Source organism: Flavobacterium sp. FG19, assembly GCF_057809475.1.
This window is the reverse complement of sequence record NZ_JBMDKA010000010.1, coordinates 115,343-173,013: the sequence shown is the minus strand read 5'-3', so window position 1 is coordinate 173,013 and position 57,671 is coordinate 115,343. Positions and strand designations below refer to the sequence as shown.

The following is a 57,671-nucleotide window of genomic DNA, read 5'->3' as shown; positions in this document are numbered from 1 at the left end:
TTGTATAGCAAGCGGAACGGGATCAGCGACTTCCGGTGATGCTACTTTAACTGTTCCAACAGCCATTAATTCAGGCGTCTTGTCACAAAGTAATGTAAGTACTTATGGCGGTAACAATGGTTCGGCCACACTTACCGTTTCACAAGGTACATCTCCTTACTTTTATTCCTGGTCCCCTTACGGCGGAACTGGCTTAACAGCTAATAATCTAACTGCAGGAACTTATACGGTAACGATTACCGACAGTACTCCAAATGGTTTGGGAGGCTGTACGACCACTCAAAACGTAATTATCACACAGCCGGGTGGGGCTATTGTTTCTACGAATTCTTTAAGTGCTTTTTCAAGCTGCGGCGGTCCTTCTACAGAACAAAGTTTTACGGTACAGGCCGGAGGTCTGACTTCCAACTTAGTGGTATCAGCACCAACTGGTTTTGAGATAGCAATATCATCAGGGGGATCTTACAGCAATAATATCATTTTTTCTCCAACCGGAGGTAATCTCGCTGTTCAGACTATTTTTGTACGTTTAGCTTCAACAGCTACAGGCACACCATCTGGAAATGTTACTATTTCTTCTACGGGTATTACCACCCAGAATGTGGCTGTAACGGGTAGTATGAATGCACTGACTGTTACAACACAGCCAAGTGCCAGTACTATCTGTGCCGGAGCAACTACTACTTTTACCGGAGCGGTAAACAATGCTACAGGTTATCAGTGGCAGGTAGATCAGGGATTTGGTTTTAATAATATTACCAATAATGCCACTTATTCAAATGCTACTACTGCTACACTAACTATTACCGGAGCTACTGCCGGGATGAACGGCTATCAGTATCGTTTGAATGCTACAGGAGCCTGTCCTTCAGTCACTTCCAATAGTGCGGCTCTGACCGTAAATACAGCACCGGCCATTATATCACAGCCATCTGCCAGTACCATCTGCGCCGGGGCGACTACTACTTTTACCGCTGCAGCAGCAAATGCTACAGGATATCAATGGCAGGTAGATCAGGGATCTGGTTTTAACAGTATTTCAGATAACGCTGTTTATTCAGGATCTGCAACGGCAACTTTATCTATAACAGCTGCAACAGCAGGCTTAAATGGATACATATACAGAGTTGTAGTTACAGGTTTATGTACCCCTAATGCTACCTCTAATTCTGCCGCTTTAACTGTAAATACAGCGCCGGCTATAACAGGACAGCCTCTCTCCAGTACAATCTGCGAAGGAGCCACTACTACTTTTACTGCCACAGCAGCAAATGCTACGGGATACCAATGGCAGGTAAATCAAGGATTTGGTTATTTCGATATAGCTGATGATGCTACTTACTCCGGAACTTCTACCGGAACATTAACAATAACAGGTGCCGTAGAATCCTTAAATGGATTTGCTTACAGAGTTGTGGCTACAGGAACATGTACACCTGCTGCTGTTTCTAATGCGGCAGTCTTAACGGTTAATGTACCGCCAAGTATTAACACACAGCCTTCTTCAAGCACGATTTGCGAGGGAGCTAATACTACTTTTTCTGCTGCTGTAGCTAATGCTAGCAGCTATAAGTGGCAAATCAATCAGGGTTCTGGTTTCACTGATCTTTCAGATGATGCTGTTTATTCAGGATCTGCAACAGCAACTTTATCTATAACAGGTGCAACAGCTGCATTAAGCGGATATTTGTACAGACTGGTCGCTACAGGATCATGTACTCCTACAGCGACTTCAAACGCAGCTGCCTTAACGGTTAATGTAGCACCAATTATTACAGCACAACCAAGCGACACTTCTGCTTGTAGTGGTTCAAGTGTCACTTTCACAGCCGCTGCTTCTAATGCTACCAGCTATCAATGGCAGGTTAATTCAGGTTCGGGCTTTGTTAATGTTACTAGTGGTTTTCCTCATTCAGGAGAAACAACTGCCAGCCTAACCATTAATGGATCAGGAGTTATTCCTCTTATCAATAATTTTCAATATCGTGTAATAGCTTATGGAAACTGTACCCCGGATGCTGTCAGCAATGCCGCTACTATACAGGTATCCGATATCTCAGTTTCTTCGACACAAACCGATGTTGCGTGCCATGGAGGTAATACTGGTTCTCTATCTGTTTCACCATCAGGCGGTATAGGAAGTTATACGTATTCATGGTCAAATGGAGGAACCAGTTCTTCGATTACTAATTTAACTGCAGGAAACTACAGTGTTACGATAACAGATGGGATTTTTTGTGAAAAAGTTTTGAATTTCACCATAACTCAACCAGATGCTCTTGTATTCATGTCAACCTCGCAAACAGATGTTTCTTGTCACGGAGGCAGTAATGGTTCAGCCTCTGTATCTGTTATGGGCGGAATGCCTTTGCCTGGTTATTCTTATTCATGGTCTCCATCAGGAGGAAATGCAGCTACTGCGAATGGTCTTTCTGCAGGAATTTATACCGTAACTGTTACAGATGGCTACGGATGTGAGGCTACTCAGAGTTTTACCATTACAGAACCGGATGCCCTTACGGCAACACGATCTCAAACTGATATTTTATGTTATGGCGATGCAGCAGGATCTGCCGGCGTTGTGGTAACAGGAGGAACTGGCACTGGTACTTATACTTATTCCTGGTCACCAGCCGGAGGAACTGCTGCAACTGCTACAGGTCTTACAGCAGGTACTTACACCGTAACGGTAACAGATGCTAACAATTGCCAGCTTACAGAAAGTTTTACCATTACTGAACCAGCTTCAGACCTTACTGTTACGCCAGTGGCAATGACTAACATAGCCTGTTATGGTGATGCTACAGGATCAGCTACAGTAACTGTCAGCGGAGGTACACCGGGTTATACCTATTCATGGTCACCATCAGGAGGAACTGATGCTACTGCTACAGGATTAACTGCAGGAACCTATACGGTAACCGTTACGGATGCTAATAACTGTCAGAAATCTCAAAGTTTTACAATTACAGAACCATCAGCTCCGCTTACTGCTACTGCTGTTGGATATACTGATGTTTCCTGTAACCAGGGTGCTAACGGAACTGCTACTGTAAGTGCTTCAGGAGGTACACCGGGTTATAGTTATTCATGGGCTCCTACAGGAGGAAACAATGCAACTGCTTTTGGTTTAACAGCCGGAAATTACACTGTAACCATTACGGATGCAAACGGATGTACAGCTACAGAGAATTTTACAATTGGAGAGCCTGCTGCTCTTACTGCTTCTATTGGTTCACAAACCAATGTTTCGTGTATTAATGGTACTAACGGTAGTGCTACTGTAGCAGTTACCGGAGGAACCGCAGGTTATACGTATTCATGGTCTCCTACCGGAGGAACCGGAGATACTGCTTCAGGCCTTATTGCCGGACCGTATACCGTAACTGTTACGGATGCCAATAACTGTCAGGTTATTCAAAGTTTTACGATTACAGAACCAACGGCTTTATCTGTAACACCATCACAAACTAATGTTCTTTGTTATGGAACTGCAACAGGTTCGGCTACTGTAACCGTATCCGGAGGCACACCGGGGTATAGCTACGTATGGTCTCCATCAGGAGGAACTGCCGCTACCGCATCAGGACTTACAATAGGAAATTATACAGTAACAATTACAGATGCTAACGGATGTACCGCTACAGAAAACTTTAACATTACAGAACCTGCAGCTGCCTTAACCGCTTCACAAAGCCAGGTAGATGCTACCTGCTCAACGGGTGGTGAAGCAACTGTAATTGTAAACGGAGGTACAACTCCTTACAGCTATTTATGGACACCATCTGGTGCTACTACTTCAACCGCAACCGGATTAACAGCCGGAAGTAATAGTGTTACAGTAACAGACGCTAACGGATGTACTTTAACCAGAAACTTTATCATAGGAACAACTAATACTTTAGTGGCTTCTACTTCACAAACAGATATTTTATGTAATGGCGAAGCTACAGGATCTGCTGCCGTAGTTCCTAGCGGTGCTCCTGGGCCATTCTCTTATGTATGGTCTCCATCAGGAGGAAATAGCGATACAGCCACTAATCTTACTGCAGGTAATTACTCAGTAACTATTACGGCTTCTAACGGTTGTTCTATCGTTAAAAACTTTACAATCAGCGAACCTGCTGCTCTTGTATTAACACCAAACCCACAAACCAATGTTACCTGCAATCAAGGTAACGACGGATCTGCGAGCGTAACTGCTTCTGGCGGAGGGGGTGGTTATTCTTATTCATGGTCTCCATCCGGAGGAAATGCTGCAACGGCTAACGGACTTACCGCCGGAATTTATACCGTTACAGTAACTGATGCTAATTTCTGTACAAAAACAGAAAGTTTTACCATCACAGAACCGGATCTCCTTACGGCAACACGATCTCAAACTGATATTTTATGTTATGGCGAACCAACAGGATCTGCCGGTGTTGTGGTAACCGGAGGAACGGGTGCTTATACGTATTCATGGGCTCCATCAGGAGGAACTGCGGCGACTGCTACAGGTCTTACAGCAGGTACTTATACCGTAACGGTAACAGATGCCAATAACTGTCAGCTTACTGAAAGCTTTACTATTACAGAACCCGCTGCGGCTCTTGATGTCTTACCAGCGGCACAAACGAATATTGACTGTTTTGGTGATGCCACAGGATCTGCAACAGTAAGTGTTAACGGAGGTACTCCAGGATATACGTATTCATGGGCACCGTCAGGCGGAACCAATGCAACTGCTAATGGATTAGCTGCCGGAACTTATACTGTGACTGTTACTGACGCTAATGGATGTCAGGATGACCTTAGTTTTATCATTACAGAACCATCAGCTCCGCTTACTGCTACTGCTGTTGGATATACTGATGTTTCCTGTAACCAGGGTGCTAACGGAACTGCTACTGTAAGTGCTTCAGGAGGTACACCGGGTTATAGTTATTCATGGGCTCCTACAGGAGGAAACAATGCAACTGCTTTTGGTTTAACAGCCGGAAATTACACTGTAACCATTACGGATGCAAACGGATGTACAGCTACAGAGAATTTTACAATTGGAGAGCCTGCTGCTCTTACTGCTTCTATTGGTTCACAAACCAATGTTTCGTGTATTAATGGTACTAACGGTAGTGCTACTGTAGCAGTTACCGGAGGAACCGCAGGTTATACGTATTCATGGGCTCCATATGGAGGAATCGGAGATACTGCTTCAGGCCTTATTGCCGGACCGTATACCGTAACTGTTACGGATGCCAATAACTGTCAGGTTACTCAAAGTTTTACGATTACAGAACCAACGGCTTTATCTGTAACACCATCACAAACTAATGTTCTTTGTTATGGAACTGCAACAGGTTCGGCAACTGTAACCGTATCCGGAGGCACACCGGGGTATAGCTACGTATGGGCTCCATCAGGAGGAACTGCCGCTACCGCATCAGGACTTACAATAGGAAATTATACAGTAACAATTACAGATGCTAACGGATGTACCGCTACAGAAAACTTTAACATTACAGAACCTGCAGCTGCCTTAACCGCTTCACAAAGCCAGGTAGATGCTACCTGCTCAACGGGTGGTGAAGCAACTGTAATTGTAAACGGAGGTACAACTCCTTACAGCTATTTATGGACACCATCTGGTGCTACTACTTCAACCGCAACCGGATTAACAGCCGGAAGTAATAGTGTTACAGTAACAGATGCTAACGGATGTACTTTAACCAGAAACTTTATCATAGGAACAACTAATACTTTAGTGGCTTCTACTTCACAAACAGATATTTTATGTAATGGCGAAGCTACAGGATCTGCTGCCGTAATTCCTAGCGGTGCTCCGGGGCCATTTTCTTATGTATGGTCTCCATCAGGAGGAACTGAAGATACGGCCACTAATCTTACTGCAGGTAATTACTCAGTAACCATTACGGCTTCTAACGGTTGTTCTATCGTTAAAAACTTTACAATCAGCGAACCTGCTGCTCTTGTATTAACACCAAACCCACAAACCAATGTTTCCTGCAAACAAGGTAACGACGGATCTGCGAGCGTAAGTGCTTCAGGCGGAGTAGGTGGTTATTCTTATTCATGGTCTCCATCAGGAGGAAATGCTGCAACGGCTAACGGACTTACTGCCGGAATTTATACCGTTACAGTAACTGATGCTAACTTCTGTACAAAAACAGAAAGTTTTACCATTACAGAACCAGATGCACTTTTGGCTGTTACAACGCAAACAGACGTTTCCTGTAATTCAGGAACTAACGGATCTGCGACCGTAAACGTAACCGGAGGAACAGGTGCTTATACGTATGCATGGTCTCCAACAGGAGGGAATGCAGCAACTGCTAACGGTCTTGCTGCCGGAATTTATACGGTTACCATTACAGATGCTAATTCTTGCCAGACAACAGCAAGCGTTACTATAGCTGAGCCAGCTGTTCTTACAGCAACAGCTGTTTATACGGATGTTACTTGTAATGACTTAAATAATGGAACTGCTGAAGTAACAGCTGCCGGAGGAACTGCTCCTTATACCTATTCATGGGCTCCATCCGGAGGAACTGCTGCAGCTGCAAGTAATCTTTCTCCTGGAACGTATACCGCAACTATTACCGATGCTAACGGATGTACTACAACGCAAACCGTTACCATTACAGAACCAACGGCACTTAGTGTCACAGGAACACACTCAAATGTTTCCTGCAGCGGTGGTGCTAACGGAACTGCCACAGTAACAGCTGCCGGAGGAACAACTCCTTATACCTATTCATGGTCACCTTCTGGCGGATCTAATGCAACTGCTAATGGATTAACTGCCGGAATTTATACAGCAACTATTACAGATGCTAACGGATGTATCGCAACACAAACCGTTACCATTACAGAACCAGATGCTATTACCATTGCCCTTTCAAAAACGGATATTTCCTGCAATGGTGAAACAAACGGAACTGCAACTGCCAATGTAACAGGAGGAACCGGAGCGTACAGCTATTCATGGTCTCCTGCCGGAGGAACTGCTGCAACTGCAACTGGTCTTGCTACTGGAATTTATACCGTAACTGTTGAAGATGCTAACGGATGTATCGCAACACAAACCGTTACCATTACAGAGCCTGCTGTACTTACAGCCTCTTCTGTAAGCACTAATGTTTCCTGCAATGCAGAAAATAACGGAACAGCTACAGTAACCGCTGCCGGAGGAACTGCTCCTTACTCTTATGTATGGGCTCCTTCTGGTGGAACTGCTGCTACAGCTTCCGGACTTGCTATGGGAACGTATACTGCTACTATTACAGATGCTAACGGATGTACCGTAACAGAAACTGTTACTATTACAGAACCAGCTGTACTTACAGCTTCTGCTGTAAGCACGAATGTTTCCTGCAATGCCGGAAATAATGGAACTGCAGCAGTAACTGCTGCCGGAGGAACTGCTCCTTATACCTATTCATGGTCGCCTTCAGGAGGATCTGCTGCTATCGCAACAGGACTTGCTGCCGGAATCTATACCGCAACTATTACAGATGCTAACGGATGTACTGCAGCAGAAACAGTTACCATTACAGAACCTGCCGCAATTGTTATAACAGAAACGCATACTAACGTTTCCTGCAACAATGGTGCTAACGGAACTGCAACAGTAACAGCTGCCGGAGGAACAGGAGCTTATACCTATGCCTGGTCGCCTTCAGGAGGATCTGCTGCAACTGCAAACGGATTAACTGCCGGAATTTATACAGCAACTATTACAGATGCTAACGGATGTATCGCAACACAAACCGTTACTATTACAGAACCAGATCCTATCGCCATTGCCCTGTCAACAACGGATGTTTCCTGCAATGGTGAAACAAACGGAACTGCAACTGCAAGTGTAACAGGTGGAACCGGAGCATACAGCTATTCATGGTCTCCAGTCGGAGGAAATGCTGCAACTGCAACTGGTCTTGCTGCAGGAACTTATACGGTTACTGTTGAAGATGCTAATACTTGTATCGCCACACAAACGGTTACTATCGCTGAACCTGCTGCTATTACAGCTTCTATATCTAAAACAGATGTTTCCTGTAACGGTGCAAACGACGGAACGGCAACAGTAACAGCTGCCGGAGGAACCGGAACTTATACGTATGCATGGTCTCCTTCAGGAGGAACTGCTGCAACTGCAACAGGATTAAGTGCTAATACGTATACTGTGACAATTACAGATGCAAACGGATGTACAGCTGTTCAGACTGTAACGATCATTACAACTCCTGACCATACTGCTCCGGTACCTACTGTAACGGATCTTCCTGAAATAGCAAACTACTGCTCTGTTTTGGCATCAGAAATTGCTATTCCAACTGCCGTAGATAATTGTGCAGGAACGATCAATGGAACTACTACAGATCCATTAACATACAACACTGCAGGAACTTACACCATTACCTGGACGTATGATGACGGAAACGGAAATACGACTACTCAGACACAAGCTGTAAAAGTACTGGCTTCTCCGCTTGACGCAGTAACCTTTAGCGATGCTGAAGTTACTTACGACGGAACAGCACACTCTTTACAGGTTGCTAATCTTCCTGCGGGAGCTAACGTAGCGTACTCTGCGAACAACGGTGCAACCAATGCCGGAACTTATACCGTAACAGCTACGATTACGCCATCAACTGCTTCACCAAATTGTGCCGCAGTAGTTCTTACAGCTGATCTGGTAATTAACAAAGCACCTCAGACTATTACCTTTACTGCTATTCCGGTTAAAACACTTGGAGCCAATAATACTTTTGAATTAACGGCCACATCAAGTTCTAACTTAGCTGTAACCTATACTTCAACTTTTGATGCACCACTTGCCCCTGCTACAGTTTCTGCAGACGGTACTGTAACGATGTTACGATCAGGAGAAGTATTAATTACAGCGCACCAGGCAGGTGACGATAATTACCTTCCTGCTGATGAAGTATCGCAGTTATTAGTAATTCTCAACAACAATATCGATGTGAAGAGAATCACATTAGGAGGAACAGTTTACGAAAACCCTGGAAAAGTAATCAACCATTTATTGGCTTGTGGAGAGACAAACCCTGCCGTTTCTATTTTAAATGAAACAAATGCGGTTATTACCCCTTCTGCTAACTTTACCATCCAGACTCCAAAACCTGGAATTTACACTCAGAATGTAACTGTTACATCAGAAGATGGAAGTATGTCTGACGTTTATTCTATTACTGTTCAAAAACCATTTGCTTTCTTTGATATCGTACAACAGAAATTTAACAACGTACTATTGGTAAACAACAATCCGCAAACAAACGGCGGTTATCAGTTTACGGCTTACGAATGGTTTAAAAACGGAGTATTAATTGGAACTGGTCAGTATTACTCTGCTGGAGAAGGCATATCATCATTGTTAGATCCTAATGCAGAATATATGGTTAAAATGACAACTAAAGATGGTAAAGTGCTTCAGACTTGTGGTTCTCATATCATATTGACAAACACACTTCAGGCTAAACTTTATCCTAACCCAATCGAGACAGGAAAAGTAATTACTGTTGAAGCTGATTTCCCACAGGAAGAATTGGATAAAATGCAGATCAGTCTTTACTCTGTAACAGGTCAGCTGGTTAAAACTGTACAATCATCTACAGCTAAAACTGAAATACAATTACCTCAAACAACTGAGAGCAATATGTACCTTGTAGTTCTTGAAACTCCAAACGTGAAAAAAACTTTCAAAGTAATTGTAAAATAGATAACCCTGCCGGTACCGGATCAAAACGGTACCGGCATAATATAACTTAAGATGAAAAAATATATAAAATCACTAGCTATGGTTGCAGCGCTTTTGGCGTGTCTCGATAATTATGGTCAGGATAAAAAACAGGAGTTTTCAATTTCAGTCGGCGGTCCTTTTTCATTCATTAAATCAAGCAATTCAGGCGACTATGTACCAGGCAATGGTGTAAGTGCCGGACTTCGTTATTCCTATTATTTAAATGAAGGGCTTAGTATTGGACTTGGTGTAGAATACCAAACCTACAGTTCTGATGTAAAATTTAATTCACTTTCCGGAAGATACAATACCGTTGATGCCGAAAATGAATCTTTTCAGTTTAGATATAAAGCTCTAAATTACAGAGAAGAGCAAAACCTGTCCTATATCAATATCCCTGTTGGTATTCAGTTTGAAACACCAGGTACCTCAAAACTTTATATAGCAGCAGGAGCCAAAATTGGTTTTGCTGCCAGTGGAGATTATAAGGCGACTATTTCAAACCTGACCACCAGCGGCTATTACCCTCAGTACAATGTGGAGTTATTCAACCCTGCTTTTGCCGGTTTTGCAAGTACAAATGATGTTAAAACGAATCAGCAGGATCTCGATACTAAAGTTTCCTACTCCGCCACCATTGAAACAGGTTTAAAACAGGTTATCGGAAAAAGAAATTCTATTTACATAGGTCTTTACCTAGATTATGGGTTAAACAACATCTATGATAAAAAAGAAGGTAAAAACCTGATCCAGTACAATGCCGACCTTCCGGTGGAACTGGGATACAACAGTGTTTATGATTCCAATTTCGCACGTAACGCAAGATTGGTATCCTATGGACTTAAATTAAGATTTGCACTGCAATAATTTTCTTTACCACTATCTTTAAAAAGCTGTTCATTTACTACATGGACAGCTTTTTCATTTTTAGTAAACCTAACATTTATCATGTTTTGTCTGCTTTCTAATTACTTTCTTTGCTTAGATCCAATATCCTGTTGGATGTCGAATCTCTTTTATCTATTAATGTCTTAATTATTGATAGAAATGAATATTGATACTGATTTACTTTACACCTGGGGAGCTGCAGCCAAAAAAGTTCCCAAAAATGCCATCATATTTTATGAGGAGGATCCTCCGCTGTTTTTTTATCAGATTCTGGAAGGTACTGTAAAGATGAGTTACACGAATGAAGACGGAAAAGACCTCACTGTTGGGCTCTTTAATGAAGGAAACAGTTTTGGAGAACCACCGCTGTTTATTGGCCAGCCTTATCCTGCTTCTGCAATTGCCCAGACTGACTGCATACTATTAAAGCTTTCAAAAAAAAGTTTTTTCTCTCTACTCGAAGAAAATCCGGATATACAAACCCGGTTTTTAAAATTATTTGCCTGGAAAATTTACAACAAAATCGTCTTCTCAAAAAATATAATCAACCATAAACCGGAATATCGTATTCAGTATTTTTTAGATAATTTAAAAAAGCAGCAAAATGTTGGTTCAGCCCAAAAAATAAAAATACCGTATACCAGACAGGAAATAGCTGATTTTACCGGGCTGCGTGTAGAAACAGTTATACGAACAATATCATTAATGAATAAAAACAAAAAAATTGAAATCATCGATCATAAATTATTCTATTGATCAACCGAACTATGATTTCAATCATAAAAGATTATAAAATGTTTGCTTTTCTTTGTTTCATGGTTAAGTCAAAATTATTAATTCAGTTTTATAACATGTAAAGCAAAAGCGGGTATCTGCCGGTACCCGCTTTTTTATTTAACAACGTTACTCATCATTGCCTTTGAAATATTCTCGGCTCTAATCTTTATTTCATCTGCTTTAGGACCGCAAAACAGTTCTTCTACTGTTTTTTTCCATAAACTGGTCCAATGAAAAAAATGAGCTGCCGTTAAGGTACTTTTTACATTTAGCAACCGGTGTTTTTCCATAGGATTTCCTTCAAAATTTCCGGTATGAAACAAAATATTATCCCAAAAATCATACATAACGGGAAGATGTTTTTCCCAGTTTACCTCAGCCGCTTCGGTAAACAAATAACCTATCTCTGTATCTGTTTTTACTTTAAAATAAAAAGCATTTACCAGTACTTCTATATCGTCTTTATTTCTAATATCTGTTTTCATGTTTTTTCTCTTTCTAAACAATAAATACTAAAGATCTTTTGTATCAAATTTTCTAAGCGAAACTGTAAACGGTACTATAATCCAAAAAAGGAGTAACAGTAAAGAAATGACCAACCCCAGAGACGTCCCGAAGAAATCTTTAAAAACGGCTCCTGTATAGCCCATCAGTGCAGACTGATCCAGATGCATTAAGATTTGAATTCGGGCCAAATCTACAGGGTTCAAAGCTGTTATGCCTACCATAACCTGCTCTATGGGATATTCCGCAAACTGAAACAGCAGAAAAAGTACCACTGCATCAAACAATATGGCAAAATAGAGCCAGAATATAATAGCTGTCCCAATTCCTTTAGCTTTGTCCCGGGTCAAAATAGAACTTAAAAATGCCAGAGATACAAAAACAACCGAAATTAAACATCCTGATAATAACATCATAAGCCCTGCTGTGTCCGGTACATTAATCAAAAGCGGAATTCCCGCCCCAAAAAGAAAGGCCAGAACCATAGCCGTCGAAAGACCTGTAAACAAACTCAACCAGATTTTCCTTCTTTTAACAGGCTGACTTAACAAAAGTTCTATAAACTCAGAACTGTTGTACATATAAATAGTCGAAAAAAGTATAGAGACCAAAGGAACCGTAAATAAAATTACATTTAGAATCGTTAAAAGGCCCTTTGCAGAATTGTCCTCAAGTCCAAAAGATCCCCAGGAAAGTAAGGCTAAAATTAAAGCGTAACTTACAAGAATTTTATTTTTAAGAATATCCAGTAAAACAATTTTAATGATCCTGCTCATGTTGTTTTTCTTTTAAAATTTTAGCAATTGCTTTTGATATTTTAAGTTCTGACGTTGATTCCAGAAGATCTTTTATCGTTTTATGAAAATGAACTTTTCCATCCTGCATAAAAATAATCTGTGTAATCATATCATCAAGTTCACTTAGTAAATGAGAGGTAATCAGAATTAGTTTTCCCTTATTCTTTTCTTTAATGATCTTTTCCTTCAAAATTTCAGAGGCCAGCGGATCGAGTCCTGCAGTTGGTTCATCCAGGATCAAAACATCAGGATCAAAAAGAAAAGCCAGTGCCGCACTTACCTTTTGGGTTGTTCCGCCGGAAAGCGTACGCATTTGCTTGTCTTTCATTTTATCGAGTTTAAAAGCCTTTATCAAATCTTCATCAGGAGCTGCCCCAGAGTTTCTAATCTGTTTGATCATGTCGATAATCTGTCCGATCGTCATGTTGTCCGGATAGCGTCCTATTTGAGGCATATAACCAATATTATTCCTGTATTCAAATTTGTTTAGCACAGATTCCTCTTTAAACAAAATATCACCTTTATCCGGCAGTACCATTCCTAAAACTGATTTTATTAACGTTGTTTTTCCGCAGCCGTTAGGACCTATTAACGCAATACATTCACCTGCGCTGAATTCCAGGTTCACTTCTTTTAGCACCTGAAATTTTCCAAAGGTTTTAGCTATATTTTTTATAATTATCATAAAATAAGAGATTTCATTTGAGGAGTATTGTCTACAAAATTATCCGGAGTAATACTTGGCAGAATCTTTTCTGATTTATCCAGAAGCGTAATCATAAAACTCCTGAATAAAAGCATCGCAGAAGGGGTATTTTCAGTTAGGACTGCAAAAAGACTCAGCGGATGAAAAGGTACATCCCCTATTCCGTCTTTATTTAAATCATAGCCTTCATATTTATCCCAGTAATTATTACTGAAATGATTCAGGACCAAACTTCCGTTTGTACTGATATCAAAGGTATTCGCAAGAAAATTATTAAATGTAATCTGATTATCCATGCAGCTGGCCTGAATCTTCATTCCCCAGCCGTTATCTTTGAATATATTTCGTGAGAGCAGTACTCTGCTGGTTCCTTCCATATAAATTCCCGAGGTATTGCGAATAAATTTATTCCCTGAAATATAACTGTCTGTTATTTCTTTCAGCAATAATCCATAGGACGCGTCTCCCCAGTTTTCTTCAAAATAATTATTGAACATTTTTACATTTTTCGTAAACATTACGGCTACTCCTGCTCCATTATTTTTAAAAACATTAGAAATATAAGCATCATCATTAGAAAACATAAAATGAAGTCCGTACCGAATATTGGCTTTGGAAATGTTCCTCCAGATAACCGAATTAGAAACAAATTCAAAATAAATACCATCACGGTGTCCCGAAATTGTATTCCCGATAATCTGCATTTCTTCGCTTTTCCAGCAGTGAATCCCATTACCAATGCGCTGTTCCTGCTTCTGAAAAGCCTTTACCGTATTATTCTTTATAATACAATTTGTTCCTTTCTGAATATAAATCCCAAAAAAATTATTTTCCAGAATATTGTTTTGGATCGTAACTCCGGTTTTATTGTAAACCTTAATACCGCAGGGATCATTTAGTGAGGCATAACCCGAATTAATAACTTTAAATCCGGAAAAAACAACACTGTCTGCTTTAATAGAAACTACTTCATACTTTAGTTCTCCGTCCACTACTGGGAAATCCTTTCCAAACAGGGATATTCTTTTATCTACAAGTATATTTCCTTCTCTGTACCAGCCTTTACTCACCAAAATCGTATCACCCGGTAAAGCACATTCTATTGCTTTTTTTATTGTTTTAATAGTGTTATGCTGTCCAACTTCTATTGTTTTAGAATGAAGAGAGAAAAAATACAGAAAGAAAAAAAGACTAAAAAGTAATTTCATGTTGTTAAGTATAAATAGATTTATTATTCAGAAATCAATTGTCCAGAATAGCGGTAAAATCAATTTCGTCTGCACCCAATTTTACTTCATACGCTTTTGCTTCACTTTTATTTGAAAATGCCGCCGTATTACCATTCATAGGACTTTTAATCTTTCCTCCTGTTATATAAAAAGCTTTCTCAGCCGGGATCAGTTCATTTTGTTTTGTAAAATCATGTATATAATAGGATTTGATTTTCAGCTCACTGTTTTCCTTGCAGTAGCGGGCCATACAGGCGATATCATCAAATTTATAAATACGTCCTTTTTGCGTAATAATCTCTGCTCCGTGTTTTCCGTCGCTGATTCCCATTTTGCAGAAATCACAGCTGTCCGTATTAATTTTAATAGGAACAGGTTTATCTCCTGAACAGGAAAAAAGAAAAACAGAAATCATCAGGATGCTAAAAAAATTGTTTCGTTTCAAAGCTGATTTACTTTCCTTTACAACAGCAATAAAAAGTAAAATTCCGGCTCCGATAAGCATCCATCCGCCAGCGTCGGGAACGGAATAAGCACCAAAATTCAACAACTGTTTGTAGCCTAATAAGGGAGGCTGGTATGCCATACCCGGAACACGAATAGCCGCATTAGGATCTAAATTATGCCCATACTGATAATTCCATCTGTAAAAATCTGAAGCCGCAATTACACCAAAAAAAACAAAAGAAAGGAAGAAAATATTCAGGGCTTTTCGTTTAGCAAAAAATGCAAGGCATGCCGCTGTCAGACCAAACAATCCCAAAATATAAGGCAGTATCTTAAACTCGGCAAAATCTTTGGTATGCAGCGTTTTCATTCCTATATAATGATTAAGGCCGTTAATAATATCAACATCACCTGCGATTTTATCAGAATGAAGTTTTAAGACCAGCCCTTCAGGATATTGTGGTGCAGTGAGTTCTATTTTCCAGACGGGTACAAAAATGGATGCAATAAATAACATACCCGATACAAAAACTAAAACCTTAGAAAGGATTGAAAGTGTATTATTTCTCATGATAATTCTAAATAGAAAGGGAACAAAGAATACTTTGTTCCCTTTAGAGGTTACTAACTATTCTTTTGGTAAATTGGTACCAACACTATAGGAAAGCGGAACATTGCTTCCAGCCGGAGAAACCCTCACATATCCCTGCATTTCCTGATGCAGTGCACTACAGAAATCGGTACAATAGAATGGGAATATTCCTTTGTTCTGCGGAATCCATTTAAGTGTCAATGTTTCACCTGGCATAATCAGCAGTTCAGCTGTATTGGCTCCTTTAATGGCAAATCCGTGCGGAACATCCCAATCCTGTTCTAAGTTCGTTATGTGAAAAAATACCTCATCACCTACCTGTATTCCTTCGATATTATCAGGAGCAAAGTGAGATCTGATGCAAGTCATATACACATGAACTTTTTTGCCTTCTCTCACCACTTTCGTTTCTTTTTCTCCCTTTGCCGCATAAGCATGATGATTATCTGTTATTTTATAGAATTTCAACTGACCGTTGTTAATCACTTTTTCTGCCGGAATACCTTGTGCATAATGCGGTTCTCCAATAGTTGGGAAATCCAGTAAAAGTTTCATTTTATCTCCGCTGATATCAAACAGCTGGGCGCTTTGAGCCAATTCTGGTCCGGTTGGAAGGAAACGGTCTTTTGTAATTTTATTATATACTACCATATATTTTCCAAAAGGCTTTTCGGTATTTCCGCCTGGAATCATTAAGTGTCCCGGCGAATAGTACGTTGGTTTTCTGTCCAGAACTTTTAAGTCTTTGATATTCCATTTAACAACTTCAGAAGATACAAACATCGTTGTATAAGCATTTCCTTTCCCGTCAAATTCTGTGTGCAAAGGTCCCAGACCCGGTTTTTGAACTTCACCGTAAAGTGCTGCTTCATATTTCACCACCGGAATTCCTGCATAGGAACCGTCAAATTGTTTTTTGGCTATAGCATCCTGTAATTTTGTAAAACTAAATACCGGAATTAATGCGGCCAGTTTTCCACTTCCTATAAAATATTCCCCTGTAGGATCAATATCACAGCCATGAGGCGATTTTGGACACGGAATCATATAACAAATATCTTTGAGCTCTGCCGCGTCAAGTACTAAAACTTCTTTTTTAGTTTCAGACGTAGCTGTTTGTGTTTTCTCGTCAAATTTATTGTGGACATAATTGGCAGGAACACGTTTTCCTTTTCCGGCTTTAATATATTCCTCTGCTTTTTTCCAGTTTACAGCCATGATAAAATCCTTATCATTTTTAGAAGCATTAACCTCCAGCAAAGTATTGGCCTGCTCTGTATTATAGCAGGAGAAAAAGAACCAGCCGTGTGAAGCTTTTTTTCCCGGGTGGCTGAGATCGAAGTTCACACCGGGAGCTGCGATTTGAAATGCCAGATCCAGTTCGCCTTCTTTTCCAACTTTTACAAAACTAAGATACCCTTTAAAGTTTTTCTTGTAGGTATTAATCGGTACATCGCCATTATCATTATCTGCTGGAACGCTAAAACGGCTTGCTCCTACAACATACTCTGTATTTTGTGTGATAAAAGGCGAAGAATGATTTCCTCCGCAGTTTGGAAGTTCAATAATTTCGGCTGTTCTGAATGTTTTTAAATCAATACGTGCAATTCTCGGCGTATTATTGGCATTTGCAAAAATCCAGCGTCCGTCTACTTCACCATTGGTCTGCGATAAATCTAAGTGATGCTGGTCATCCCACGGCACATAACCTTTAGACGTATTCAGCATCGCTTTTGTTTCTTCACTGTAACCATAACCACTCTGCGGATCCTGCGAGAAAACGGGCATTACTCTCAACAGTCTTCCGCTTGGCAGTCCGTAAACACTTACCTGACCGCTGAAACCGCCAGATACGAAATTGTAATATTCATCATATTTTCCAGGGGCAACATACGTTTTCTGTGCCGCATCACCATCAACAGTATCACCTGAGTCTTTAGGTTTGCAGGAAACAAAAAAGGCGCATCCTAAAGTAATGGCAAAAATCGATTTTAAAAATTTATTCTTCATAATACTCTCGTTTAGAATTTATTAACTTGGCTTTTATTTTACACCGTCGTTCTGGCGCATATATTCCAGTACGCTTCTGGCTTCATCATCGGTTAATCCCTGATTAGGCATACGGATCATGCACAACTCCAGCTGTGCCTGCAGTTCCGGGTCTTTGTCAATCATTGGATCAGGATTCGTGATAAAATTCATGATCCATTGTGGTGTTCTTCTTTCTGTAACCCCTTTCCAGCCGGGACCAACCAGTTTTTCATCTGTTGGTTTATGACAGGATGTACATTTAACCTCTGCCACTTTTAAGCCTTTTTCGGCCATGGCCTTGTCCAAAGAAGCTCCCAGTTCTACATTTGAGTATTTACCAAGCCCTCTGTTGGGGTCATATGACTCCGCATCAGCTGTTTTTTCCGCAGCAGCAGGAATCGAAAAATCCTGATCTGCATTTGATTTTTCTTTTCCGCACGAAACGAATAAGAAAAGACCAAACATTGTTACTAAAAATAATTTGTTCATTATTCTGTTTTTTAATTTGTTAAACTTGATCAAAATTCAAAAACTTGTTTTTCTTAAAGTATGACTGTAATCATACTGCGCAAAAAATCTTCATGATACTTTCGTAATCTCAAAATACAAGTATGAAATTTTGTGTTTACATATTCCTCCTTTCTGTTATGTTCAGACCCGCATTTCCATTTTTGGATTACATGCTGCATTATCAGTATATAACATCAGAATTATGTGAAAACAAATCAAAGCCGGAACTGGAATGTAATGGAAAATGCCACTTGAAAAAAGAACTGGCAAAAGCCTGCAAAAATGATGTGCCGGTTTCAAATGAAAAAAAGAGTGAAAATGTAGAAACAGTAGTTTTATTCATGGTAGCTGTTCCGGTTTTCAATTTCGAAAAAACCAATAAACCTATCTTAAGAATACCGTCAGAATACCAAAATCTATATGCACATTTAGATACCTGTCTGCTATTTCGTCCCCCTATTTTCAGCTGTTAGTTTTTAAGGCATTTTTTCTCTTCCGAAGTAATTCGGCAGGAATACTATTATCCATATTTAAATTACTATCACATGAAAATCTTAAAATACACAGCATTCTTATTATTGACCTTAACTGGCTTTTCCTGCTCATCTGATGACGCTGCTGCCCCCGAAATTTCTACAGACGAAACCATCGGACTCACAAAAATTCAGGAAATAACAAATGATACTCATACTATCGAATTGTATGGTAAAAAAGACAGTTTAGTTCAGGGATACAATTCCATCACCCTTAGAATAAAAGACAAAAAAGAGGGAACTTATATTAAAGACGCGAAAATTGACTGGACTCCTGTTATGCACATGACCATGATGCAGCATTCCTGTCCTAAGACTGATATAACAAAAGTTTCAGATAAACAAACACTGTACTCTGGTGATATTATTTTTCAAATGGCAGGAAATACCGATGAATACTGGGAACTAACTCTCAATTATACAGTTAACAACGTTTCATACACGGCAAAAGATAAAATCAAAGTTTCTGCTGCCAAAAAGCAAACCGTAAGTTCATTTACCGGATCTGACGGTGCTCGTTATGTGATTGCTTATATCGAACCTGAAACGCCAAAAGTAGCACAAAACGATATGACGGCAGCCGTTTATAAAATGCAGGATATGATGACTTTTTCACCTGTAAACAATTTCAAAATAAAAACAGATCCAAGAATGCCGGGTATGGGAAATCATGGTTCACCAAACAACTCCGATTTAATCCAGTCTGAAACAAATGGTTTTTATAAAGGAAAACTTTCGCTGACAATGACCGGCTACTGGAAAATTAACCTGCAGCTTTTAAATGCCGAAAATGAGGTATTGAAAGGCGAAACGGTCACAACCGAAAATCCGGCAAGCAGTCTGTACTTTGAAATTGAATTCTAAGATTCATACGAACAGGAAAGAGGCAGAATCAATTGTCTCTTTCTTCTAAATTATCTTAAAATGAAAAATACAATCGCAGTTATTTTAACTGTTGTTTCAACTATATGCTGGGCACAGGAAAAGCAAACAGACAGCACTGAAACTGTTAATCTTAACGAAATTATTGTTATTGGTAAAAAAACAGCTTTATCTCAAAAACAATCAAAATCGTTAACCTCTATCGAAGATTATCTGCAGAAATCATCCAGAATAAATATGATTAAACGTGGTGCTTATGCCTGGGAACCTCTGATTAATAATATGTCTACAGAACGGACCGTAATAACCATAGACGGTATGCGCATTTTTGGTGCCTGTACAGACAAAATGGATCCGGTAACGTCTTATGTTGAAGTTTCGAATTTATCTGAAGCCAATGTAGCATCCGGCCAGCAGGCAAGCTGTCATGGTGCCGCAATTGGAGGCTCTGTAGATCTAAAACGAAATGTTTACAGCAACAAAGAAAACGGCTGGAACGGGAGTTTAACTTCCGGTTATGAAACCAATAACCAGCAGAAAATCTATGGCGGCTCATTAGGTTACAGCAATTCCAAATTCTACAGCCGTATTGATTTGATGCATCGTGATGCCGATAATTACAAAGCCGGGAACCATAAAGAAATCAGCTTCTCGCAATTCACCAAATACAATATTTCGGCCTCAGCAGGATATTTTCTAAATCAGAAAAAACGGTTTGAAGCTTCGGTAATTTATGATAAAGCAACAGATGTTGGCTACCCTGCCCTACCTATGGACGTTTCCCTGGCCGAAGCCAAAATAATGTCACTGAGTTACCACTACAATCCGGATTGGGATATAATTACAAACTGGGAAACAAAAGCGTATTTCAATACCATTACCCATAAAATGGATGATACCAAAAGACCTTCGGTTCCTGTTCATATGGATATGCCCGGCTGGTCTGATACTTACGGATTTTATTCCAGAATAAAAGGAAAATTTAAGACCCATGAATTCCTGGCAGATCTGAATTCTTTTTATAATAAATCAGTTGCCGAAATGACGATGTATCCTGATGATCCTGATGAAAATTTAATGTTTATGTATACGTGGCCGGATGTAAGAACTTTTTATAATGGATTGTCTTTAGAAGATAACATTAAAATTTCTGCAGAAAGCAGCATAAGAATAAGTACGAATCTGGGTGTTCATTCTAACAACGCAGCCAGTGATTCCGGATTGGAAAGTCTTCGGATTTTTTATCCTGAAATGAAGGCTTCACAAAACCGCTTTCTAAAAAGTCTTTCGGGAAATTACAATAAGAACAGTCGTAAACTGCAGTATGGTTTTGGTCTGGCATATGCCGAAAGGGCTCCCTCTGTCTCCGAAGGTTACGGATTTTATCTGTACAACAGCAGCGATTTGTATGATTATATAGGCAGTCCGAATTTAAAGAATGAAAAAGCTATTGAAGGCAATATGTTTATAGGTTTTAAAACAAACCATCTGCATTCCAAAATTACTGCTTCGTACTTTCATATTAACGATTATATCATTGGAAAAATAAATCCTGATGTACTGCCCATGACTATTGGGGCTTCCGGAATCAAGATCTATGACGCATTAGATTATGCCGTTATTTTTAATTCAGACCTTACTCTGGACTATACACTTTCGCAAAACTGGAAATTAAAAACACAGCTTATTTACAGTCTTGGAAAAGATAATGACGGAAATAATCTTCCTTTTATAAGTCCGCTGCGGTATAATGCCGGAATCGATTTTAAAAAAGAGAAATTCAATGCCGGAATTCTGGCACTGGGAAACCTCACTCAAAACGAACCTGCCGAAACCTACGGCCAGACCAGAACGGCTGATTATTTAATTTTCAATATCAATGCCGGATATGTTTTCAATTGGGATAAAAACACAATTCAGATTCAAACAGGAATCGAGAACATTTTTGATAAATATTACACGACTTTTTCAGACTGGAATAAAATTCCCAGAATGGGAAGAAATGCTTTTGTCAACCTTCTCTTTAATTTTCATTAAAACCGGACTAAAAAAGGTTTGGAGAGTGAATGAATGATATAAAAAATAAAAATAAGGCAGCATGATTAAAATCATAATTTGAAAAAATTGATGATAATATATTTACCCTATTAAAATTATATGTCATTACGACATTTCAAAAAACAAAATTTAATTAAAAACCACAAATCTTCCCGGCATTACTTTTTAAAGTATTTCTGAAGAGAAAACCAGAGTATATAAAATGGACAAAAACTTTTTGATACAGGAAATCATGCGTCTGAAACAGGAGAAAAATGCAGTCATCCTGGCTCATTATTATCAAAACGAAGCCATTCAGGAAATAGCAGATTTTATAGGCGACAGTCTTGAACTATCAAAAAAAGCGCAAAATACGGATGCCGATCTTATTGTTTTTGCCGGTGTTCATTTTATGGCTGAAACGGCCAAAATCTTAAACCCCGGCAAAAAAGTGGTGCTACCGGATTTTAGTGCCGGCTGCTCTCTTGCCGATGGTTGTCAGCCAGCCGATTTCAGAGCATTTAAAGAAAAACACCCTGATCATGTCGTCGTAACCTACATTAACTGCTCTGCCGAAATAAAAGCCATGAGCGATCTGGTTTGTACTTCCTCTAATGCCAAAAAAATCATAGAATCTATACCAGCCGACAAAGAAATCATCTTTGCCCCTGACCAAAACCTGGGACATTACCTGAGCAGGGAAACACAGCGTGAACTGGTTTTATGGCAAGGATCCTGTATCGTACATGAAGCCTTTTCTTTAGAGAAGCTGATCGATATTTACAATAAAAATCCAGCTGCCAAAATTGCGGCACATCCCGAATCTGAAAGTCATATCTTAAAAGCAGCTCATTATATTGGTTCAACTTCGGGCATTATCAATTTTATTAAAACGGATCCTGCTGCCGTTTTCATTGTGGCTACAGAAGCCGGAATACTGCATGAATTGTCAAAATTAGTTCCGCAAAAAACGCTTATTCCGGCTCCTTCCACAGAAGACAATACCTGTGCCTGCAGCGAATGTGCTTTTATGAAGATCAATACACTCGAAAAGCTCTATGGGTGCCTTAAAAATGAAAGTCCGGAAATTATGATAAATGAACCGCTGAGACTGGAAGCCCTTAAACCCATTGAAAAAATGCTGGAATTGTCTTAAACCTTAAAATTAAAAACATGCTTAAAACAGATATACTCATAGTAGGTTCCGGTATTTCGGGCTTATTTTTTGCCATGAAAACTGCCAGAAAACGTCCCGATTTATCGATCGTGATCATGACCAAAGAAACCGCCAAAAACACCAATACACAACTGGCACAAGGCGGAATTGCAGTGGTAACCAATCAGATAAAAGACAGTTTTGACCAGCACATCAAAGATACTCTCAAATCCGGTGATGGTTTCTGCGATGAGGATATTGTAAAAATGGTGATCGAACAGGCTCCTGAACGATTAAAAGAACTTATTGAAATAGGTACTGAATTCGACAAAAAACAGGACGGAAAATGGGATTTAGGTCTGGAAGGCGGCCACTCTCAGCACCGTATCCTGCATCATAAAGACCACTCGGGTTCTGAAATTGAAAAACGGCTGCTCGAAATTATCCAGAGCATGCCCAATGTTGAACTGCTGGAAAACCATCAGATCATTGACCTGAATACCGAAATAAAAAACAACAAAACCGTTTGTTCCGGAGCTTTCTTCTATACCAAAACTTCCCGCCAGGTAAAATACATCCGTGCCCGAAGTATTGTTTTAAGTACCGGCGGCTGCGGACAGCTTTTTGAAAATACTACCAATCCCGAAATTGCCACAGGAGACGGAATTGCAATTGCAGCCCGTGCCGGCGTAGAAATGGAAGATATGCAGTACATTCAGTTTCATCCTACAGCTTTGTTTACAGGAAAGAAAAACCGACTTTTTCTTATTTCAGAAGCGGTCCGCGGATTTGGTGCCCATATTATAAATCAGGACGGAAAAAGGTTTCTTTTTAAATATGATGCCAGAGGCGAACTGGCGACCCGCGATATTGTCTCGCAGGCAATAAGCCGTGAAATGCAGAAACAACACAAAACACATATGTATTTAGACTGTCGTCATTTAGACCAGGCTGATTTATATAAAAAATTCCCGTCTATCGCTGCACATTGTAATGCAATGGGCTTGTTTCCAGAAAAGGACCTGCTGCCTATTGTTCCGGCAGCACACTATCAGTGCGGTGGAATAAAGGTGGACAAAAACGGGGCTACCACTATTAAAAATTTATATGCCATAGGCGAATGTGCACGAACCGGATTACACGGAAAAAACCGTCTGGCTTCCAATTCACTGCTTGAAGCACTTGTTTTTGCTCATCAGGCCTCAGAGAATATTGACAAGACAATAGCCGCCTTTACTTTTTCCTCTAAAATAATGGTGCCCAAGTTTCCCAATACGGCCAGTCAGAAAGATTACGGCGCTTTTCTGATCTTAAAAACCGAACTGCAGAAACTGGTTACTTTTTTCTATGCCAGTGCAGAACGTGATGCCGATATGACTATACAAAAAATAAAAACGCTGAAAAATGCTGCCGAAAACCTGATTGAAAGAGAACAAATTACAATTCCTTTTATTGAATTTTCAAATATGCTGACTACCGCCTTAATTATTATAAAACACTGCAAAAGAGAAAATACACCTGTTTTTTAATGTAAACCAATACTAATTTCAATTTACCACTATGAAAATTACAAGTAAATCTACCATTGGCGAAATCGCAGCAAATGATTTCAGAACCGCAGCAATATTTACAAAATACAACATTGATTTTTGCTGTAAAGGACATCGAACGATAGAAGAAGTCTGCAAAAAAAGAGACATTCCAGAAGCGGTGTTAATTGATAAACTGGAAATAGCCAGAACCCAGACCGCCAATCAGTCCTTTGATTATAAATCATGGCCTTTAGACCTGCTTACCGATTATATAATTAAAACACATCACCGTTACATTAAAGAAAAAACACCTGTATTACTCGAATATTTACACAAACTATGTAACGTTCACGGCGAAACATTCCCGGAGCTGTACGAAATATATAAAATTTTCAAAGCCTCTTCTATAGACCTGGAAGAACATATGGAAATGGAAGAAAGAGTACTTTTTCCGTTTATAATCCAGATGAAAAGGGCACACCATAAAGGGCTGTACCTCGAAACACCTCCTTTTGGCAGTATCGAAAATCAGGTTGTAATTCTAAAAGAAGAACACAATACCGAAGGACAGCGTTTTAGAAAAATAGCCGCTTTGACCAATGGTTATGTACCGCATACTGAAGCCTGCAATACTTACAGAGCCGCGTTTGCCATGCTGGAAGATTTCGAAATTAACCTGCACAAACACATCCATATGGAAAACAACATCCTTTTTCCAAAAGCCATTTTACTGGAAAAAGATTTCGAAAAAGTGCCTTAAATACAACTCCCATGGAAAAATATGTGATCAAAAGAAACGGGGATTACAAACCTTTTGAAGCTTACAAAATTCAGGATGCCATCCAGAAAGCTTTCAAAAGTGTCAATCTGCCGATGGATAAAAAAATTCTTAAAATTGTTCTGACCGGACTTGAATCTAAATATTCATGGTCGGTAGAAGAAATTCAGGACCTTATTGAACGGGTGCTCTTTGAAAACGGGTACTTCAAGACCCTGCGTTCGTTTATTATCCATCGCCAGACCCGAAAACTACAGCGAGAACATATTAATGGTTTAAATGATGATACAACCTATGTCGACAGTACACAAACTGTAGAAGAATACATTAACCAGTCTGACTGGCGTATTAATGCCAATGCCAATACCTCCTATTCAAATGCAGGACTGGTAAGCAATACCGCCGGAAAAGTGATTGCTAATTACTGGCTCGATAAAATTTACAATAAAGAAGAAGGCACTGCCCACCGCAACGGCGACATACATATTCATGACCTGGACTGTCTAACGGGTTATTGTGCCGGATGGAGTCTTCGCGTGCTACTAAATGAGGGCTTTAACGGTGTACGTGGACGTGTGGAAAGCAGGCCTCCTTCTCATTTTAGGGAAGCTTTGGGGCAAATGGCTAATTTCCTGGGCATTCTTCAGAGCGAATGGGCGGGTGCTCAGGCTTTTAGTTCTTTTGATACGTATCTGGCTCCTTATGTTTTTAAAGACCAGCTTTCGTACGAGCAGGTCCTTAAAGCCATTCGAAGTTTTGTGTATAACCTGAATGTCCCGGCAAGATGGGGACAATCGCCTTTTACCAATATTACACTGGACTGGGTAGTTCCTGCTGATCTTAAAGAACAGATTCCTACCCGAAATAACGAACATTTATTTTTATATACAGAAGATCCCGAACTGCTTTACAAAGCAGGAAAAAGAGGGGTCAGTAACCTGACGGATTTAAAGTATACCCATTTTCAGGCCGAAATGAACCTGATCAACAAAGCCTATTATACGATTATGACCGAAGGAGATACCAACGGCCAGCCTTTTACTTTTCCAATCCCAACCGTAAATATTACGGAAGATTTTGACTGGGAAGGCGAAAACGTCGATTTGCTTTTTGAAAACACGTCTAAAATTGGTTCTTCTTATTTTCAGAATTTTATAGGCAGCCAGTATATACTGGATGAAAACGGAAATAAAGTCGAGAATCCCGATGCTTATAAACCCAATGCCGTACGAAGCATGTGCTGCAGGCTACAGCTCGATCTTCGTGAACTGCTAAAACGCGGTAATGGTCTTTTTGGAAGTGCCGAAATGACAGGAAGTATTGGGGTGGTAACGATTAACATGGCACGTTTGGGCTATTTGTATAAAGGGAATATTTTAAGTCTGTTTCAGCATCTGGATTCACTGCTGGAAATTGCCAAATCGACTCTGGAGAAAAAAAGAGCTTTTATCCAGAAAATGTACGATCGTGGTTTGTATCCGTATACACAGCGTTATCTGTCACATTTCAGAAACCACTTTTCGACCATTGGTGTTAACGGTATGAACGAAATGGTACTCAATTTTACAGATGGAAAACAGGATATTACGACCAGTTCCGGAATTCATTTTGCCAACGAAATTCTGGACTATATCCGTACCCGAATGAGGGAATTCCAGGCCGAAACCGGAAACCTTTACAATCTCGAAGCCACTCCGGCAGAAGGAACCACGTATCGTTTTGCCAAAGAAGATAAAAAACGTTTTCCTGAAATTATGCAGGCCGGACATGGCGAAAACATTTATTATACCAACAGTTCACAGATTCCGGTTGACCATACCGAAGATCCGTTTGAGGCTTTACTGCTTCAGGATGAACTGCAGTGCAAATATACCGGAGGTACAGTACTGCATTTGTATATGAGAGAAAAAATAAGCAGTCCCAAAGCCTGCAAGAACTTCGTTAAAAAAGTACTTACCAGTTTTAAACTGCCCTACATAACCGTTACACCCGTTTTTAGTATTTGTCCCGTGCACGGTTATCTGAACGGTGAACATGAATACTGCCCCAAATGCGACGAAATTTTACTTAATGAAAATAACCCAAAAGAAATGCAATATGAAAACACAGTCTACTGAAATTCCCGAAAAATTAAATGCAAGAAGAAGCAAATGTTTAGTGTATACAAGAGTAATGGGCTATCACAGGCCTGTAGAAAGTTTTAATATTGGAAAAAAAGGCGAACACCAGCAGCGAACTCATTTTAAAGAAACAACGGTCTAATAAAGCAATTTACAGCATAACCCCTTTTACTTTATTAGACTACCCGGATAGAGCAGCCTGCATTGTGTGGTTTGCGGGCTGTAATATGCGGTGTTTGTATTGTTATAATCCCGATATTGTTTTGGGAAAAGGAAAGATTGGTTTTGAAACCGCTCTCCGGTTTCTGAGATCCAGAACCGGCTTACTGGACGGAGTAGTCCTAAGCGGCGGCGAATGTACCCTGCACCGAAATATTATTCCCTTTATCAGGGAAATAAAAAAACTGGGCTTTTTAGTCAAAATAGATACCAACGGTTCAAAACCGGCTGTCCTCCAAAAACTGATAAAAGAAAAGCTCATTGATTATACCGCTCTCGATTTTAAAAGCCTTCCAATAGACTTTGGCTCCATCACAAAGTCTGATTTATTTGCTGAATTTGAAGAAAGTCTTTCCCTTTTAATGAATTCCTCCATTCCTTTTGAAGTACGGACTACACTTCATTCAGCACTTATTTCAAAATCCTGTTTTACAGAAATGCTGCGTTATCTCGAAAAACAAAATTATCAGGGAACTTATTATATACAGCGTTTCATGAACAATGTGCCCACTGTTGGCAGGTTATCTTCTTCGAAAACCTTTTTACAACCGGAAGACATTCCGGCTTCTCCAATAAAAGTCGTTTTTAGGGAATAACCGCCTTACTGCATTTAATTACAGCTAAAAAATACAAACATGACACTGCATCATTTTATTTTAATACTTCATCTGCTGGCTGCTTCCATCTGGGTTGGCGGACATCTGACACTTTGTATTGTTTTTCTGCCGGCTGCTTTACGAAAAAAAGATCCGGGTATCATTTTAAACTTCGAAAGAAAATTTGAATCCCTGGGTATGTCGGCTCTTATTGTACTGGTGCTGTCCGGAATCTGGATGGCTTACGATTTCGGAGTTACGATCGATACCTGGTTCAGCTTTTCCGGAAGTTTTGAAAAAGTAGTTTCAGCTAAACTGGTACTGTTGTTCCTGACGATTATCTGTGCCCTTACGGCCCAGTTTTTTGTTATTCCCAATCTCAGTCAGTTTAATTTAAAAAAGATGGCCGTATTAATTATTACAGTTACTCTCATTGGTGTCACCATGCTTATTCTGGGATCTTCACTGCGATATGGGGGGATCTAAAAGACATAAAAAAAACCGCAGCTTAGTTACGGTTTATATAGTGCAGTAATTATCTCTTTTTCTGCTGGCCGGGAGCATATGCTTTAGCGCTTTTACTTCTGGACATTTTCTTAGCCTGTCCCGGAGGAACTTTTCCGGAACCCGAAGAAGGAGATGAACTGTGTACACTGCAGCCTGTAATAAACAAAGCCAGTAATGTAATTGTAATAAATTTAGTTAAATCAGCTGTTTTCATTGGTTATTTATTTTTTTATTCAAAAGTACAGGATTATAAAAAACAAAAAAAGAGCTGTTGGCAAAAACAGCTCTTTTAGGTTTTTCAATTGACATACAAGCTTACTAATTCAAATATTTCAAAATAAAAATTAATGAAAAACCTTTTTGTTGTGTATTCTTTTTAACAGACTGGTCAGTTACAGCCTTTCCTTCTAATACTGAACAGCAGTCTGAGTTTTTGATTTCATGATTACTTCAACCGTTTTAGGGTTAGCAAAAAACTGTTTTGCAAAAGCCTTTATATCTGCCGGAGTAATTTCATTTAAAGTTTTACGGTAAAAAGCATCATCTTTAAAATCTTCATTATTTAAAAGCATATTGTTCAGGTTACTAAGCCAGAAACTATTCGTTAGTACTTTCTCAGCTCTTGATTTTAAAACGGTGTTTTTTACAGACTGGACATCTTCTTCTTTAACTTCCTTTTTCTGCATTAACTCAATCTGTTCGTATACAATTTTAGTTAGTTTCTCCTCCTTTTCAGGATCACTGTCAAAGCTGATATTCATAGTATATTCATCAGAAGGAAGCCGGCTTACCCCTGATGAAACATGAACTCCATAGCTTCCACCCTCTTCTTCACGAATTAAGTCCAGGTATTTTTTTGATAACAATTCTGAAAGAATGTGCAGTGTAAAGACGTTTTTATAAGTGTATGGAAATGGTTTTACAAAACGGATATATACACTCGCTTTCGGCACGTTCATGTCACGCAGGAGTACTTGTTTCGAAATCCCATCGGCCGGATCAATGTGATTATCTTTAAAAGATTCTTTTTTATTGGTATCAGAAGAAATACTACCAATGTATTTTTCAATCAAAGCAAGGGCATTGTCCGGAAGATTTCCTGTAAAGACAAACGTAAAATCAGCTGCATTCTGAATTCTCTCTTTGTAAATTTCAGACGCTCTTTCAAAACTTAATTGTTTAATAAAATCTTCATTAAGCAGCGGCACTCTTTTATTGTGATTGGAGTTTAACTGCGAAATGGTGTCCTGAAAAACTTTAGGGTTTGTATTGGCTGCATTTTCCAGTGCATTCGTAAATCCGGTCAGCATTCTCGAATAAGCCTCTTTATCAAATCTTGGCTGTTCGAAATACAAATACAGCAATTGCAGTAACGTTTCAAAATCTTTTTGGTTAGCCGAACCTTTAAATCCTTCTGTAAGTTCTGTGATATAAGGTTTCAGACTGGCAATTTTTCCGTTTAGTTTATCTTTTAAATCCGTGTTTTTAAAACTTCCTAAACCTGAACTTTCTACTAAACTTACTGCAATTTGTGAAGACGGAATATCCTCCGTTTTTACCAGAGAACTTCCTCCCATACTAAAAGCCGAAAATAAAACTTCATCCTTTGCCAGTGTCGTTGGGTACAGTACCACTTTGGCACCATTGCCCAAAACATAATTTTTGGCACCTGCAATTCCCTCAACAACGGTCTCTCTAGTTACTTTAGATCCTTTTAATTCTGCCTGAATCAGAGGCTCATCGGTATTGGTTTCCTTGTATTTTTCCAATGGCATTTTTTTAACAGCTGCCATAATACTGATATAATCTTCATTTGACGGGTAAACCACATCACTTTTATCCGGACCTGTAACCGTTAAAACCATATTATCAGCTGTCTGTAGTTTTTTTACCGCCTGATTAATTTCAGAAAGTGTTATGCCGGACAAACGTCTTTTTATGTTTTCATACTTTTTTTCGGTGCTTTCAAACGGATCTGCTTTCAGGAAATAATTTACCAGTTCTTCGGCCAGTTCATCACTATTGATTTTGTCTTTATTCTGAAGCAGGTTTTCATAATAGCTTAAAAGAGCTTCTTTAGTACGATCGAGTTCTTTTTGAGTAAATCCGTAACGCACTGCCCTCTCCGTTTCTGTCATCAATTCTTTAAAACCTGCCGCTGTTTTATTGTTTTTAGGAACCACATACATACTGTAAGAGTCCGTTAATCGGGATACTTCTGAAGGGCCGGATGCCATTTTTAAGACAGAAGTTTCGTTGTTCTGGATAAATTCCTGGTAACGTCTGTTCAACATATCGGCACACAAATTATCAATAAGATTTTTTCTGATAACCGCTTCATTTTTTACTTTATCAAAATCCTTTTTATAATACAATACAATGGCGGTTTCCTGTGCTTCCTTATCTTTTGCCAGAACATACTCCATTCCTTTATTCTCAGGAACCGAAACATAATAACGTTCTGCCGGGTTCTTAGGCATTTCGATGGTCGAAAAAAGTTTGATTATTTTTTGCTCAACTGCTTTTACATCTACATCGCCTACTACAATAACCGCCTGTAAATCGGGTCTGTACCACTTTTTGTAATAATCCCTGAGCACCTGATAATCAAAAGTATTGATGATATTCAAATCACCTATTACATCTCGCTTAGCGTATTTAGAACCCTTGTAAAGCGTTTTATCAGTTTCCAGACGCAGCCTGAAATCAGAATCACGACGGGTACGCCATTCTTCTCTGATTACACCCCGTTCGGCATCAATTTCGGCATCTTTTAGTAAAAGAAACCCGGACCAGTCATGCAGAGCCAGCAAACAGGAATCAACCAGTTTTTCATCGGCTGCCGGAACATTGCTTAAATTATAAACGGTCTGGTCCTGTGCGGTATAGGCATTAATATCGGCACCAAAACGAACTCCCTTTTTCTCAAGCATATCAATAATGCCTTTTCCTTCAAAATTTTGTGTTCCGTTAAAAGCCATATGTTCCAAAAAATGCGCTAATCCGTTTTGATCGTCATTCTCCAGAATAGCGCCTACATTTTGAGCAAAATAAAAGCTTACACGATCTTTCGGCCATTCATTATGAAGTACATAATACTTCATGCCGTTTTTTAGTTTTCCCGAAGCTACCTTAGGGCTCAGCGGAATCGCAGTCGAAAACTGCGCTGTACTTTTTAATCCTAATAAAAGGGTTAAAAGCAGGTATTTGGATTGAAATATTTTCATTTGTTTTTTGTTTTTTCTGTTTTTGCTTTTTAAACACCTGGTCCCGAAAGCTGTCAGGATAGTTTTTTATTACTGAAAAAAGTTTTATTAAATTCTCCCGCAGATTTGGCTGATTTAGCTGATTTAATTAAATCTGCTTTATCTGCTTAAATCATTTTAAATCTGCGTGAAAACTACATTTTTACTGTTTACTGAAATTTTGAATTCCTTCTTTTAACCAGTTATTGTAAAATAAAATATCCGGATTATAAGCAGTGGGCTGATTCAGATTTTCGCCTTTATGATCGATTAAAACATAATACGGCTGGGCATTGGTTTTGTATTTCAGGATTTGAAATTCACTCCATTTTTGTCCAGTATATTTTAATTTTTTTCCTGTAATTTCTGAAATCACCTGTTCCTCTTCTGCGAGCGGCCTTTTATCATCAACATATAATGAAATTACAATTACATCTTTGTTTAACTGTGTTAAAACCTGAGGATCGGGCCAGACACGTTCTTCCATTTTACGGCAGTTTACGCAGGCAAATCCGGTAAAATCCAGCATTACGGGTTTATTAACTTTTTTGGCGTACTCCAGACCTAAATCATAATCCCGAAAAACCGTGATTCCGTTTGGACCTTCTTCCGCTCCTTCCGGTAAGGCTGTTTTTACACTGTTAACGTTAGCCGTATTTCCAAAACCATTTGGTGATTCGCTGTATTGTTTTGCCGGCGGAAACCCGCTGATGTATTGTAACGGAGCGCCCCAGAGTCCCGGTATCATATATACTACAAAGGCCAGCACCACAATTCCTAAACTCAGCCTCCCCACAGATAAATGAGTTACAGGTGAATCATGCGATAACTGGATTTTGCCCAATAAATACAAAGCCAGTACAGAGAAAATAGCAATCCAAATGGCCAGAAATACTTCTCTTTCTAATAAGTGTAACTGTAAAACCAAATCCGCATTTGATAAAAATTTAAAAGCTAAAGCCAGTTCTAAAAAGCCCAGAACTACTTTTACTGAATTTAACCAGCCTCCTGATTTAGGCAGTGAATTCATCCAGCCCGGAAAAGCAGCAAAAAGGGTAAACGGCAGTGCAATAGCAAGCGAAAATCCAAACATTCCGATAACTGGTGCGACTCCTCCCTGACTTGCCGCCTGAACCAATAAAGTACCTACAATTGGTCCGGTACATGAAAAAGAAACAACAGCCAGTGCCAGAGCCATAAAAAAGATGCCTATAAACCCGGACTTTTGCGAGTTATTGTCGACTTTGGTCAGCCACGAACTTGGCAGTACGATTTCAAAAGCGCCCAAAAACGAAATGGCAAAAACTACCAGCAGCACAAAGAAAATAAGGTTAAAAGTTACATTTGTAGCTAAAGCATTGAGGGCATCAGCACCAAAAATAGTGGTCACCAGAGTTCCTAAAGCCACATAAATAAGGATAATAAAAAGTCCGTAAAACAAAGCATTTCTGATTCCGGCAGCTCTGGTTTTACTTTGTTTGGTAAAAAAACTCACCGTCATAGGAATCATCGGGAAAACACAAGGTGTCAGCAAAGCCGCCAAGCCTCCTAAAAAGCTTAACAGAAATACACTCCAAAGGTTTTGTTCTTCTGTGGAAGGATTTGCTTTCGCAGCCGGACTGTCTTTCTTCATTTCTGTTTTTAACGGAACTGCTGCTGTAACGGTATCTGATTTTACTGTTGTGATTGTGTCTGTTTTTTCTGCCGCTGCAGATGGTGTTTCTTCCTGAACAGTACCTTTTGGGATCTCAAAAACAAATTCCCTCTCACTCGGCGGTAAACAGCTTTGATCGTTGCAGACCATAAACTCTATCGTAGCTTTAACCTTAAAAGCGTCGTTATTTTTTCTTTCTATTTTTTGGGTAAAAACAGCTTTAGTTTCGAAGAATTTGATACGCATATTAAATACAGGATCATCAACTTCGTGTCCGTCTGGTTCCGCTACGGTACCTTTTGCTGTGTAATTCTTAGATCCCGCAAATGCAAAACTTGTTGGCAGCGGTCCGTTTGCCGGAACTTTCTGTGAATACATATGCCAGCCCTTTTCAATTTGGGCGGTAATACTGAGTTCATAAGTGGTACTACTGGTTTCTTTAACGGTAGTTTTAAACGATACGGGATCGTAAATTTGGGCAGTAAGGCTGCTTATCGTAAAGAATAATACGATAAAAAGGGTTAGTTTTTTCATGATACGGGTAATTTACAGACGTTTTTAGCTGATTGTCATAAAAGCTGTATTTCTAAGTAAACCAATTATTTTAAACATATAGAAACCTTGATTTTATATTGAAAAGAAGATCAATGGAACCCCATTCTAACCCCTAATTTAGGAGTTTAGATCAGAATCGTTTTTTTAATACAAAGCTTCTATATGTTTAAATAAATCTGATTTTCAGGGTTATTTTTTATAACGCTTTAAAATCCATTTGGCAATATCATCGAGTACTTCCGGGGCAAAAACCTCATCGAGTTCTTTGGCTTCTCCTTGTGTACAAGTCTTACAATGCTGGTACATATGATTTAGTCCCGGATAGATTGTAGTAGTCAGATCTTTGGTTTTAAGATATTTCTTAAATGAGTTGATATTTTCAACGGCGGGTACCTGAATGTCTTTATCTCCGTTGGCAATCAGAACCGGAATCGTGATTTTAGGCAGATAGTTTTCGGGATTGTAATGAATGGTATAACGATACCATTTTCTGTCGGCATCTTTAGAATAACGGTATAAAAAAGTCTGGTCGCGTCCGTCCCAAAGCTGTACTTTCTTTAAAGTAACCGAATCCTGCTGCTGCATCCATTCCTTTAATTTCGTTTCCATAACGGGTTTTACTGATTCGTTATCTTTGGTATCGTAAACAGCTTTAAAAAGAATATTGTACAATTCCATTTGTTTGGCCACTACTTCATCTGTAAAATTGAAACTTTTTAAAATGGCTGTATTTTGTAAATTCAGCATTTCGAGACCGCTTACTCCTACTCCTGATAAACTGATCATAAATTTTACATCTTTGTTTCTTGAACTTACAATCGAAGCGATCATACCGCCTTCGCTGTGGCCAATAACGCCCACATAAGAGGCATCAACGTTTTTATCTGTTTTTAAATACGCAACTTCTTCATCGATATCATCGGCAAAATCTCCGGTGGTGGCGGTTTCAAAATCTCCGGTCGTTTTGCCAAATCCGCGGTCATCTGCACGAAGCGAAGCAATTCCGTTTCGGGCCAGATAATCTGCCAGAACAGTAAACGATTCCCTTCCCATAAACGTATAATTACGGTCGTGCTGTCCGGTTCCCGAAATCAGGATCGCAAGCGGGTATTTCTTTTTGTTTTTCGGAAGTGTCAGCGTCGCCCCGTAAGTCAGTTTAGTGTTTTTTCCTGTAAAGGTAAAATTCCTCACTTCATACGGATAGGGTTTCTGAGGATGCTGGGCAAAAAACAAAGGCTGTATTTCGGTTTGTTTTTTTAAAACGATGGCCGCATTGGGAATCGAATAATTATTAAAAATCCCTGAAATAGCCATTCTATCGGCATTATATGTTCCTTTAAACGAAAAATTATACATTTCATTTCTGAGGTAAATACTGTCCTTCTCTTTTCGGATCCCGATTTTGAGCGAATCATAAGATAATTCGGGAATACTCAATAAAAGGGAATCTTTAGGATTGTTTATATCGCCCGAAAATATAATACGGTACGAATGGTATTGTCCCTGCCAGATGGTCTGCGAAAAACCAGTCTGACAGCACAATACTACTATGCTGAGATATAAAAAAATACCCTTTTTCATTATCTTACGTTTAACTAAATTACTTTTTCTCAGCTTTTAAATAGTCTACAATAATCGAAATTTCATCAGCCAGTGCACTTGGACTTCCAAAATACCCCGTAGACTGCCATCTCAGTTTTCCGTTTTGATCGATGATCATTTTCTGTGGAATTCCGGAGAAATGAAAGGCCTTTGCGTATTTTTCATATACTTCGTCGTATTTTCCGGTTTTTGGATTTTTACCATCATATAAAATAGTAAAATCAAATCCCTTTTCTTTAATAAAAGCCTGCGTCTGCGCTTTAAAATCTTTGATATATTCCTGTGTATCTACAAAATAGAATTTTACATTTTCGTCGGCTTTGTATTTGTTCACGGCCATATTCATTCCCGGCATCGCATTTTTACAAGGCCCGCACCAGGTCGCCCAGAAATCTAGAATCACAATCTTACCTTTTTGATCGGCCAGTTTTACTTTTCCGCCTCTGCTGCTTTCGAGATCAAATCCACTGATAGGAAGATTGATTAATTCCGAAATCAGTTTCTTTTTGTGTTCTTCATTACTGTCGGCTTTTAATGAATGTAAATACGCTTCAAAATCGGCTTCCTTTTTACCTTCTTTTATATACAATTCTTTTAAAGAAGCAATGGTGGCCGGTGTAATCTGATTTTTTCTGGCCGAAAGCTCCATATACTCTTTGGCTTCGGCTGTTTTCCCTTCTCTTAAAAGCATTCTGCTGTACACCTCGTTATAAGAAGCGTTTTTGTACCCCATTACCGGTTTAATTTTATCCAGATATTTTCTTTCTAAATCATAGTTTTTAAAAATTTCCAGAATTTTGGCATAAGTGAAGTATTCTCTCGTACCGTATTCTAACGCCAGCGCCTGCCATTGAGATAAAGACAGTTCACCTATCTTATCTTTTGGTAAGTAAGCTTCTCTTTTTTCCATTTCGGCAATAATAGCATCTGCATATTTTTTCAGAGTTTCTAAATTTGCTTTTTCGCTGCCTTCCTGATCTCTGTCAAACGGAATTCCTACCAGATGCCAGGCATAATCTATTAAATTAGTGTACGAAACTTTGTTTACACTGTTTATAGCGTAGTTGTAATCTTTTTTATTGACGATATAACCATAAGCAATGCTCTTGAACATTTTATCGTAATAAAGGCTTTCAATATCTGTCAGAACATCCTGAAAATTACTTTGCGGGAAATTTTTCTCGAAAGTTTCGTATAATTTTACTTTTTTATCAAAATCAGCCTCAGTAAAAATCTTTTTAATTTCGATATCGCGGGCCCATACACCATTAGGGTATGTGGTTACCATTACTTTCTGAACAGAATCTATAAAAGCTTTATTGGCCTGCTGATCTAAAAGATTTAGTGCTTTTTGTACTTTATACTGCTGTACATTATTCAAAGTATTTGTTAAAACAAATTTTAGTTCACCTTTAATAGGTTTGGTCATGTCAATAGGTTTAACACTTTTAGTCAGTTTTAAACCTTCATAAAAAACATCTGTACGGCTTTCCGGATGATGCTGTAATTCATATTTAACCCACATCAGACTGATGGTATCGTTAATATTCGAAACAGGATCCAAAAAATTAGGGTGTTCATCTGCAAAAGATTGATTTCTAAGAATTCCCCATCCCAGATAAGATCCTTTTGAAGCTTCCAGCATCCAGCTGTAAGTATCTTTTCCTCCTTTATCGATTAAAGTATCTGAAATAAAAACACAGCTAATTAAGGCGGCATCGTCGCTAAGCTTTATTTTAGTCTGCCATTTTTTATCGGCTGTTGGTTTTAAAGTAATATCGGCTGCTTTCCATTTAAAGCTTCCATGTGTGTATATTCTTCCTGAAACCTGTTTAGCATCTTTCAAAACAGTCCCGGCAGGATCATACGTAATGGTAATTTCTTCTCCGGCTTTTGGAATTCTGGGAGAAACATCAAATTTTCTTGCTTCTTGTGCATACGAAGACACACTAACACTTAAAAAAAGTGCTGCTAGTTGTAATATTTTCATTTTTCTTTTGTTTAAGCACGCTCAGGGAAACCTGAACGTGCTATTTTTGAATCAATACCTTTTTTAGTTGTTTTGCTCTAAGTCAGGAGCATAATCAAAGTAAATCGCTGCAAATGGAAACTGATAACGATTTCCGTTTGGTTCAATTGTAAAAGTCTCCGTTAAGTATTTATGTGTAATGGTTTTAGCAAACCTTGGATCTTTGTTTAAGCGTTTTAAGTCGGCCCATCTGAATCCTGCTGTTCCCATTAGTTCTTTTCGGCGTTCAGCCAGCACTTTTATAAGAGCATCATCAGCATCGGCTGCTGTTAAATCCGTATATTCAGCTGCTTTAAAACGTTTCTTTCGTAACGTATTAATAGTGGTCATGGCTTTTGCTGCATTTCCGGCTCTTGCTTCACATTCTGCTTTAATAACATACATTTCAGGAACTGAAGGTCCGGCATTACGTCCGTCGCCCGATAAAAGTTCTTTACAGAAAGCTCTTCCCTGTGTCAGGCTTCCAAACGTCATATCGGTTAAAGGTCTGGTGTATAACTGATATCTTAAATCTTTAGTATCAAATGAATTTAATAATTCATCGCTTAAAGATAAAAGTGTCGGCGAATACATATAACTGTTGGACTGTTTGGCCAGTATGATTTCAGGATCTTCAAACGTTCTTGGCCAGCCGTAATCTCCTGCACTTTGATAATCCTCTAAATTGAGTACGCTATTCTGCAAAGCCAGAGCCGACTCAGCGTTACGAAGCGCCTCTGTATAATTGCCCATATACAAATAGGTTCTGGCTAAAAGCGCATGAGCAGAAGCTTTTGACGGGAAAGCGACGTTTCTTCCCGTATTTACCGGTTTTAATCCTGATGCTGCGGCTTCGGTTAAGTCTTTTACTACCTGATCGTATACTTCTTTTACAGAAGCTCTGGTTATATTATCGGTTACAGTTGGAGTTGTTAAAAGCGGAATTCCCGGATCTGTTGAGGCAGTAGCCGGATCATAAGCTTTTCCAAATACATTTACTAAATTCAGAAAAATGTAAGCTCTGTGAACCTGAGCTTCACCTTTTATTGCCAGACGTTCTGCATCGGTACCGTTCTGACTGGTCATTACTTCCGAAATAATTACGTTGCAGGTATACAACTCAGCATATAACGAATTCATATCACTGTCGGTTTCCCCAACCGGAATAATTTCATCAGCCCATTTATAGGTCTGTAAAAAAGGTTTGTAATAAGCGGAACCGGAATAATACAGATCGAAATACGAAGCATGATCATCTCTCATTACAATATCATCTGAAGCAACATCAACTAAAGAATACGTTTTATTAAAAGTTGACGCTCCCTGCAGAAGGTATCTGTAATTTACGGTTTCTTTAGGAATCAGTTTTCCTTCTGTTACTATATCTACATAATTGTCACAGCTTATTAAAAATGCTGCTAAAACTCCTGTTATTAAATACTTTTTCATCGTTTACAGCTTTTAAAAATTAAAATTGAATCCCATTGAATACATAGCCGATGGCGGCAGTTTCATATTATTGCCAGTATAGGGAAGGAAATCAGGGTCTAAATTATCGTTGTTTTTTCTCCAGATGATCCCAATATTTCTTGCTGAACAAACTAATGAGGCATTGTCAATAAAAGTATGGGCAAAAAGTTCTGATAAGTCGTATTTTAAAGATACTTCCTTAAAGCGTACGTGATCCCCGTCAATTACTTTGTTATCGCTGAATCTGTAACGTCCGTAGCTATAACCTGTAAGTCCTCTTACGCCCGGAACGTTAGTAGTGGCTTCATCTCCCGGATTTCTCCATCTGTTGTCTATATCTGAATTCAGATCGTATTTTGCAAAAGTATTGTAGCGGGTTACATAACTGTCAAACGTAGGTTTAAACAATACATAGTCTAATTTGTAAGTAGCCAGAAGATATAATGAAAGCTTTTTATAAGTTACATTGGCACTTAAACTTCCATAATATTTAGGAACAGAACTTCCCATAAATTTCATGTCTTCAATATTAGTCAGCATGGTAGTTGACTGTACTATGTTTCCGTCTTTATCATAAACCTGAGTAGAACCGGAAGCATTTAAACCTGCATTTCTAAAAGCAAAAATACTGTTAGAAGGATATCCTACAAGCGGAGCTGTACTTCCTGATCCGTTCAGGATATTACTAAAATTAGAATATCTGGAATCCGTAACTTCGTTTGTATTATAAGAGGTTACTAAATTTAAATCCAGTCCGAAATCTTTAGTTTTAATAACTGAACCGTTCAGGTTAAAATCTATTCCGTGTCCTTCTAAAGTAGAGGTATTTCGAACTAACATACTGTTTGGAATACCGTAAAACGGGGTAACCGGAAACTCCTGTATCAGATCTTTACTGTTCTTTCTGTAGTACTCAATGGTTCCGTTTAAGCGGTAGTTAAGCAGACTGAAATCCAGACCAAAGTTCATAATTCCTGTTTTTTCCCAACGCAAAGACGGGTTGGCAGCTGCCGAAATAAAAGCATAAGGCTGCTGTGAAAAAGTATCTACATCTGCCAGTGAAATATTGGTAAAAGGAAAAGTATTTAAACTGATATTTCCGTTATAACCGTAACTTGCTCTAAAACTTAAGTTGTCAAACAGTGTTACGTTTTTCATGAAATTTTCTTTAATAATATTCCATTTAAAACCGGTTGACCACAATGGCGTTCTTCTGTAACTTTTATCTACCCCAAAATTGTTATAATCGTCTAAACGGGCACTTCCGGAAACGGTATATCTTCCATCGTAGGTATAAGCTGCATTACCATAGTAAGACAAAAAACGACGGGTTTGATTTTTCAGACTGTTATTGTAACTAAGCCCCTGAGCATAGCCATAAACGGTATTAGGGGTATTAGAAGGCAGGTCAATAGAAGTCTGAGCTGTATCATTATAACCATATAAGGTTCCGGTCTGCGTTAATTCTTTGGTTTGTCTGAACTCTATACCTCCAAGAGCATCGATAGAATGTTTATCTGCCACTGTAGTGTTATAAACCAATTGTCCTCTTCCGGTATAACTGTCTTTACCAAATCTTGAACTCTGGTTGATCCCGCCCAGCGGAACTCCGTGTACTAATTCGTTTGTTGCTGTATTTATAGAAGTATACTGATTAATAACATCTCTGGCAAAATAAGTATCAATGTTAGAATAATTTCTATTATCAAGATTTGAAGTTTCGACATAATAAGTCGCCACAGCATCTAACCCTTTAAATAAAGGGGCTGTAACCGAAATATTAGCTGAATAATTTTGTTCTTTTAAAGTTTTATCAGCATTGTTAAGTTCATCCATGTAATTGTACGTCCATGGCAGGTATCCCTGATTTTGCAGATTCTGAGCATCCGCGCTGTAAAAACGTCTTTCATAAGAAACAGAATTTCCATTGGCATCTACAATCTGGTCATAAGGAAGATAAGTAGTCAGCGAAGCTCCAAGCGGTGATAAACCTAAACCATTTTGCGTATACTGAAAAATGGATCCTTTTAAACTGGTACTTACTTTTAAATAATTCAGCAGTTTAAAATCCTGATTTACTGTAAACGTCATACGTTTTCCACCTGTTCCAACCGCCTGAGTTTTTTCATTAGAAAACGAAGCCGATGTAAAATAGGAATAATCGTTTTCTCCTCCGCTGAAAGAGAAATCATAAGTACTGGACTCCGAAGGTCTCATCAAATATTTTGTAATCTGATCGTAATTATCTCTTCCTCTTAAAATATCCAGCTGCGCTTCTTTCTGAGCTGCCGTAATGGTTCCTCTCTTTTCCTGAAACATTAATTCTACTCCCTGACTTACCGGTGTTGAACTGTACAAACTGGAATTCATGGCCGGATCAGATATAAGACCTTTGTCTACCAGTTCCTGCTCCAGATTTAAAACCTGAGAGGAATTTAGTAAAGGCAGACGTGATAAAGACGTTTTATTGGCAATAGCAAAATTTTGGGAAGCACTGAATCTTGTTTTTCCTTTTTTTCCTTTTTTGGTTTCAATTACCATCACACCGTTAGCAGATCTTGCTCCGTAAATAGAAGCTGCTGCGGCATCTTTTAAAAAGGTAATTTTTTCAATATCCTTTGGATTAATCGTTCTGATATCCAACTCAGTAGGCGTTCCGTCTAATATAATCAGCGGCATGCTGTTGGCATTATAAGTAGACTGTCCTCGAATCCTGAAATTGTAGCTGGATTTTCCCTGCTGTTCTCCAAATAAATTTCCGTAAACAAAAGTATTATCAGAATCGAGAACATCAATGGCCAAACCCGCAACCTGTCCTTCTAACTGGTGCATCACGTTTGAAACCGGGATTTTCTCCAGATCTTTGGCTGTAATTACAGATACAGAACCTGTTGAACGTTTTTTATCAATTTTCTGGTAACCATTGTTTACCACAATTTCGTTCATTAAAGAAACTTTTTCCTTAGCTGTAATCACAACATTAGACTGTCCGTCCAAAGCTAAACGGGTGGTTTCGATTGTTAATCCTGAACATTCTATAACAGCATTTGAAGGTACACCGTGTAAAGTAAAACTTCCGTCAAAATCTGTTACGGCACCAATTCGGGTTCCGGTTACCCAGACATTAATTCCCGGATAAGGTTCTTTCTGCTGGTTTAAAACGCGTCCTTTAACTTCGATAGCGCCTGTTGACTTTGTATCTGAAGTCGTAGAAGTGACCACAATGGTTTTATCCTGAATGCTAAAAACAAACGGCTGTCCGTCAAAAACAATTTCTAATGCTTCTGAAATACTTTTTTTCTGGATGTTTACATTTACCGGTTTTGCTTTGTCAAGAATTTTGACATTATAAAAGAAAACATATCCTGTCTGCTTGGTAATACTGGCAAACACTTTTTGAAAAGTAAGATTGGTTCCCTCGATGGTAACGGTTTTATTGGTCTGCGCAACAGAGGTTAACGCAAGCATCATAAATAATATAAGATATAGTTTTCTCAAATTATTGAATGTAATAGACCTGAATTCTCCTTCTTGGGCTGAATTCGGGTACTGACTTAATTTTTGATTAGTTAAAAAATTCATTACTTTTGAATCGGCTGGTTAATAAAATAGGATCGGTTAAATTTTATTTTAGGACTACGCTTTACATACCCAAGGTGCGGGAACACTTTGGGTATTTTTTTTACGCAGGCTCCTGTTTCACATTTTTACTGTGTCACAATCACCTCCTTTCCTGAAACTTTAAAGTGAATATCATTACTTTCAAGCATTTTTAATACTTGATTTAATTTTAAGTCTTTTTGTATCGCGCCTTCAAAACGCTCATCCGGTATTTTACCTTTATAAATCACGTCGACATCATACCATCTTTCAATTTCACGCATGATTTCGTCATATCGGGCATTTTCAAAATAAAACAATCGGTTTTTCCAGGCTATGGCCAGTTCGGCATTTATCTCTCTAGTTCTCATAGAATGTTTGTCTAATGAAACTACGATCTGCTGACCCGGTTTTACGAGTGTTGAATTTTCTCCTTCGGTAATTTTGATTTTTCCTTCTAACAAAGTAGTCTTCAATACCGGTTCGTTCTGATACGACCTGATATTAAAGTGGGTTCCCAATACTTCTACCTCCTGCCCGTTTGAAAAAACTTTAAAAGGCATTTGGGCATTATGGGCTACTTCAAAGTAGGCTTCTCCGGTTAAAACAACCGTTCTTTCGGTTCCTTCAAAATAAGTTGGGTATTTTAAAGACGACCCGGCATTCATCCAAACCGTAGTTCCGTCAGGTAATGCAACCTGGAAAGTCTTTCCATTTGGGGTAACCAGTGTATTATAAGTGGCTTTCCCTTTATGGTCTGCCGAACTTTCATCATAACGAATCTGTCCGTCCTTATCCTTAGTAATCACCACATTTTCCTGACTGGCTACTACTCCGTTTTTCTGTTCGTTCAAAACTACTTTTGATCCGTCAGAAAGCGTTAGTACAATATCATTTGAATTTTCAGCCGCAGCTGCATTTTCAATTTTAGTACCGGTAGTAGTCGTTATTGTATTAATTCTGGAATAGTAGGTTATACCCGCCAATAATGCCACCGATGCTGCAATGGCATATTTGTAATAGGATTTCCTTCTTCTTTCCGGGGTAATCTTTTTATCAATAACGTTCCAGGCAGCCTCAACATCAATTTCCTGAAGTTCGTTTTGATAATTCCTTTTTACTCTTTCAAAATATTCCCTGTTTGAGTCAGACTCATTGTACCATGCAGCAAAAACTGATTCTTCTTCGGGGCTGAGAGTATCGTTTATTTTCTTTATGATCAGTTTAAATTCCATTTTGAGAATTCTTTTAAATTAACAATTACTTGATGTAATTTATAACTAAGACAAGCGAATCCTCTAAATGGGTGACAAAACTTTAAGAAAAAATAAAGAAAAAATTAAATTTAACACTAAGTCAGCCAGTTTTCTTACATACGGGCTGCTAATAAAGCTAAAATGACAGCCAGCGACTGACTGATTCTGGTTTTTGCTCTCTGCAGCTGTGTTTTAACGGTGTTTACGGAAATCCCTAATTCGTCTGCAATTTCATTATAACTGTAGTTTTCAAGAAATTTCAGTTTGAAAACCTGCTGCATACTTTCGGGAAAAGTTTCTATGATTTTTAAAATCTGATTGTAGAGGATGTTTTTTTCTTCTTCCGAAATTAAATCGAAATCATCTTCCAGAACAAGCATAGAGTTTAAATCGATCAGATTGAGATCATCAGTAATCTTTAAGGATTTTAAGTAGTTCAGACAGCGGTTTCGTACCATGGCAGCCAGATAACCTTTTAAAGAAGTTTTGATTTCGATACTGGCGGCATTTTCCCAAAGTGCGATAAATACTTCCTGTACTATATCTTCACTGGCCTGCTGATCGTACAAAAAATTATGGGCATACATTACCAGCTCTTTATAAAAACGATTAAAAACATTTTTATAAACAGTCATGTTTTGTTTTTGGAGTTCTTCTAAAACTATATTTATTTCCAAAATAAAAACTTAAAGCTGATTTGCACTAAAAAAACAAAGCTATGTAAATTTAAGTTATCTTCAAATATGACTGCAATTTCTCTCAATATCTCTAAAAAGAACCCAAAACAAGAAACCTAATTTACAAATCCTTAAAAAAACTCAGTTTTATTTGTATTTAAAAAACAATATTAGTAGAAATCCTACCTGAAATAAAACGAACTGTTTTTATTACTTTATACGATTTTTTTTACCTTAAGGTTTGGTAATATTAAAAAAACATTAAAAATAAATGATTAAAAGGTAATCAAATAAAAAAACCTGTAATGAAAATTCACTACAGGTTTTCTAATTTTAATTGTAATACTTTATTTTTTGATACTGTCTGTTTTTACAGTCTGAACGGTATCAACCGTTGTAGTATCTATTTCCGGTCCGACAGTATCAATAATAGCTTCTGTTGAATCTATCGATCCGGATTCTATAGTTGTTTCATTCTTCTTGCAGGAAAATGCCAGTCCCGTTAACAGGATCAGTAAGGCTGTTTTCGTATTTAAGATTGTTTTCATAATTATATTATTTTACAGTTTGTATTCATTTTTATTATTATAAATTTAAAAAACTGAATATCAAGACTATTACATAATTTTTACTGTTGTTTACAAAAATCAAAGCCGTTACTCTTCGTACATTTCCATCCAGAGACGGGTTTCCTCCAAATCCAGTTCCTTTTCTATTTTACGGAAAATCTCTTCGTTAACTGATCCTTTTTTATGCATACTTTCCAGATTATTGCGCTCTACATTTAAAAGATCAATCTGAACTCTGGTAAACTCGTTAAAAATCTGTCCGCCTAATACTTTTCCGTTTCCAAAAAAGTTAGCCGGAAGTTCTGTTTTTTGCAGTCGATTAAACTTTACTTCGTATTTACTTTTAATATTATGAAGCAATTCATCATCCAATAAAGAAAAATTATCTTCGATATGCGTAATTGTTTCAGAAACTATTTTGTTTCGAATATCGTATTCTTCTGCTAAAATAGAATAACGCTCAATTTTCAGTTTTTTAATCAACCACGGAAGCGTAAGTCCCTGAATAACCAAAGTGGACAATATCACACAAAAAACCAGATAAATAATCAGATTACGAAGCGGAAATTCTTCTGTTTTATTAAGCATTAACGGAAGTGCCAGAGCAGCGGCCATCGAAACCACGCCACGCATTCCCGACCAGCCAAAAATAATCATATTACGATAATCAAATTCTTCTTTGGATCGTATTCGTTTACTAAACATTCGTGGTAACATCGTAGCGGGAACAACCCATAGAAAACGAACAAGAATTACGACTACACTAATAACAGCTCCCCACAAAAGCAAAGAAGTTCCGGAATAACTGCCTATTCCTTCCATTATCTGTCTCAACTGCAGTCCGATTAAAATAAAGATTAAACCATTCAGAATATTATTCAAAACATCCCATATCGTATTGGTCATAATTCGGCTTTCATGAGAAAAAATAGTACCAGATCTGGCAGCAAGAAAAAGTCCTGTAGTTACTACTGCCAAAACTCCTGAACCATGAAAATGCTCTGCAAGCAGATAAGCTGAAAATGGCGTCAGCAGCGTAAGTGTCACCTCAATAATATCATCACAAACAAATCTTTTATGAATATAATACATTACAAAACCAATAGCCAAACCAATTGCAATTCCTATTACTGACATTAAAACGAAATTAAACCCAGCCTGCCACAAAACAAAATTTCCTGCTGTAATCGCTGTTAAAGCATATTTATAAGCCACAAGACCACTTGCATCATTCAGTAGACTTTCTCCTTCAAGAATAGCGATCAACCTTGGGTTTAATCCTAAACCTTTTGTAATCGCTGTTGCCGAAACAGCATCCGGAGGTGAAACAATGGCACCAAGTAAAAATGCCAGCGGCCAGGAAATATCGTCTATCAGCCAATGTGCTACAACAGCAACCAATCCGGTCGTAAAAAAAACTAAACCAACGGCTGCTAAAGTGATCGGACGAATCGACTGCTTAAAATCAGACCAACTGGTATGCCATGCCGCATGATACAAAAGCGGAGGCAGGAAGATAATAAAAACAATTTCAGGACTTAATGCAATAACGGGAAGTCCGGGAACAGCACTGATAATTACACCGCAAAGCACTAAAACAATTGGTATAGGAAAATTGTATCTTTTACTAATAAGACTTAAAAATGCTACGCCAAAAAGCAGCATGATAATAACGGTAATATTCTCCATTTAACAGGCGGTGTTTATCGATTTTGGAATTGAAATTTCGAGGACTAAATTAAGATTTTTGTAACTAAATTAAAATATCATTAGAAAAAGAAGGCCGATTTATTGACTTATATCAAACTTTTGCCAGCCGGACCACTGTACATTTGATATCCTTTTTATTAAAAATATATTATCATGATAAATACAGAAATAAGTCCGTTGTTGCAATTTGGAATCACAAGCCAAAAAAGAGTTGAAAATGCCTTGGAACAACTTAAAAACGGAAAAGGAATACTTTTAATTGACGACGAAAACCGGGAAAACGAAGGCGATTTGATTTTTTCGGCAGAACATATGAATGTTTCGGATATGGCCCTTATGATACGCGAATGCAGCGGTATTGTCTGTTTGTGTTTAACCAATGAAAAAGCCTATCAGCTGGAACTTCCTTATATGGTACAAGAAAACACCAGCCATTTTCAAACTCCTTTCACGATTACCATTGAAGCTAAAAACGGAGTTACAACAGGAGTTTCTGCCGTGGACCGAATTACTACAATAAAAACGGCAATTGCTTGGAATGCTGAGCCCGAACATTTAGCAAGACCTGGTCATATTTTCCCTTTAAGAGCCAAAAATAATGGCGTTTTAGAACGAAACGGCCATACCGAAGGAAGTGTCGATTTAATGAAACTTGCCGATTTAAAACCAGAAGCTGTTCTGTGCGAATTAATGAATGAAGATGGTACAATGGCAAAATTAGACGAAATAGTCAGTTTTGCCCAAAAGCACGATTTAATAGTTTTATCAGTCGAAGATATTATCTATTACCGTAAATTCGTGCGAGATTACAACAAAAATGATATACGAACAGCTCAGTAATTACATCAGGAAAAACATTGACGTTTCAGACGAAGATCTAAATACGATTCTATCCTGTTTTAAACCTTTAAAGAAAACCAAAAACGAGATATTGCTTGCTCAGGGACAAATCAGTCAGCAGACTTATTTTGTTGGGAAAGGCTGTGTACGTATTTTTTTTATTAATGAAGAAGGAAAAGACGTTACCCGATATATTGCTTTTGAGAATCAAATGGCAACAGCTTTGGTTAGTTTCATAACCAAAAAACCTGCTCAGGAAAATATTCAGGTTATTGAGAAATCAGAAATACTGGCCATCAGCCATGAGAATTTTAATCATTTAATGAAAATTATTCCGCAATGGCGTGAGTTTTACAGTAATTATCTGGAAAAAGCTTATGTAAATAATGCGAATAGATTAATGTCATTTACAACCATGGATGCTTTGGAAAGATACAATCAGCTTTTGAAAATTAATCCAACGATCGTAAAAAGACTTCCAAATAAAATTGTGGCTTCGTATATTAACATTTCGCAGGAAACTTTAAGCAGGCTGAAGTCTAAGGTTCTGTAGTTTTTAAACACATAGAAACATAGTACAAAAGCTTAAAAAAGGCGTTTCAATTGTGTTCTCCTATGGATTTATTTTTAGGAGATGTTTCCTTTGTTGACATTGACAAGTAGTTATTAATTAACAATAAAAAAGCCGAATCTTATTTTAGATTCAGCTTTTTTATATTATGATTCACAACTGCTACAAGAAACAAGACTTGTAACCAACTCCTTAGAAACACTCTGGCTTCTTTGGTAATACAAACTTTTAACCCCTTGCTGCCAGGCTTCAATCATTAAACGGTTTACATCTTTAATAGCCAATTCTGCCGGAATATTAAGATTTAAACTCTGCCCCTGATCTACAAACTTCTGACGAATTCCAGCTTGTTGCACAATTTCCAACTGACTGATTTCTTTAAATGTTTTAAAAACATCTTTTTCTTCCTGAGTCAATTCTTCCATATGCTGCACGCTTCCGCCATTTAGCATAATTCCTCTCCAGACTTCTTCGTTATCTATACCTTTTTCTTCAAGCAGTTTTTTAAGGTATTTATTTTTACGCATAAAGTTACCTTTGCTCAATCCGGCTTTGTAATAGTTACTGCTGAAAGGTTCAATACCTGGCGAAGTCTGTCCTAAAATAGCAGAAGATGAAGTTGTAGGTGCAATTGCCATTGTTGTGGTATTACGTCTTCCGTAACCTTTTAACAATTCTGGTTCACCATAAATTCTTGCCAGTTCCTGACTTGCTTTATCGGCTTTGTCGCTGATATGTTTGAAAATCTCAGTGGTTTTCATTTTAGCTTCCATTCCTTCAAACGGAATCATATTTTTCTGCAGGTACGAATGCCATCCTAAAACACCTAAACCTAATGCGCGGTGTCTTTTGGCAAATTTATTAGCTGCAGAAAGGTAATAGTTTCCTTCTGTTTTTTCGATGAATTCCTGTAAAACAGCGTCTAAGAAAAAGATGGCCAGTTTTACAGCTTCAGTATCTTTCCATTCTTCATATAGTTCTAAATTCATAGAAGAAAGACAGCAGATAAATGATTCGTCATGAGTTGACGGAAGCATAATTTCGCTGCACAAATTACTGGCATTAATTCTAAGATTTTGATCTTTATAAACTTGCGGTTTGTTTTTATTTACGTTGTCACTAAAAAAGATATAAGGCAATCCTTTTTGCTGACGGCTTTCTAAAACTTTTGCCCAAACTTGTCTTTTTTCTGCATCTCCGTCAATCATTTCCTGCATCCAGTAATCAGGAACACAGATTCCGGTAAACAGGTTCTGAATTGGATTTCCGATGCTTTTAATCTTTAAAAACTCTTCAATATCCGGGTGATCGACATCCAGATAAGCAGCAAATGCACCTCGACGAACACCTCCCTGAGAGATTGTGTCCATAGCCGTATCAAAAAGTTTCATGAAACTTACTGCCCCGCTGCTTTTTCCGTTATCGGTTACAGCACTTCCGCGTTCACGCAATTCACCAAAATAACCCGATGTACCTCCGCCAATTTTAGTCTGCATGATTACTTCACCCAATTTATGTGTAATCCCTTCAATTTTATCCGGAACGTGTACGTTAAAACAAGAAATTGGCAGACCTCTCTCGGTTCCCATATTAGCCCAAACCGGAGAACTGATGCTCATCCAGCCTCTTTCGATCATTTCTACAAAAGATTCTTTTAATTCCGGTTTATACAATCTTCTTGCGGCGGCAGTACAGATTCTGTCAATTGCACCTTCCACCGTTTCACCTTTTAGAAGATAACCGCGATTTAAAATTTGTTCACTCTCTGAGTTCTTCCACCACATTTTTGCTCCTGCTTCATTTTGTGGAAGACTATTTACTTCATTTGTATCTATTGTATTCATAATTTATTGTGCTTTTAGAAAAGGTCGTTTGCCGTAATACTTTTATCGTGTTTGGTATATTCTACAGGACGTTTCGCAAAGAAATCATCCAGGCTGTTGGCAAAAACTTCTTCCTCAAACCAGGCTAAAGCTTTGTAATCTTCCATATTAACATTAAAGATTGTCGGGATACCAATTTGTTTCAGGCTTTCGTCGATTCTGAATTTCATAAAATTCACCAGATCCCCTTTTTTAATACTTTCAATTTCACCTTCTTCAAATATCCAGTCTAATATGTCCGATTCAACAGCAATAGAATCTTTAACCGTTTCCCTAACCAATTCTAAGGTATCTGCGTCGAAATAATCCGGGAATTCTTCTCTGATCTTGTTAATGATATAAATCCCACCGTTGGCATGAATCTGTTCATCGATAGAGGTCCAGGCAATAATGTTGCTTACATTTTTCATGTACCCTTTAAATCTGGTAAAAGAAAGCAGAATAGCAAACTGGCTGAAAAGAGAAACATTTTCAATCAAAATACTGAACAAGATCAGTGATACCATATATTTACGGTTATCCTGAGAACGGGTATCTTTTAAAACATTGGAAAGATAATCGACACGACGGCGTATCACCGGCACTTCCAGCAGCTTTTCAAATTCATCATTATAGCCTAACACTTCCAAAAGACGTGAATACGCTTCAGAATGTCTGAATTCACATTCGGCGAAAGTGGTTCCTAAACCATTAAATTCCGGTTTTGGAAAATGTTCGTAAATATTTCCCCAAAAACTTTTTACCGCTACCTCAATCTGCGCAATGGCCAGAAGGCTGTTTTTTACCGCTGTTTTTTCTGCAAGGGTCAAATGTGCGTGAAAATCCTGAGTATCAGCAGTAAAATCAACTTCAGTATGAACCCAATACGCTTTATTTATTGCTTCTGTAAATTGTAAAACCTCCGGGTACTCGAAAGGTTTATAATTGACTCTTTTATCAAATATAGACATATTATATAGTATTTATCGGTGACTAATCCAGAATAGAAAACCAACAGGATTTGGGGAGGGATAACTGCGTTTTTCTATACTTACAAAATTAACCCCTCCATCTTCTTTAATCCAGATTTTGATGTTAAAAATCCGATCAATTATCAACAGCGAAAACGGACTCCTGAAATCATTAAAAAAACAATTTATTAACAGTGGCATAATTTTCCGTAGTTGCCCAATTATCAGTTATTTATACTAAATCTAAATAGACTTGTCAACAAAAAAAGTCTCCATATTATCTCCAATAAAAAAACAGTTATCAACAGCCTACTTTCAAAAATGGCGATTTTCTGTCAAATTATCCTCCATTCAAAACGTCAGTTTTTAGCCCGAAAGGACTTGACCAATGACGCTGAAAGGAACGGCTTAAAACAAAAATGTTTGATTCATAAAAACAATAAAAAACTAATAATCAATATTTTAACTTAAAAAATAATAAAAAAAATTAAACAGTTATTAAACTAAATTTAAAATTTACAGTCTTAGATTTTTATCAAACGATATAGTAGCAAAACAAGTTGAGCGAAACCCTAAAGAGTATTAAAAAATCATTAGAATTAAACTTTTACAGCCAATAAAAGTTGCAATAAAAATATTAATCTATACATTTGCGATTATTTTGATTTATTCTAAATAGACAATTTCCTCAACAGTAATTCACGGACTTCATGCTCCGGACAACAACATAACACAATATGAAAAAGAATTTATTTATTTCTTTGGCCTTAACGACCGTTTTATTCCTTAATGCACAGCAAAAAAATACCCTGCTGGAACAGTCATTCTGGAAAACTTCTCCTACTGTAGAAACAGTTAAAGCTGAAATCGTAAAGGGAAACAATCCGGCAGAAGCCAATATCAACGCATTTGATGTGACCACTCTGGCCATCAATAATGACGCACCACTTGCTACTATCAAATTCTTAATGGACCAGCCGGGTAATTCGATCACAAAATTAACTCACGACAATCGTATTTATTTACACTGGGCCGCCTACAGAGGCAATACTGAATTAGTAGAGTACTTAATTGGAAAAGGTTCTGACATTAAATTTGAAGATTCGCATGGTACAACTCCGGTTGACTTTGCCGCTTCAAACGGACAATCGAATCCTGCTTTGTATGAAGCTTTTTTTAAAGCCGGAATCGATCCTAAGAAAAAATATGCAAATGGCGCTAACCTATTACTTTTAGCTATTCCTTCTGATAAAGAATTAAAAGCTGCTGACTATTTTGCCACTAAAGGAATGTCTCTTAAAGATACTGACAGCGACGGAAACACTGCTTTTACTTATGCCGCAAGATCTGGTAATATTGATCTTTTGAAAAAACTTTTAGCAAAAGGCGTAAAACCAAATGATGGTGCTCTTTTTACAGCTGCTCAGGGAAGCCGTAGAGAAACTAATACAATCGAAACTTATAAATATCTGGTTGAAGAGGTTAAACTAAAACCAACAGCACAGAATAAAAACGGACAAAATGTACTTCACATTTTAGCCGGAAAACCAAATCAGGCTGAAATTGTAAAATACTTTTTAAGTAAAGGAACTGATGCCAACAAAGCCGATAAAGAAGGAAACACCCCTTTAATGGCCGCTGCTTCGGCAAGAGAAACAGCTGTTCTGGAACTTTTACTTCCTACTGCCAAAAATATAAATGCACAAAACCTAAAAGGCGAATCTGCTTTAACAAATGCCGTAAGATACGGAACACCAGAAGCTGTAACTTTACTTTTAAGCAAAGGTGCCGATGTAAATGTAAAAGATAAGGACGGAAATAACCTTGGTGTTTATTTAGTTCAGTCTTACAGACCTGCCGGAAGAGATAAAGAAACTGCTGATCCGTTTGATGCAAAAGCAAAATTACTTGAGGAAAAAGGATTAAATCTGGCCGCAGCGCAAAAAGACGGCAATACTTTATTTCATTTAGCGGTTACTAAAAATGACATAGCACTTCTTAAAAAAATCTATGCTTTAAAAACAGATGTTAATCTTAAAAATAAAGACGGTTTAACAGCTTTACACAGAGCCGCCATGACTGCCAAAGATGATGCTGTTTTAAAATATCTTGTTTCTATAGGAGCCAAAAAAGACATCAGTACAGAGTTTGATGAAACTGCTTATGCCCTGGCAAAAGAAAACGAACTGCTTACCAAAAATAATGTCTCTGTAGAGTTTTTAAAATAAGAATTTAAAATAAATCAAATTCCAAATTCCAAATTCCAAATTCTAATTAAAAAAAAATATGAAATCTATATTCAAAATCGCTCTTACGAGTACGCTTATCTGCCTTTTTTCTTTTCAGGTAAATGCACAGTCAGGTAAATACAAATGCATGCTTCAAATGTCAAACTATATGGGAGAAGGTGCTTATATTGTGGTTTCGCTTATTAATCCAAGCGGTGCTTACGAAAAAACACTTTATGTAATGGGTGACGATAAAAAATGGTACAAATCGTTAAAAGAATGGAACAAATTCCACTCTCAGAAATCTGAAGATATCAGCGCTAAAACAGGAGCTTCAGTTACCGGAGGAGACCGCAGCGTAACAACAATAGAAATCGAAGATTCTAAAATAAATAAAGGATACAAACTGCGTTTTGAATCAGCAGTGGAAGACCAGAAATACTATGTAAGCGATCTTGAAATTCCGCTTTCAACAGAAGGTCTTGCCGAAAAAACAGATGGTAAAGGTTACATCAAATATGTAAAACTTGTCAAAATATAATTTTTACTTTATCATTTTTTAACCTAATTATAAGCATGAATTCTTTTTTTCTGCTTAAAATTGAAATCAGAGCTTTGCTAAAGTTGTAAACTTTGGCAAAGCTTTGCATATTTAGTTACATTTCTAGAATACATTCAATGACTCTTTCTTTCTGGCGTTATGCACATTTGGCTTTAGCCTTGTTTTCTTCGATATTTCTGCTTTTGGCTTCTGTCACCGGAATCATTCTGGCGATCGACGCAGCTCAGGAAAAAACACTTCCGTACAAAGCTGAAAATTTTAATCAAATCACTTTAGGACAGACACTTCCTGTTTTAAAAAAAGCGTATCCCGAAATTACAGAATTAAGTGTCGATTACAATCAGTTTGTAACCTTACAGGCTATTGATGAAGACGGAAATGATATCCACGCTTATATTGACCCAAATACCGGAAAAACGCTGGGATCACCCCTTAAAAAAAATGAATTCATCAAATGGGTAACAAGTCTGCACCGTTCGCTTTTCCTTCATGAAGCGGGGCGTTTTTTTGTGGGTGTCATCTCATTTTGTTTATTACTGATTTCGATCTCGGGCTTTGTACTCGTCCTTAAAAGACAGAAAGGCATCCGTAATTTCTTTTCCAAAATCGTAAAAGAATACTTTGCCCAATATTATCATGTTGTTCTGGGACGTCTTGCTTTAATCCCAATTCTGATTATTGCCCTTACCGGAACTTATTTATCGCTGGAAAGATTCAACTTTTTTATGGGCGAAGAAAAAGCAAAACCTGTAAAAACAGTCCTTTCAGCGGAAGCCAAAAAAACTTCGGTTTTTAAAACTACCCTTTTATCAGATGTAAAAAAAATTGAATTTCCTTTTACCGATGATCCCGAAGAATACTATATCATCGAGTTGAAAGACCGTGAAATTGAAGTAAATCAGGTTGACGGAACTATACTTTCTGAAAAAAACTCGCCTTTTACGGTACAGTTATCTGCCTTAAGTCTGGACCTTCATACCGGAAGAATAAACGGAATCTGGGCTGTTATTCTGGCTATTGCCTGTATCAATATCCTTTTCTTTATTTATTCCGGATTTGCGATTACTTTAAAAAGAAGATCCAGCCGGATTAAAAATAAATTCAAGGCCCATGAAAGCACTTTTATCCTTTTGGCCGGTTCAGAAAACGGAAGTTCTTTTAGATTTGCCAATGCCATTTTAAAGCAATTAATAAGTCAGGGACATAAAGCTCATATTACGGAATTAAACCGTTATTCGGTTTTCCCAAAGGCAGAACATATTATTGTTTTTACGTCCACTCATGGTTTAGGAGATGCCCCTTCAAATGCGGCTAAATTTAAGACGCTTTTGAAAAAACAGGATCAGGAACAAAAAATTCAGTTTTCAGTAGTGGGTTTTGGTTCAAAATCCTACCCTGATTTTTGCGGTTTTGCTGTTGAAATCGATCAGCTTCTGGAAAACCAGAACTGGACAGAACGTTTCTTAGAACTTCAGACCGTAAACGATAAATCGGCAGTTGAATTTACGGAATGGGTTAAATTGTGGAGTGATAAAACCGGAATTCCATTAGCCGTTACGCCATCTTTATACAATCATGTTCCGAAAGGCCTGCAAAAATTAATGGTTCTGGACAAAACCCCGATTTCGGAAACTGAACATACTTTTATTCTGACTTTACGAGCCGGCAGCAGAACAAAATTTGCTTCCGGTGACCTTCTCGCTGTTTACCCTGCCAATGATTCAAGGGAACGCCTCTACTCGATTGGAAACCATTCCGGAAATGTGCAGTTAGTAGTAAAACTACACCCGAACGGGTTAGGCTCTGGATATCTGAATAATTTGGAACCGGGCGATACGATCAAAGCTAGAATTATCAACAACCATGCTTTTCATTTTCCAAAGAAAGCATCAAAGGTAGCTTTTATATCCAATGGAACCGGAATCGCACCTTTCTTAGGAATGATCGAACAAAATAAAGCCAAAAAAGAAATTCATTTATACAGCGGATTCAGAATGGAAACCCCAACACTGCTGGCCTATAAAAAGTTTGCTAAAGTTATGATACAAAAAGAACAGCTTATCCATTTTAATGTGGCCTTATCAAGAGAGGACAAACGTATTTATGTCATGGATTTAATCAGAAGGGATACAGCTTTTTTTATGGGGTTATTACAACAGGGCGGTGCCATTATGATTTGCGGCTCTCTTGCTATGCAAAAAGACGTCGAAATGATACTGGATGAGTTATGTAGGGCAAACGGAACCAAAAGTTTGTCTGAATATAAAGAAAACGGACAATTATTAACAGATTGTTACTAGGGATATTGTAGATTATAGATTGCGGAGTATGCAAATTCCCAAAGGATAGTATGGGCACATTAATCTAACTAATCCCAAAAGCCGCAGCATATTGCTCCTATGGAGCTTAATAAAATTATTAAAAAATGCACAAATTATTGTCACATAACTTTTTATACCTGCTTGTATTCACTTGTTGTTTTTCAGCACATTCACAGGTTTTACGAAAAAGAACGACTCTTTTGATGGGCGGACGTTTTGATATTAGTATTGTCGCTAAAGATTCTCTTACATCAGAACAAAACATTAATGAAGTAATAGCCGAAATTACCCGGATCGAAAACTTAATTTCAGACTGGAAACCGGATTCCCAGGTTTCGCAGGTTAATCAAAATGCGGGAATTAAACCAATAAAAGTAGACCGTGAAGTTTTTGAACTGACGCAGAGAGCCCTTAAATTATCAGAAATAACCAATGGCGGTTTTGACGTAAGTTTTGCGGCAATGGACAGAATCTGGAAATTTGACGGATCAATGACCGAAATGCCTTCGGCGGAAGCCATAAAAAAATCGGTAGAAAAAGTAGGCTATAAAAATATCATTCTCGACAGTGTAGAGTCAACTATATTCCTGAAACTAAAAGGAATGAAAATTGGTTTTGGTGCTTTGGGTGAAGGTTACGCCACAGATAAATGCCGAAACATGATGCTGGCAAAAGGCATCGAAGCGGGAATTATAAATGGCTCGGGAGACATGAGTACCTGGGGGAAACAGCCTAACGGACAGCCGTGGAAAATAGGAATTACCAATCCGTTTAAACCCGAAAAAGTCTTAGCTGTTGTTCCGCTTAACGGAGGTGCTGTGACTACTTCCGGCAGTTATGAAAAATTTGTTGTTTTTAACGGAAAACGATACTCTCATATTATAAATCCTGCCACCGGATATCCTGCTGTGGGTTTATGCAGTGTAACTGTTTTTGGTCCCGATGCCGAAACTGCCAATGGATTAAGTACCTCTATAATGGTTCTGGGACAGAAAGAAGGGCTCCTTTTACTTCAAAAATTCCCGGTATACAGCTGTGTGATGATTACAGACAAAGGAAAAACCATTACCTCTAAAAATTTCTTATATAAGTTATAAGTAACACTCCCTGTTTCTCTGTTATCCTGATAACCGTCGGGAGCTAAACGCAGCGATTTTAAACCATAAAAGTAATTTAAGTTTTCTGCAGAAACTGGTATTACTTAAATGGTTTTTAATTTTATAATCCTCTGCTGTTAAACATCTTTACGATAAAAAACGCCACATTAAAACCTCTAATGTAAATCTAATAATCTTCTAATTGATTTATTTAGATTAAATTTAAATTATGATCTAAGTTTGCTGCTTTATCAAAATCAGTAAACTAC

The 57,671-nt window shown here is 38.1% G+C and carries 39 protein-coding genes (1 of these 39 cut by a window edge); 19 read left to right on the top strand and 20 right to left on the bottom strand.

Features of this window, described 5'->3' with window-relative positions:
- The 3 genes from ACODST_RS12265 to ACODST_RS12255 all read left to right on the top strand — a co-directional run.
- Nucleotides 1-9,742: the 3' portion of a T9SS type A sorting domain-containing protein gene (locus ACODST_RS12265; protein ID WP_488932394.1), read on the top strand. Its footprint begins 1,025 nt before the window's first position; 9,742 of the gene's 10,767 nt are visible here — the last part of the coding sequence; the start codon falls outside the window, past its left edge; it ends in the stop codon at nt 9,740-9,742.
- 51 nt (nt 9,743-9,793) lie between these two features.
- Complete coding sequence (locus ACODST_RS12260) at nt 9,794-10,630, top strand: outer membrane beta-barrel protein (RefSeq protein WP_488932393.1); 837 nt, start codon at nt 9,794-9,796, stop codon at nt 10,628-10,630.
- A gap of 180 nt (nt 10,631-10,810) precedes the next feature.
- The gene (locus ACODST_RS12255) at nt 10,811-11,407 is read left to right on the top strand and encodes a Crp/Fnr family transcriptional regulator (RefSeq protein ID WP_488932392.1); all 597 of its coding nucleotides are present in this window, start codon (nt 10,811-10,813) and stop codon (nt 11,405-11,407) included.
- 134 nt (nt 11,408-11,541) lie between these two features.
- Here ACODST_RS12255 and ACODST_RS12250 read toward each other — a convergent pair whose 3' ends face one another.
- Genes ACODST_RS12250 through ACODST_RS12220 form a run of 7 tightly spaced genes read right to left on the bottom strand, consistent with a single transcriptional unit; the run spans nt 11,542 to nt 18,223 of the window.
- Nucleotides 11,542-11,913 (bottom strand): group III truncated hemoglobin, encoded by a 372-nt coding sequence (locus tag ACODST_RS12250; protein ID WP_488932391.1) that lies wholly within the window; start codon nt 11,911-11,913, stop codon nt 11,542-11,544.
- A 27-nt stretch (nt 11,914-11,940) separates the two neighbouring features.
- A complete protein-coding gene (locus ACODST_RS12245) occupies nt 11,941-12,708 on the bottom strand; it encodes an ABC transporter permease (RefSeq protein WP_488932390.1) in 768 nt (255 codons plus the stop codon).
- Nucleotides 12,692-13,414, bottom strand: a complete 723-nt coding sequence (locus ACODST_RS12240; protein WP_488932389.1) for an ABC transporter ATP-binding protein — start codon at nt 13,412-13,414, stop codon at nt 12,692-12,694. The genes ACODST_RS12245 and ACODST_RS12240 overlap by 17 nt, the downstream gene beginning before the upstream one ends.
- Complete coding sequence (locus ACODST_RS12235; protein ID WP_488932388.1) at nt 13,411-14,643, bottom strand: nitrous oxide reductase family maturation protein NosD; 1,233 nt, start codon at nt 14,641-14,643, stop codon at nt 13,411-13,413. The genes ACODST_RS12240 and ACODST_RS12235 overlap by 4 nt, the downstream gene beginning before the upstream one ends.
- A gap of 34 nt (nt 14,644-14,677) precedes the next feature.
- Nucleotides 14,678-15,682 carry a nitrous oxide reductase accessory protein NosL gene (locus ACODST_RS12230; protein ID WP_488932387.1) on the bottom strand — a complete coding sequence of 335 codons (1,005 nt, stop codon included), beginning with the start codon at nt 15,680-15,682 and terminating at the stop codon, nt 14,678-14,680.
- A 57-nt stretch (nt 15,683-15,739) separates the two neighbouring features.
- Nucleotides 15,740-17,713, bottom strand: a complete 1,974-nt coding sequence (gene nosZ, locus ACODST_RS12225; RefSeq protein WP_488932386.1) for a Sec-dependent nitrous-oxide reductase — start codon at nt 17,711-17,713, stop codon at nt 15,740-15,742.
- Between the two features lie 33 nt (nt 17,714-17,746).
- Nucleotides 17,747-18,223, bottom strand: coding sequence for a c-type cytochrome (locus tag ACODST_RS12220; protein ID WP_488932385.1), 477 nt, complete (start codon nt 18,221-18,223; stop codon nt 17,747-17,749).
- Between the two features lie 122 nt (nt 18,224-18,345).
- On the opposite strand from ACODST_RS12220, the gene ACODST_RS12215 reads away from it, so the two are divergent.
- The 10 genes from ACODST_RS12215 (at nt 18,346) to ACODST_RS12170 (ending at nt 28,583) form a co-directional block, all read left to right on the top strand.
- A complete protein-coding gene (locus tag ACODST_RS12215; RefSeq protein ID WP_488932384.1) occupies nt 18,346-18,717 on the top strand; it encodes a hypothetical protein in 372 nt (123 codons plus the stop codon).
- Nucleotides 18,718-18,789: 72 nt separating this feature from the next.
- A complete protein-coding gene (locus ACODST_RS12210) occupies nt 18,790-19,641 on the top strand; it encodes a hypothetical protein (RefSeq protein ID WP_488932383.1) in 852 nt (283 codons plus the stop codon).
- Between the two features lie 60 nt (nt 19,642-19,701).
- Nucleotides 19,702-21,696: a TonB-dependent receptor plug domain-containing protein gene (locus tag ACODST_RS12205; protein WP_488932382.1), complete on the top strand. Its 1,995-nt coding sequence runs from the start codon at nt 19,702-19,704 to the stop codon at nt 21,694-21,696.
- A gap of 223 nt (nt 21,697-21,919) precedes the next feature.
- A complete protein-coding gene (gene nadA / locus ACODST_RS12200) occupies nt 21,920-22,852 on the top strand; it encodes a quinolinate synthase NadA (RefSeq protein WP_488932381.1) in 933 nt (310 codons plus the stop codon).
- A gap of 17 nt (nt 22,853-22,869) precedes the next feature.
- On the top strand, nt 22,870-24,381 hold the full coding sequence (nadB, locus tag ACODST_RS12195) for an L-aspartate oxidase (protein WP_488932380.1): 1,512 nt from the start codon (nt 22,870-22,872) through the stop codon (nt 24,379-24,381).
- 31 nt (nt 24,382-24,412) lie between these two features.
- Complete coding sequence (ric, locus tag ACODST_RS12190; RefSeq protein ID WP_488932379.1) at nt 24,413-25,144, top strand: iron-sulfur cluster repair di-iron protein; 732 nt, start codon at nt 24,413-24,415, stop codon at nt 25,142-25,144.
- Nucleotides 25,145-25,155: 11 nt separating this feature from the next.
- The gene (locus tag ACODST_RS12185) at nt 25,156-27,279 is read left to right on the top strand and encodes a ribonucleoside triphosphate reductase (RefSeq protein ID WP_488932378.1); all 2,124 of its coding nucleotides are present in this window, start codon (nt 25,156-25,158) and stop codon (nt 27,277-27,279) included.
- Entirely contained in the window at nt 27,260-27,424 is a 165-nt protein-coding gene (gene nrdD, locus ACODST_RS12180) for an anaerobic ribonucleoside-triphosphate reductase (RefSeq protein ID WP_488932377.1), read from the top strand. Before ACODST_RS12185 ends, nrdD begins: the two co-directional genes overlap by 20 nt.
- Nucleotides 27,369-28,097 carry an anaerobic ribonucleoside-triphosphate reductase activating protein gene (locus ACODST_RS12175; protein ID WP_488932376.1) on the top strand — a complete coding sequence of 243 codons (729 nt, stop codon included), beginning with the start codon at nt 27,369-27,371 and terminating at the stop codon, nt 28,095-28,097. The genes nrdD and ACODST_RS12175 overlap by 56 nt, the downstream gene beginning before the upstream one ends.
- 39 nt (nt 28,098-28,136) lie before the next feature.
- Nucleotides 28,137-28,583: a copper resistance protein CopD gene (locus ACODST_RS12170; protein ID WP_488932375.1), complete on the top strand. Its 447-nt coding sequence runs from the start codon at nt 28,137-28,139 to the stop codon at nt 28,581-28,583.
- Between the two features lie 49 nt (nt 28,584-28,632).
- On the opposite strand, the gene ACODST_RS12165 is transcribed toward ACODST_RS12170, so the two are convergent.
- The 11 genes from ACODST_RS12165 to ACODST_RS12115 all read right to left on the bottom strand — a co-directional run bounded on the left by ACODST_RS12165 (nt 28,633) and on the right by ACODST_RS12115 (nt 46,929).
- A complete protein-coding gene (locus tag ACODST_RS12165) occupies nt 28,633-28,818 on the bottom strand; it encodes a hypothetical protein (protein ID WP_488932374.1) in 186 nt (61 codons plus the stop codon).
- 193 nt (nt 28,819-29,011) lie between these two features.
- Nucleotides 29,012-31,831, bottom strand: coding sequence for a M16 family metallopeptidase (locus tag ACODST_RS12160; protein WP_488932373.1), 2,820 nt, complete (start codon nt 31,829-31,831; stop codon nt 29,012-29,014).
- A 181-nt stretch (nt 31,832-32,012) separates the two neighbouring features.
- A complete protein-coding gene (locus tag ACODST_RS12155) occupies nt 32,013-34,037 on the bottom strand; it encodes a protein-disulfide reductase DsbD family protein (protein WP_488932372.1) in 2,025 nt (674 codons plus the stop codon).
- A gap of 210 nt (nt 34,038-34,247) precedes the next feature.
- Complete coding sequence (locus ACODST_RS12150) at nt 34,248-35,639, bottom strand: alpha/beta hydrolase family protein (RefSeq protein ID WP_488932371.1); 1,392 nt, start codon at nt 35,637-35,639, stop codon at nt 34,248-34,250.
- 19 nt (nt 35,640-35,658) lie between these two features.
- Nucleotides 35,659-37,650, bottom strand: coding sequence for a TlpA family protein disulfide reductase (locus ACODST_RS12145; RefSeq protein WP_488932370.1), 1,992 nt, complete (start codon nt 37,648-37,650; stop codon nt 35,659-35,661).
- Nucleotides 37,651-37,713: 63 nt separating this feature from the next.
- The gene (locus ACODST_RS12140) at nt 37,714-39,117 is read right to left on the bottom strand and encodes a RagB/SusD family nutrient uptake outer membrane protein (protein WP_488932369.1); all 1,404 of its coding nucleotides are present in this window, start codon (nt 39,115-39,117) and stop codon (nt 37,714-37,716) included.
- 12 nt (nt 39,118-39,129) lie between these two features.
- Nucleotides 39,130-42,720 carry a SusC/RagA family TonB-linked outer membrane protein gene (locus tag ACODST_RS12135; RefSeq protein WP_488932368.1) on the bottom strand — a complete coding sequence of 1,197 codons (3,591 nt, stop codon included), beginning with the start codon at nt 42,718-42,720 and terminating at the stop codon, nt 39,130-39,132.
- Nucleotides 42,721-42,845: 125 nt separating this feature from the next.
- Entirely contained in the window at nt 42,846-43,973 is a 1,128-nt protein-coding gene (locus ACODST_RS12130; RefSeq protein WP_488932367.1) for a FecR family protein, read from the bottom strand.
- A gap of 134 nt (nt 43,974-44,107) precedes the next feature.
- On the bottom strand, nt 44,108-44,671 hold the full coding sequence (locus tag ACODST_RS12125; RefSeq protein ID WP_488932366.1) for an RNA polymerase sigma factor: 564 nt from the start codon (nt 44,669-44,671) through the stop codon (nt 44,108-44,110).
- A gap of 347 nt (nt 44,672-45,018) precedes the next feature.
- A complete protein-coding gene (locus ACODST_RS12120) occupies nt 45,019-45,219 on the bottom strand; it encodes a hypothetical protein (protein ID WP_488932365.1) in 201 nt (66 codons plus the stop codon).
- A 108-nt stretch (nt 45,220-45,327) separates the two neighbouring features.
- Nucleotides 45,328-46,929, bottom strand: coding sequence for a Na+/H+ antiporter (locus tag ACODST_RS12115; RefSeq protein WP_488932364.1), 1,602 nt, complete (start codon nt 46,927-46,929; stop codon nt 45,328-45,330).
- Nucleotides 46,930-47,103: 174 nt separating this feature from the next.
- On the opposite strand from ACODST_RS12115, the gene ribB reads away from it, so the two are divergent.
- Both ribB and ACODST_RS12105 read left to right on the top strand, forming a co-directional pair.
- Entirely contained in the window at nt 47,104-47,790 is a 687-nt protein-coding gene (ribB, locus tag ACODST_RS12110) for a 3,4-dihydroxy-2-butanone-4-phosphate synthase (protein ID WP_488932363.1), read from the top strand.
- Nucleotides 47,768-48,343, top strand: coding sequence for a Crp/Fnr family transcriptional regulator (locus ACODST_RS12105; protein WP_488932362.1), 576 nt, complete (start codon nt 47,768-47,770; stop codon nt 48,341-48,343). The genes ribB and ACODST_RS12105 overlap by 23 nt, the downstream gene beginning before the upstream one ends.
- 164 nt (nt 48,344-48,507) lie before the next feature.
- On the opposite strand, the gene ACODST_RS12100 is transcribed toward ACODST_RS12105, so the two are convergent.
- Together ACODST_RS12100 and ACODST_RS12095 are read right to left on the bottom strand one after the other, a co-directional pair.
- A complete protein-coding gene (locus tag ACODST_RS12100; RefSeq protein ID WP_488932361.1) occupies nt 48,508-50,205 on the bottom strand; it encodes a ribonucleoside-diphosphate reductase subunit alpha in 1,698 nt (565 codons plus the stop codon).
- 14 nt (nt 50,206-50,219) lie between these two features.
- Complete coding sequence (locus ACODST_RS12095; RefSeq protein WP_488932360.1) at nt 50,220-51,194, bottom strand: ribonucleotide-diphosphate reductase subunit beta; 975 nt, start codon at nt 51,192-51,194, stop codon at nt 50,220-50,222.
- A gap of 737 nt (nt 51,195-51,931) precedes the next feature.
- Between ACODST_RS12095 and ACODST_RS12090 the strand changes: the two genes are divergently transcribed.
- The 4 genes from ACODST_RS12090 to ACODST_RS12075 all read left to right on the top strand — a co-directional run bounded on the left by ACODST_RS12090 (nt 51,932) and on the right by ACODST_RS12075 (nt 57,402).
- Complete coding sequence (locus ACODST_RS12090; RefSeq protein WP_488932359.1) at nt 51,932-53,422, top strand: ankyrin repeat domain-containing protein; 1,491 nt, start codon at nt 51,932-51,934, stop codon at nt 53,420-53,422.
- Between the two features lie 58 nt (nt 53,423-53,480).
- Nucleotides 53,481-53,963 carry a DUF2271 domain-containing protein gene (locus tag ACODST_RS12085; protein WP_488932358.1) on the top strand — a complete coding sequence of 161 codons (483 nt, stop codon included), beginning with the start codon at nt 53,481-53,483 and terminating at the stop codon, nt 53,961-53,963.
- Nucleotides 53,964-54,100: 137 nt separating this feature from the next.
- Nucleotides 54,101-56,284, top strand: a complete 2,184-nt coding sequence (locus ACODST_RS12080; RefSeq protein WP_488932357.1) for a PepSY domain-containing protein — start codon at nt 54,101-54,103, stop codon at nt 56,282-56,284.
- A 125-nt stretch (nt 56,285-56,409) separates the two neighbouring features.
- Nucleotides 56,410-57,402, top strand: a complete 993-nt coding sequence (locus ACODST_RS12075; RefSeq protein WP_488932356.1) for an FAD:protein FMN transferase — start codon at nt 56,410-56,412, stop codon at nt 57,400-57,402.
- Nucleotides 57,403-57,671: the final 269 nt, after the last annotated feature.

What these genes read in the sequence shown, in the direction of transcription:
- ACODST_RS12260 (WP_488932393.1), top strand. Translation starts at nt 9,794, where the DNA reads ATGAAAAAATATATAAAATCACTAGCTATGGTTGCAGCGCTTTTGGCG.
- ACODST_RS12255 (WP_488932392.1), top strand. Translation starts at nt 10,811, where the DNA reads ATGAATATTGATACTGATTTACTTTACACCTGGGGAGCTGCAGCCAAA.
- ACODST_RS12250 (WP_488932391.1), bottom strand. Translation starts at nt 11,913, where the DNA reads ATGAAAACAGATATTAGAAATAAAGACGATATAGAAGTACTGGTAAAT.
- ACODST_RS12245 (WP_488932390.1), bottom strand. Translation starts at nt 12,708, where the DNA reads ATGAGCAGGATCATTAAAATTGTTTTACTGGATATTCTTAAAAATAAA.
- ACODST_RS12240 (WP_488932389.1), bottom strand. Translation starts at nt 13,414, where the DNA reads ATGATAATTATAAAAAATATAGCTAAAACCTTTGGAAAATTTCAGGTG.
- ACODST_RS12235 (WP_488932388.1), bottom strand. Translation starts at nt 14,643, where the DNA reads ATGAAATTACTTTTTAGTCTTTTTTTCTTTCTGTATTTTTTCTCTCTT.
- ACODST_RS12230 (WP_488932387.1), bottom strand. Translation starts at nt 15,682, where the DNA reads ATGAGAAATAATACACTTTCAATCCTTTCTAAGGTTTTAGTTTTTGTA.
- nosZ (WP_488932386.1), bottom strand. Translation starts at nt 17,713, where the DNA reads ATGAAGAATAAATTTTTAAAATCGATTTTTGCCATTACTTTAGGATGC.
- ACODST_RS12220 (WP_488932385.1), bottom strand. Translation starts at nt 18,223, where the DNA reads ATGAACAAATTATTTTTAGTAACAATGTTTGGTCTTTTCTTATTCGTT.
- ACODST_RS12215 (WP_488932384.1), top strand. Translation starts at nt 18,346, where the DNA reads ATGAAATTTTGTGTTTACATATTCCTCCTTTCTGTTATGTTCAGACCC.
- ACODST_RS12210 (WP_488932383.1), top strand. Translation starts at nt 18,790, where the DNA reads ATGAAAATCTTAAAATACACAGCATTCTTATTATTGACCTTAACTGGC.
- ACODST_RS12205 (WP_488932382.1), top strand. Translation starts at nt 19,702, where the DNA reads ATGAAAAATACAATCGCAGTTATTTTAACTGTTGTTTCAACTATATGC.
- nadA (WP_488932381.1), top strand. Translation starts at nt 21,920, where the DNA reads ATGGACAAAAACTTTTTGATACAGGAAATCATGCGTCTGAAACAGGAG.
- nadB (WP_488932380.1), top strand. Translation starts at nt 22,870, where the DNA reads ATGCTTAAAACAGATATACTCATAGTAGGTTCCGGTATTTCGGGCTTA.
- ric (WP_488932379.1), top strand. Translation starts at nt 24,413, where the DNA reads ATGAAAATTACAAGTAAATCTACCATTGGCGAAATCGCAGCAAATGAT.
- ACODST_RS12185 (WP_488932378.1), top strand. Translation starts at nt 25,156, where the DNA reads ATGGAAAAATATGTGATCAAAAGAAACGGGGATTACAAACCTTTTGAA.
- nrdD (WP_488932377.1), top strand. Translation starts at nt 27,260, where the DNA reads ATGAAAACACAGTCTACTGAAATTCCCGAAAAATTAAATGCAAGAAGA.
- ACODST_RS12170 (WP_488932375.1), top strand. Translation starts at nt 28,137, where the DNA reads ATGACACTGCATCATTTTATTTTAATACTTCATCTGCTGGCTGCTTCC.
- ACODST_RS12165 (WP_488932374.1), bottom strand. Translation starts at nt 28,818, where the DNA reads ATGAAAACAGCTGATTTAACTAAATTTATTACAATTACATTACTGGCT.
- ACODST_RS12160 (WP_488932373.1), bottom strand. Translation starts at nt 31,831, where the DNA reads ATGAAAATATTTCAATCCAAATACCTGCTTTTAACCCTTTTATTAGGA.
- ACODST_RS12155 (WP_488932372.1), bottom strand. Translation starts at nt 34,037, where the DNA reads ATGAAAAAACTAACCCTTTTTATCGTATTATTCTTTACGATAAGCAGC.
- ACODST_RS12150 (WP_488932371.1), bottom strand. Translation starts at nt 35,639, where the DNA reads ATGAAAAAGGGTATTTTTTTATATCTCAGCATAGTAGTATTGTGCTGT.
- ACODST_RS12145 (WP_488932370.1), bottom strand. Translation starts at nt 37,650, where the DNA reads ATGAAAATATTACAACTAGCAGCACTTTTTTTAAGTGTTAGTGTGTCT.
- ACODST_RS12140 (WP_488932369.1), bottom strand. Translation starts at nt 39,117, where the DNA reads ATGAAAAAGTATTTAATAACAGGAGTTTTAGCAGCATTTTTAATAAGC.
- ACODST_RS12135 (WP_488932368.1), bottom strand. Translation starts at nt 42,720, where the DNA reads ATGAATTTTTTAACTAATCAAAAATTAAGTCAGTACCCGAATTCAGCC.
- ACODST_RS12130 (WP_488932367.1), bottom strand. Translation starts at nt 43,973, where the DNA reads ATGGAATTTAAACTGATCATAAAGAAAATAAACGATACTCTCAGCCCC.
- ACODST_RS12120 (WP_488932365.1), bottom strand. Translation starts at nt 45,219, where the DNA reads ATGAAAACAATCTTAAATACGAAAACAGCCTTACTGATCCTGTTAACG.
- ACODST_RS12115 (WP_488932364.1), bottom strand. Translation starts at nt 46,929, where the DNA reads ATGGAGAATATTACCGTTATTATCATGCTGCTTTTTGGCGTAGCATTT.
- ribB (WP_488932363.1), top strand. Translation starts at nt 47,104, where the DNA reads ATGATAAATACAGAAATAAGTCCGTTGTTGCAATTTGGAATCACAAGC.
- ACODST_RS12105 (WP_488932362.1), top strand. Translation starts at nt 47,768, where the DNA reads ATGATATACGAACAGCTCAGTAATTACATCAGGAAAAACATTGACGTT.
- ACODST_RS12100 (WP_488932361.1), bottom strand. Translation starts at nt 50,205, where the DNA reads ATGAATACAATAGATACAAATGAAGTAAATAGTCTTCCACAAAATGAA.
- ACODST_RS12095 (WP_488932360.1), bottom strand. Translation starts at nt 51,194, where the DNA reads ATGTCTATATTTGATAAAAGAGTCAATTATAAACCTTTCGAGTACCCG.
- ACODST_RS12090 (WP_488932359.1), top strand. Translation starts at nt 51,932, where the DNA reads ATGAAAAAGAATTTATTTATTTCTTTGGCCTTAACGACCGTTTTATTC.
- ACODST_RS12085 (WP_488932358.1), top strand. Translation starts at nt 53,481, where the DNA reads ATGAAATCTATATTCAAAATCGCTCTTACGAGTACGCTTATCTGCCTT.
- ACODST_RS12080 (WP_488932357.1), top strand. Translation starts at nt 54,101, where the DNA reads ATGACTCTTTCTTTCTGGCGTTATGCACATTTGGCTTTAGCCTTGTTT.
- ACODST_RS12075 (WP_488932356.1), top strand. Translation starts at nt 56,410, where the DNA reads ATGCACAAATTATTGTCACATAACTTTTTATACCTGCTTGTATTCACT.